This window comes from Fastidiosipila sp. (assembly GCA_012511175.1).
In the GTDB taxonomy this organism is placed as follows: domain Bacteria; phylum Bacillota; class Clostridia; order Saccharofermentanales; family DTU023; genus UBA4923.
In genome coordinates this window covers 1-57,671 of sequence record JAAZGO010000025.1, presented here as the reverse complement: position 1 = coordinate 57,671, position 57,671 = coordinate 1, and the positions used below count along the sequence as shown (strand labels likewise).

The following is a 57,671-nucleotide window of genomic DNA, read 5'->3' as shown; positions in this document are numbered from 1 at the left end:
GTTCCTGAGGTGTACATGCGGAACATATCGACACTGGGCATGGAGTCCACAATTTTCTGTCCCAGCAGGTATTCGTATTCGTGGAAGAGTCCGGTTGAAGGACCGCAAGTCTCGAGGAGCTCGAAGACTTTTTCTCGCACGGCATCCGGATTGCTGCCCAGGACCGTGGGCCCGCCGGATTGGAGAAAGTCAAAATAGGTATTGCCGTCCAGGTCGGTCAGGGTGTGGTCTTTGGCACGGGTGAAGACCAGGGGGAAGGGATAATTGAAGGCCAGGTTGTGCTGAACGCCGCCGGGGATGATCTCCCGGGCTTTGGTAATCTGTGCTTTTGAGGCGGCGCATTTCTTGCCGTAGTAGTCCCGTTCATAATTTTCCAGGGCCTGGTCCGAGATCGAGTAAACGGGCAGCCGGATCAGCTCATCCAGCTTGGCGGTAACAGACCGGGCGTCGGGGTAGCGGTGCAGGGATTTCTTCTTATCCATGGGAAACTTCCTTCCTCCTGGCAATGAAAGTGAGCATTCATTCACTTCCTTAGAATTAGCACACCACTGCGCAGCTGTCAATTAATTTGCTTGTAATCTTTGCCCCTTGCCCTTATGATTAAGCACAAAGTGAGTACTTGTTCTTTAACTTGAAAAAGAGGAAGTGAGGGCTTGATGCAGATCGATTATTCAGTCAGGGGCGACGGCCAGGCCTCGGATCTCTTCATGCGCATCCCGGAGGAAAAACGGCGCCGGATCATCAATGTGGCGGTCAGGGAATTCGCCGGCCATGGTTTTACCGGCGCAAACGTCAATCGGATCGCCAGGGGGGCGGGCATCAGCGTGGGAGCCCTTTATAAGTACTTCCCGTCCAAGGAGAGGCTCTTCATGCACATCGTGGAGGTGGCTGCGGCGGGTCTCGACCGCTATGTGAGGGAGATCATCGAAGCGGACATCCGCCTGTCCTCCAAGCTGGAACGGCTCCTGCGGCTGGCCCAGGACTATTCCAGGCAAGACCCGGATCTGATCCGGCTCTACAATGTTTTTTCCACTGAAAGCGACTGTGGCCGGGCGGAGTTCATCGCGGGCAAATTGGAAAGCATTACGGCCAAAGCCTACAGGGATTTGATCCGGCAAGCCCAGGAGAAAGGCCAGGTCCGGGATGACATTGACCCGGGCATTCTGGCTTTTCTCATCGACAACCAGCTTCTGGTCATGCAGTATTCCTTCGCCTGCGGCTACCACCAGAAGCGGATTTCGCTTTTCGTCGGGGAAAAGAATATTGCGGACAATGAGTACTTGATCCACAGCATGATCAAGGCCCTGGAAACCATGCTGGGGATCAGGCCGGGAGGACAGGAGAATGAAGGAATCTGAACACGTCATCTGCTATGACCTGGGAACCACGGGGATCAAGACCTGTCTTTTCGAGCTGGGGGACAGGATTACCTTGCTGGCAAGCGACTATGCCGCCTATCCTCTCTACGTCCTGGACGGCGGAGGCGCCGAGCAGGATACCGAAGACTGGTGGCAGGCCATGTGCGCCACCACCAAGGAAGTCCTGGCCAGGACGGAGTTTTCGGGCGGCCAGATTCAAGCGGTCTCCTTTTGCTCCCAGATGCAGTGCCTGGTATTGACGGACCGGGAAGGCCGGCCGGTCCGCCGCGCCATGTCCTACATGGACAACCGGGCCAGTGAACTCTTCGGCAAGGGACCCGGCCCTTTCCAGCTGCTGACCTGGCTGCGCCTGACCAAGGCGGCTCCTGTCAGTGCCAAAGACCCGCTCTGGCGCTACAAATGGGTGGAAAAACATGAGCCGGAACACTTCGCCCGGGTTCATGCCTGGCTGGACGCCAAGGACTACCTGGCCCTGCGGTTGACGGGCAGGGTGACCATGACCGAGGGATCTGCCTTTCCCACTTTTTTGTACGATGTCCGGCCGGGCAAACATGGATGGAGCAGAAAGCTCTGCCGCCTGGCGGGCGTCAGGATGGAGCATCTGCCCCCCATCATCGGGGCCAGCGATCCCGTGGGGCCCATGACGGCTGAGGCGGCGAAGGCTTTGGGACTGGCGGAGGGAACCACCGTTTTCAGCGGCGGAGGGGATGCCGAACTCATCGGTGTGGGAGTGGGCGCGGTGGAGCCGGGCGATACCCACCTTTACCTGGGGACCTCGGGCTGGATTTCCACGGTAACAGACAAACAGATTGTGGATATCCGGCGGTCCATGGCCTCTATCGTGGGGGTCCAGCCGGACCGCTACCATTACTTCGCCGAGATGGAGACAGCCGGCAAGAGTCTGGAGTGGGTCAAGGAACACCTGGCTCTGGATGAGATTGACATCTACCTGGAAAAAAAGGAGGTGACCGATTCTCTGGAATCGGTCTACCGCAGCCTTTATGACTATCTTTGTGAAGTCATTGATCAGGTGCCGGCAGGCAGCGGGGGCGTTCTCTTCACCCCCTGGCTGCACGGTAACCGCTGCCCCTTTGAAGATGCCAGTGCCCGGGCACTTTTTTTCAACATTGGCCTGGAAACAGGCAAATCGGAATTGATCCGGTCGGTGGTCGAAGGCATTGCCTTCCACTGCCGATTCATGATGGAGGCCCATGAGCGAAAACTTGCCGTGGCTGACACCATCCGGGTCTGCGGCGGCATTGCCAACGCGCCGGTTATTTGCCAGATGCTGGCTGATATCCTAGGCCATCCCATAGCCGCTTTCCCTGACCCGCAAAACGCGGGAGCTTTGGGGGCGGCAGTCCTGATTGCCGCGGCACGGGGCAGGATCCCCTCGGTCGCAAAGGCCAAGCTCATGCTGGCGGAACCAGTGGTCTACCAGCCGGATCCGGCCAAATGGGAAGCCTATAGGAAAAACTATCTTGTCTTCACCAAACTTTACGCGAAGAACAAGGAGCTCTTTTCCATCCTGAACCGGCCCTGAGGCTATGCTCAAATGGCTTCCAGTTCCCGCCGGATTTCATCTTCCGACGCCTGCATGGCTTCCAGGGTCCGGGCGATCAGCTCGTCCAGGGTCCAGCCCAGGGCGTCGGCCCCTTTCTGGATGGTCTCCCGGTCACAGCCGGCGGCAAAGCCTTTGGACTTGAATTTTTTCTTGACGCTGGAAACCTGCATGTCTGAGACGCTTTTTGAAGGACGGACCAGGGCGGCGGCCCCGATCAGGCCGGAGAGTTCGTCCATGGCGTAAAGGATTTTTTCCATTTCATGCAAAGGTTCCACATCGGAGCAGATGCCATAACCGTGACTGACGATGGACCGTATCATGTCCTCGCCCACGCCGGCCTCCTCAAGGATCCGGGGCGTGTGTTCCAGGTGTTTATCGGGGTATTTTTCAAAGTCGATGTCGTGGAGCAGGCCGGTTATGGCCCAGTATTCCTTCTCCTCCCCGTAGCCCCTCTTTTCCGCAAGCCAGGCCATGACGGCCTCCACGGTCAGGGCATGTTCCAGATGGAAGGTTTCCTTGTTGTATTTTTTCAGCAGTTCCAGGGCTTTTTCGCGGGTGATTTGGCTTGTACGCATGCTTGACTCCTTTTTGGTAGACTCGTTTAAACAGGAGGGTCTTATGGATCAGTATACCTTGACAAGAGAAGAAAGCCTTTTATTGGTCATCGACATCCAGGACCGGCTGGCCCGGGTCATGGAAGACCGGGACCAGGTGGTTAAAAACAGCCTGATCCTGATTCGGGCCGCCATGGAGCTGGGTTTTCCCATCCTCGCCACTGAGCAGTACCCCAAGGGTTTGGGGCGGACCGTTCCGGAGCTTCTGGAATGGCTGGATGAGGACTGGATTTTCTCCAAGAACAGCTTCACTGCCTGTACCGACCAGGTGCGTGAGGTCCTGGCCGCCCAGAGAAAAAGGAAAATTTTAATCATCGGCATGGAAACCCATGTCTGCGTCTTTCAGACGGTCCGGGATCTTTTGAAAGAAAGTTACCAGGTCTTTCTGGTCAGTGACGCCGTGACTTCAAGGAACCGCTTCAACTATTTGAACGGGCTGGATCTGATCCGGTCCATGGGAGCGGTTATCACCAATACGGAAACAGCTGTCTTCGACTTGCTGAAAGTATCGGGAACACCGGAATTCAAAACCCTGTCCCAGCTGATCAAGTGAGGCTTAGATGAGGTAGCGGGTCATCAGGGCGTCAAAGGTTTGGTTGAGCCGGCTGCTCAGGGCGCCGGGTTTACTCAGGTCAGTGCCATGCCACTGGAAGAGTGCGATCAGGTAAACCCCCATCACGCCGTCCAGGATTTCATCGGCATTCTCGCTTTTTTTGAGCAGCTTTTCTTCCTGTGAGGCCAGGATCAGCTTTTTCAAGATGCCGGTCATGTCATCCCAGGAACCGAAGAGGGAGCTTTCCTCATCGGCATGCAGGCAGGCGATCCGGCGTGACAGGACCGGATACTGGAGGCTTGCCTCCACGATCTCCTCAAGAACCCGGCGGAGTTTTTGGAGGCTGTCGCTGCAATCCTCAAGATTGGTCTCCAATAATTCCTCCACCCGGTCGACCACCTCATCGACGATGCCGATCAGGAGGCTTTCCTTGCTGGGGAAATAATTGTAGACAGTGGCCTTGGAAACCTTGGCCCTGCGGGCAATCTCCTCCATCATGGTTTCTTCGTAACCCTGCTGGGAGAAAAGTTTGCGCGATGCCTTGAGAATACGGCGGCGGGATTCAATCTTGTTCAGCTCACGTCTTGAATAAGGCATGCCAGTATTATACACCATCAGGGCGGCAGAAAAGAGAAAAATAATTATACTTGACACTAAATTTAGAGTTGAGTATAGTAAAAGGCACAAATTGAAGACATCGAAAGAAGCCAATTCTCAGCAGATCAATCAAAAGAGGTCAGCCATTCGGAAAGGCGGAAACGTATGAAGGTAATCACCTATGATGTCGGAACAACAGGCCTCAAGACCTGTCTGTTCGAAATTTCCAAGGAAGAGAGTGTACGTTATCTGGCGGGGGAGGTGGGTCATTACGCCCTCAACATCCTGCCAAACGGAGGGGTGGAACAGGATCCCGGGGAATGGTGGTCGGTCATGTGCCATACCACCCGAAAATTGCTGAAAGATACGGGGACACCGGCTGAGGAAATCAAGGGCATTTCCTTCTGCTCCCAGATGCAGACAGTGGTCCTCCTGGACGAGGCAGGCAAGCCTTTGCGGCCCTCCATGAGCTGCATGGATACCCGGGCCAACAAGCAGTTTGAAGAGGGCATGTGCCGGGGGATCAAGGTGGAAGGCCTGAACCTGCTCCGGGTGCTCCGCTATTTGCGGGTCACGGGCGCCGTCTCGGGCAGCGCCAAGGATCCGGGCTGGAAATACCTTTGGGTCAAGGAAAACGAGCCGGAGCTCTTCGCAAAAATTTATAAGTGGGTGGACGCCAAGCAGTATCTGACTTTCCGGGCATCGGGCAACTTGAAATCGACCCGGGACGACGCCAGCCTGACCTTTCTTTACAACGTCAAAAAACGTGAGTGGAGCAAGGGCCTATGCAAAATGCTGGGTGTGGACATGAAGCATCTGCCCGAGCTTTGCGAAGCGACCGACAATCTGGGCGGACTGACGGCGAAATCGGCGCAAGAGCTCGGTTTGACCGAAGGGACGCCCGTGATCGCGGGCGGCGGCGACATCAGCCTCTGCCAGGTGGGCGCCGGCTGTGTTGACGTGGGTGACGTCCACGTTTACTCCGGCACCTCGGGCTGGGTTTGCACCACGGTTGACAGACTTTATCTGGATCTGGAAAACCTGATCGGCAGCATCGTGGGCGCCGACCCGGAAACTTATAACTACGTGGCCGAGAGCGAAACAGCCGGCAAGTGCATGGAGTGGGTCAAAGAACGCCTGAGCCATACTCCCATCGCCGAATACCAGGAAATGTTCGACTACATCAGGAACACGCCGGCAGGCAGTAACGGGGTGGTCTTTTCACCCTGGATGCACGGCAACCGCTGTCCTTTTGAGGATGCCCATGCCCGGGGCGTCCTCTTCAATATCGATGTGGACAACCGCAGCAGCGACCTGATCAAGGCTGTCATCGAGGGCGTCTGCCTTCATATGCGCTGGATGCTGACGGCCACGGAAAAACGTTTCAAAACTTCGCCAGTGGTCCGCTTTACCGGTGGGAGCGCCATGTCTGCAACCGTCTGCCAGATCCTGGCCGACGTCCTGGGCCGGGAAGTGGAGACCGTGGAAAACCCGCGCCATGTCGGTGCCATGGGGGCTGCCGCCCTGATCGCGGTCAGTTTCGGCCTCCTGGAAGACATCAAGCACATCAAGGAGGCCATCAGCGTCAGCGGGCACTATTCTCCCAACCCCGATCACACCGCTGTCTATGACAAGATCTATCCCGTCTTCAAGAACCTTTACAAGGACAACAAAAAATCATTCGCTGCACTGAACGGCTAGGCGAAGCAAGGAGTATCACCATGGAAGATCTCGAAACAAAGGGAGGCGCCTACCAGGTTTACCGGTACCGCTATGTCGTTCTGGCCTCGTATCTTTTGATCACGGCCATGATCCAGCTGCTTTGGGCCACCTTCTTTTCCATCACCACCGAAGCCTGGAAGTATTACGGTTTCAAGGAAGCCGTCGGAGGGGAGAATGCCATCAGTCTTTTGTCCATCATCTTCATGGTGGGCATGATCGCCCTGTCCATTCCCTCCATGGCGGCCTTTGAAAAATGGGGTTTTAAAAAAGCCGTAGGTTTCGGCGCCGCCCTCATGGGCGTCTGCGGCCTGGTCCGGGGCATCCTGGGTGATAACTACACGGTGGTCCTGGCCATGACGGTGGGTTTCGCCATCGCCCAGCCCTTCATTCTCAACGCGCCCGGCCTTGTGGCCGGCAAATGGTTCCCTGAAAATGAGCGGGCCACGGCCAACGGTATCGGCCTCCTGGCCAACTATCTGGGCATGGGGATCGGCCTGCTTCTAACGCCCCTGCTCCTGGAAGGGGGCATGGCCATCCGGACCATCCTGCTCATCTACGGCATTGCCGCCGCGGCCTGCGCCGCCTTTTTCCTGGTTTTTGCCAGGGAAAAACCGCCCACCCCGCCCTGCGCGGAGGAGGAGGCCCTGCGGGCTGACTTCAAGGAGGGCTTCCGGATCGCCTTCAAGCGCAAGAACTTCCTGATTACCGTAGTGGTCTTCTTCTGCATGCTGGGCGTCTTCAATACCTTTTTCACCATGATTGAACCCATCATCTCTTCCATGACCGGCGGCGGAGTCGATTCCACAGGCGCCGGCATCGTCGGTGTCGGCATCCTGGTCGCCGGCATTGTCGGGAGTGTCGTCATCTCGGCTTTTTCCGACAAGGACAAGAGGCACAGACGGCTGCCCTACATGATCGTCTGCAATGTGGCGGGCGTGATCGGTTTCGGCCTCTTCATGCTGCTCAACGGCTTCCCGGGCATGCTGGCCTCCGGCCTGCTCTACGGCTTTTTTACCATTGGCAGCGCCCCGGTAGTCCTGACCTTTGCGGCCGAAGCGGCCTATCCCGCCTCGGAAGGGACCAGCGAGGGCCTGCTCATGTTTGCCGGCAATGTAGGCGGGGTCATCTTTCTCGGGCTGGCCTCGCTCTTTGGAGCCAACCATCTCAGCATCATGATCTTCATGACCGCCATCAGTGCCCTGTGTGTCGGCCTCATGTTCCTGGCCAAAGAAACCAAACTTGAAAAGTAAACCGAAAAGAAGGAGGACTGACAAAAACATGAAAGCACAATACAGTATTTCCAAATGGCCGGATGTCCAGGATATCGCGGCCAGGATGGACCGGCTCATCAATGACAAACTCCATCCCATCAAAGCCGAGGCCATGGCCCGCTACATGGACTATTTTCATAACCAGTGCAAAGGTTCCAAAAAGATTATCTCCGAGGCCAGGCAGTACATCCCCGGCGGTGTCCAGCATAATCTGGCCTTCAACTATCCCTTCCCGCTGGCCATCGACCGGGCGGAAGGCGCCTACCTTTATGACGTGGACGGCAACCGCTATGTGGACTACCTGCAGGCCGGAGGGCCCACTCTCCTGGGCAGCAACTACAAGCCGGTCACCGACAAGGTCATCGAGGTAATCCGGGAGCACGGGGCGGTCACGGGCCTCTTTCATGAATACGAACTCAAACTCTCCCGAATCATCAATGAATGCATGCCCTGGGTCGAGCAGTACAGGTGCTTTGCCAGCGGCACCGAGGCCGATATGGCGGCCATCCGGGTGGCCCGCACTTACACGGACAAGCCCAAAATCATCAAGATGGGCGGGGCCTACCATGGCTGGTCCGACCAGCTGGTCTACTCCCTCCACATCCCCTATACCAAGACTTTTGAAGCCCACGGCATACCCAAGGAGTGCACCGGACACACCACCGAATGCTATCCGGGTGACATCGAATCCCTTCGTCAGGCCCTGGTCGCCAATGAAAAAGAAGGCGGGACAGCTGCCGTCATCCTGGAACCCATCGGCCCCGAAAGCGGCACCCGCATGATGCCCTATGACTATTGCGCCAAGGCCAGGGAGCTTTGCGATGAGTTCGGGACCCTGCTCATCTTTGATGAGGTGGTCTCGGCTTTCCGGGTCGGTCCCGGCGGCGCGGCAGGTTACTTCGGCGTCATTCCCGATTTGACGGTCTTTGGCAAGATCGTCTCCGGCGGCTTCCCCATGGCGGGCGGTGTTGGCGGCAGGGAAGACGTCATGAGCTGCATGGCGGCCGGTGTCAAGGCCGGGAAGAAGCGGGCCTACGTAGGTGGAACCCTGACAGCCAATCCTCTGAGCTGCGCGGCGGGCTATTTTGCCATCAAGGAGATCATTGAGCAGGATGCCGCCAGAAAGGCCGGGGAAAACGGCGACAAGCTCTGCGCCGGCATCCAGGCCCTGATCGACAAGTACGGCCTGCCTTTCGTCACCTGGAACACGGGTTCCATCGTTCACTTTGAGGTGTCGGGGGTCATGTACCTGTCGGTCCAGGATCCTGATATTTTCAAGAAGATTCCTGAACGCCAGCACAGCATCGAGGAGTTCGGAGCAGCCCTGACCGCAAACGGGGTCATTACGCTGGCCGGCAGCCGGATCTACACCAGCATGGCCGACAATGACGAAACCATTGAAGAATCGCTGAAGGCCTTTGATGAAGTCTTCAGCAATATTGAAATCTAAGGGGTGAGCATCATGATAAGAAAACTGGAAATTGAAAACCTGGCGCATGCCTTTCCCGAAGTGGCTTTCAGTGAAGACTATATCATCGGGACCTTCCAGATGCGCGTCAAAACAAGCAATGTGGAGCGGCTGGCCCTGGCTATTGCCTCCGAGCAGACGACCGGCACCTGGATCAAGGTGGGGGCCGACTCGCTCGAAAAGCAAAAACGGTTCGGGGCCAAGGTGGTTGCCATTTACGAGGTGCCCGACGCGGGTGCCGACTATGTGGAGGACCTGCCGCCCCTTTACATCCTTCAGGTGGCCTTTCCCATGGACAACTTCGGCTCCAGCCTGTCCATGATGCTGACCACCATCTTCGGCAACATCTCGGCAGCCGGTATGCTGAAGTGGATTGACGTGGCTTTCCCCAAGCGCTATGTGGACCAGTTTACAGGCCCCAAATTCGGGGTCCAGGGTCTGCGGGATGTCCTGGGAGTGCCGGACAGGCCCCTTTTGAATGCCATGATCAAGCCCAATCTGGGCTGGACGCCCGACGAGGGCGCCGAGATCTTTTACCAGGCGGCTAAAGGCGGTGTAGATATTATCAAGGACGACGAACTTCTGCCAGCGGACGAGGCTTTTTGCCCCCTCAAAGAGCGCGTCACCAAATTCATGGCCATGGAGAAAAAAGTCTTTGAGGAAACAGGTGAGCACACGCTCTACTCGGTCAACATTACCGACCGGGCGGACAAGATCAGGGACAATGCCCTGCGCGCCATCGAGTATGGGGCCAACAGCCTCATGCTCAATGTCTACACCGCCAGCCACGGTGCCCTCCAGATGCTGGCCGAGGATCCGGACATCCAGGTTCCCATTCTGGCCCATGTGGACTTTGTGGGCGCCTACGCCGGTTCCACCTATACCGGTATCTCGGCACCCCTGGTCATCGGCAAGCTGACGCGGCTGGCAGGCGGTGACTTCCAGATCAATGGCCACCCCTGGGGCAAATTCCCCATCCCCTACAAGACCTTCTACCGCAGCTTCAAGTTCTTCACCCAGCCCTGGTGGCACATCAAGCCCATGATGTACGCCTGTTCCGGCGGCACCACCCAGCTGGTGGTAAAAAATATGATTGATGCCCTGGGAACCGACATCATCCTGGCGGCGGGCGGCGGCGTCCACGGCCATCCCGACGGCAGCTGTGCAGGCGCCAAATCCATGCGCCAGGCCATTGACGCGGCGGTTGAGGGGATCAACCTGCTCGAGTACGCCAAGACGCACAAGGAATTGATGCGGATGGCCGAGATGCTTGATCCTGACGTTTTGAAAAATTTTGATCTGATGAAGTAGGCTTTATGTACGAAACCATTCTCTTTCTGGACTTTGACGGGACGATCACCAGTGAGGAAACCCTGGAGGGGTCGATGCGGCTCTGCATCGACCCCCTCCTTTATGAGGAGAAAGAGCGGGAGATGCTGGAAGGCAGGCGCAGTCTGGCTGATACCCTCCACCTGGCCTTCAGCCTGATCCCCTGCAACCGTATGGCGGACATCATGGCCTATGTGCGAAACGTCCCCCTGCGGCCCGGTTTTGACCAACTCCTGGATCTGGCGGAGGAAAAAGGGATTCCGGTGGTGGTCATCTCGGGCGGCCTGAAACCCGTCATCGAGGAAAAACTGTCCCCCTACCGGGACCGGCTGCTTGATGTCCACAGTGTGGAAACCCGCTGCGTTGACGGCAGGATTCGCCTCATCTCACCTTACGAGGATAAGGGCGACCTGATGGAGAAGACCCGGATCATGGCGCAGTACAGCTACAAAGAGGCCATCTGTGCCGGTGACGGCCACACCGATGTCCGCATGGCCCTGGCTTCCGAACAGGTCTTTGCCCGGGACACCCTGGCGGCCATCTTAAAAAAACAAGGCGTGCCTTACGAGCCCTGGGAGGATTTCTTTGACGTGGCCCGCCTGATCAAGAGTTCCAGGTAGGATTCTCTGACAAGCCTGCGGCGGGGAATACCCAGGTCATCAAGCAGGGAAAGCAGGCGGTCACGGACGCCTTCCCTTTCTTTGTCTGAGAGGTGGTCCGGCGCCACATATTCCAGTTCAATGAAAGCCCCCAGGTTCTCCACCTGATCCAGGCAAAGGGTGACGTCTTCGAGGTCCCCGGTACCCCCGTATTCAAGGCGCTTTTTTCTGACAGCCAGGATGACCCGGTAGCCCAGGGCGTTCAGGATCTCATGGAGCGCCTGGGCTTGATCGACCGGGGTCTCGTACTCGGCCCGGGTGTTGGACAGGGCATCCAGCTTGGGCCCCTTGTAGGTCAGGCAGCTTTGTTTTTCGGTACCCCGTATTTCGCGGATCCGGAGGGCTTCATCGGTCTTTTTGAAATCGCGATCGGGGGCATTGTAATAGTGATCTTCTTCCTCCAGGGACTGAAGGTAAATAAAGCGGCCTTTCAGCTTCTCATCCAGGTTTTCGAATGTTTGGTCATCAATTGATGCCTTGAGTTCAATCTCGAGCACGGCAGCCCTCCCACATCCCCTGTTTGATGCACTGATCATACGACCCCGGGGGCAGGGAAGGCAAGCCGTTTCGCTTTTCCCTGATAAAACCCTATAATAAGGCGGTGGTTTACCGCAGCATGGAGGAGGTAAAGGATCTCATGGCTAAATATGAACGCTATCTGACAGGCGATTTCGACAGCCTGCTCAATCACCTGCACCTGGATATCACCCGGGGCAGCGTCTCGGCCAGCTATGAAGACGGCAGTGACCTCTTCATGGGACCGGTCCGGATCGCGGTCCGCGTCTATGAGCGTTACAGCTGGATCGGCGGCAACCGGGTCAGTCTCAATCTCATGGTGGCCGGGGAGGGCAATCAGCTTCGTTTATCGGCGATCACTTCAGGCGGCAGCCAGGCCATTTTCTTCAAAATCAATACCTTTGGCGAGGAAGCTTTCCTCGACAAATGCATCGAATCGGTGGAGCGCTACCTGGCAAAGACCGTCCGGAATTAATGAAGATTCTTTGAAGATCCTCCGGGAATTCAACTCTTTCACAGCCTTTGTTCACAGTTTGTTTCTTGACCTTGCCATGAAAGCACCTGTAAAATACCAGGATAGTCTGATAAAGACACAGGGAGGGAGACCCATGAAGACTGATATCTACAAATACCCTCTGGTAGAGGTTCGGGAGATCACTGATCTTCGCGACATGCTCCGCCAAAGTGAAAAACTTTATGCCGATAAAACGGCTTACTGGACCAAGGATCCCATCGCCGCCCGCCAGGTCATGCCACGCTCGGAAGAGGCGGTCAATCTGAAAATCGATCGCAGAAGGCCCTACCTTCCCATCACCTACCAACAGTTCGCGGACGATGTCCGCGCTCTGGGAACCGGCCTGATGCGGTTGGGGATCAATGAAAAGAGCCGGGTGGCCATCTATGCCGAAACCCGCTACGAGTGGTACGTGACCTATCTGGCGGTTGTCAACGGCCTGGCTGTGGTGGTTCCCCTGGACAAGGAGCAGCCGGCCAATGAAGTGGTCAACCTGGTGACCAGCTCGGGGGCCGATGTCCTTTTGTTCTCCAAGAGCAAAAAGGAGGTTGTCGACAGTGTCCGTGACCGCATGCCGGGCATCGCGCATTACATTGATTTTGACCTGCCGGCTGAAGGGGAGTCCGACCTCTATTTCTGGGATATCCTGCAGGAAGGAGCCAGCGCCCTGACTGAAGGGGACAAGGCCTATGAGGCCCTGCCTTTGGACCCGGAGGCCATGCAGATCCTGCTTTTTACCTCGGGTACGACCTCCAACCCCAAGGCCGTCATGCTGAGCCATAAGAATATCTGCAAGAACCTCATGGGCATGTGTTCCATGGTCTATATCGACGAGAATGACACCTTCCTGTCAGTCCTGCCCATCCACCACACCTATGAATGCACCTGCGGCTATCTCTGCCCGCTTTACCGGGGCTGCTCGGTGGCCGTCTGCGAAGGCCTGCGCTACATTGTGCCCAACATGCAGGAGGCCAAGCCCACCATCGTCCTGGTGGTCCCCCTCATGATGGAGGCCTTCCACCGGGGCGTCATGAAGAAGGTCAAGGGAGACCCCAAACTGGCCAAAAAATTCAATTTCGGATTGAAACTGACCAAGGCCCTCCGCAAAGTGGGCATTGACCTACGCCGCAAGATCTTTGATTCAGTCCACGAAAACTTCGGCGGCCGGATCCGGCTCCTGATCGCGGGCGGCGCGGCCATTGCCCCCGAGCTTCTCTCCGACATGCAGGATCTGGGTTTCGGTTGCATCCAGGGGTATGGGCTGACGGAGTGTGCGCCCATTCTGGCCTTGAACCGTGCGGAATACTTCAATAACCGGTCGGCCGGCCTGCCCCTGCCAGGCGTGGATGTCAAGATCCTTGACCCTGACGAGAACGGCATCGGTGAGATCGCGGGCCGCGGTGACAACGTCATGCTGGGCTACTACAAGAATGAGGAGGCGACCCGGGAGGTCATCGACGAGGAGGGCTTCTTCCACACCGGTGACTATGGCTACCTGGACGAAAACAACTTTGTCATCATCACGGGCCGCAAAGCCAATATCATCGTGACCAAGAACGGCAAGAACATCTTCCCCGAAGAGATTGAGTTTCTCCTGACCCAGCACCCCCTGATCGCGGAAGCTGTGGTGTCGGGCAAGGAGAGGAAAGACGGGGACAGCCTGATCCATGCTGAGATCTTCCCCGACCGGGAAGCCGTCGACGAGGATCCGGAGCTCAAGGGGCTGCCTCTGACCGACGACAGAATCAAGGAAAAGATCAGTCAGGTGGTCAAGGAAGTCAACAGTGGGCTCATCACCTACAAGGCGGTCCGCTCCATTTCCCTGAGGGATACGGAGTTCCCCAAGACAACGGCCAAGAAGATCATTCGCCACTGATGGCGGCCCGCCCTTTCCTGTTATAAAAAAGACCCCCGCCATGGGGGTCTTTTTTAGGCTTCTCCTGAGTTCAGTGACCCGGAATCCCCCGGAGTTCCGTTTTTTCCAGGAAATCGCCCGGCTGAAGGGTTTCCGGCACCATGCCATGTGCAATGAAAGCCAGATCACGGGTAACAATGAAATCCACGCCGGCCTTTCCGGCCAGGGTCAAAGCAAGCGCATCTTCGTAATCCGGCATGGAAAGATCGAGGGCCTTTTGGCAATCCGATCCAAGCAGGTCGATCAGCTTGAAAACCTGCAAGATATTATCCAGCGCCTCCCGGGCGACCGATTCCGAGCGGTGCTTGCGGATCAGGTAATGGATGTCAGTCAGGCTGTTGGCCGTGATGTAGCCGTCGATTTTCTCCTGGGCAACAAGCCGGATAATCTTACAGGCATCCTCCGCCCACGGCTGGCGGTCGGCCAGGGCGTCAAGCAGGATATTGGTGTCCAGAAGCACCTTCACCGGAGGCGCTCCGTCCTTGCCTCATCAAGGTCGATGTCATTTGGCAGCAAGCCAAACAGTGAGGTTACAGCCTCCTCTTTTCCAATCCGGGTTCCGCTTATCTTGGCAATCCGCTTGCCGTGTTTGGTGACATAGATTGTTTCTCTGTCAGCCAGGGCCAAATACCTGCCCGTTTGGTTTTTCAGTTCGGTGATAGTAATCTGCAGCATAAAGATCCTTTCAGAGATTCATATTCGTACGATACTATTGTAGCATAAAGAAATAAAATTTAATTGTATTCGTACGATATTTGACTGGATATCGTGCGAAAATGAGGATTCTTTGCCGGGACAAGAACTGAAAGGTTTTCTGCTCAGTCAGGCCGGTAGGAATCCTTCAGTTTAACCGACCGGTTGAAGACCAGTTTATTTTCCGAAGTGTCATGGCTGTCGTGGATGAAATAGCCCAGGCGCATGAACTGGTAGCCCAGGTATGACCGGTCTTCTTTCAGCCAGGGTTCGACGAAAGCCGTTTCAATCACAGTCAGCGAATCGGGGTTGAGGAGTTCGTGGTAGTCGCGCTCGTCATCGTCGGGTGCCTCGACGGTGAAGAGATGATCGTAAAGCCTGACTTCTGCCTCAATTGCCGTGGCCTCATCCAGCCAATGGATGGTCCCCCTGACCTTCTGGCCATCCGCGGCCGTGCCGCCACGGGTCCCTGGGTCATATTCGGCCAGGACTTCGATGACCCGGCCGCGACTGTCCTTGACACAGCCGGTACAGCGCACCATGTAGGCACCCCTCAGGCGGACCAGGTTGCCGGGGAAGAGCCGGTAGTATTTTTTTGGCGGTACTTCTTCGAAATCACTGCGTTCGATCAGGAGATGACGAGAGAATGTAATGTCATGTGTACCGGCGTTTGGATCTCCTGGCAAATTCTCCAGGGCAAAGGTTTCCTCCTGGTTTTCCGGATAGTTGGTGAGGGTCAGCCGGATTGGGTCAAGCACAGCCATGGCCCGGGGGGCCCGCTTGTTCAGGTCTTCTCTCAGGCAGTGCTCCAAAAAGCGGATGTCGACCATGCTGGGCACTTTGGAGACACCATTGCGTTCATTGAAATCCCTGATGGCACGAGGCGTATAGCCACGGCGTCTCAAACCGCAGAGGGTGGGCAGGCGGGGGTCATCCCAGCCATCGACCAGGCCTTCTTCGATCAGGGCCCTAAGCTTGCGCTTGCTCATGACCGTGTAGTTGATATCCAAGCGGGCAAACTCAATCTGACGGGATTTGACGGGGAGCGAGCAATTATTGATGACCCAGTCATAAAGCGGCCGATGGTCTTCGAATTCAAGAGAACACAGGGAGTGCGTGATATGCTCCAATGAGTCGCTGATGGGGTGGGCGAAATCGTACATGGGGTAAATGCACCACCGATCACCCGTCTGGTGATGGCTGGCGTGCTGGATACGGTAGATGACCGGATCCCGCATATTCATGTTGCCGTCGCTCATGTCAATTTTGGCCCGCAGGGTGTAGCGGCCGTCAGGGAATTCGCCGGCCCGCATCCGCCTGAAAAGATCCAGGCTCTCCTCCAGGGGCCGGTTTCGCCAGGGGCTCTCGGTCCCGGGCGTGGTCAAGGTGCCCCGCGCTTGGCGGACCTCTTCGGGCGTCTGTTCGCAGACGAAGGCGAGGTCCTTCCGGATCAGTTCCTCCGCGTAAAGGTAGATTTCTTCGAAATAGTCGGAGGCGTGGAAAAAGCGGTCACTCCAGTCGTAGCCCAGCCAGTGGATATCGTCCTTGATGGCCTGGACGAAGGTCTCATCCTCCTTGACCGGGTTGGTGTCGTCCATGCGGAGGTTGCAAAGCCCGCCTAAAAGTTCGGCTGTTCCAAAATCGATGATGATGGCCTTGGCATGACCGATGTGCAGGTAGCCGTTGGGTTCGGGCGGAAAGCGGGTGTGGACCCGCAAACCCTCAAGGCGGCCACCCGGGCCGGTGTCCTTGACAATTTCATCAAGAATAAAATGTGAAATCTTGTTGCCCGTGGAAATTTCTTCTTTCGGGGTCACGCCCGTCACCAGACCGGGCAGTCTCTTCACCTCATTTTTCTCCATCTTTTATGCCTCATCCAGAAATTTAAGTACACGATCAAGCCGCTCAAGTGACTCCCGGCGTCCCAGGATCAGTGCCGTTTCGATGGCACCGCCCGGGGTGACCTGCTGGGCCGCCAGACCGGCGCGAAGCGACCCCATCAGCTGACCCTTCTTAATGTCAAGGGCCTGGCCCGTTTTCTCCAGCAGGTCATGAAGGCCCGCTTCAGTCCAGTCGTCCAGCGCTTGCAGCCCGGGGCAGATTGCCCGGAGAATGACGGCTGCCCGGTCAGCGTCCAGTTTAGCACGCTTATTGAAAAAGAGATCCCGGGAAAGGGGCAGCCGCTCAGTCAGAAAGCGAATCATGGACGGGATGTCGGAAAGCTTGGTCACACGCGGCTGCAGGACCTGTGCCAGCTGGTCGAGGGCGTAGGGCCTTCCCTTGAATGCAGGATCAGCCAGTTCCTTGACCTCTTTTTTCCACCGGTCAAAGGGCATGGCCCGGATGTGCTGCTCATTCATCCAATCCAGCTTGTGGTAGGAAAAGACAGCCGGCGCCTTATTGATGCCCCCGATGTGGAAAGCCTGCTCAAGCTCCTTGAGTGAAAAAAGCTCCCGGGTTTCGCCCCCGGGCGACCAGCCCAGAAAAGCAATCATGTTGACGATGGCTTCGGGCAGGTAACCTTCTTTAATCAGGTCATCAAAACCTGTGGAGCCGTGGCGCTTGGAAAGCTTCCTGCCGTCTTCACCCACAATCAGGGGCAGGTGAACGAAGCGGGGGATCTCCCAGCCCAGCGCCTCATAAAGCAGGCAGTATTTGGGTGTGGAGGAAAGATACTCCGAACCGCGGACCACATGGGTGATCTCCATCAGATGGTCATCGATGACATTGGCAAAATTGTAGGTGGGGAAGCCATCCGATTTGAGGAGAATCTGATCCTCAAGCTCCCGGTTGTTGACGGTGATGGTGCCGTAAACCTCGTCAGAGAAAGAAGTTGATCCTTCAAGCGGCATCTTCTGCCGGATGGCATAAGTTTCGCCCGATGCCATCCGCTCCCTGGCAAGTTCCGGATCGATGCCCCTGCAGCGGCGGTCATAGCCGAAGCTTGCGGCCTCTTCTCCCTCATCGGTCTCCGATGAGCCCGCTGAGGCGCAAAAACAGGGGTAGGCATGGCCTTGCAGGACCAGCTCTTGAGCGTATTTCCGGTAGAGGGGGAGCCGTTCGCTTTGCGTGTAGGGTCCATTGGGGCCGCCGATATCAGGGCCCTCGTCATGAGTCAGCCCGCACAATTCAAGGTTCCGGTAAATGACTTCAACAGCTCCCTCAAGGTAGCGGCCGCGGTCTGTGTCCTCGATCCGCAGGATAAAAGCGCCGCCCATGGACCGGGCGATCAGGTATTCATAGAGGGCTGACCGGAGGTTGCCAATATGCATGATGCCGGTGGGGCTTGGCGCGAATCTGGTCTTGACTTTTCTATTTGGCATTTGTATCGGTTCCCGGATGAAAAATCGATTCCTCAAGAATCAATCCTGATGATAACATAGAGGGGCCTGAAAGGACGCGGATTTGCCTGCCGGCAAGGAGTTTTTACGCCCATGTTCGGATATGTCAGGCCGGAAAAGCCGGATCTTTTAATACGTGACTTTACTGCTTACCGGGCCATCTATTGCGGGCTTTGCAAAAGCATTGGCCGCCGCTGCGGTCAGATCCCGCGGACAGCGGTGACCTACGACATGACTTTTCTTTCCCTCATCCTGCTGGCCCTGTCAACGGAAGCGCTTGCAGTCAAACAGGAGTCCTGTGTTTTGAATCCCTTGAAAAAGAAGCCGGTCCTGGCCTCCAGCCCCGTACTGGAATTCGCGGCTGATCTTTCCTGTCTTCTGGCTTTTTACTCGGCCAGGGACGATGCGGCGGATGACCGGCCCGTCCGCGGCAGGCTGAAGGCTCTGCTTTTTCGCCCTTCCGCCCGCAAGGTCATGGCGCGCCACCCTGAATTGAATACCTCGATCAGAGAAGCTCTGGGCAGGCTTAGCCAGCTTGAAAGGGGAGATTCAGTTGAGGAAACAGCCGACTGCTTCGGTTCGATTCTGAAAATGATCTTTCTGAGCGGTTTTTCCCTCCTTAAAAGGGAAGATGAGAGCGGTGTGATGGCACTGCTTTTGGGAGATGCCGGTCAGGCGCTGGGGCGCTGGATCTATCTGATGGACGCGGTGGATGACCTGGAGCGGGACAGGAAAAAGGGCAACCCCAACCACTTTTTGGCGATGACCCGGGACGAGGCGCTTGTGTCAGCCCGAAGCCTGCTGATTGAAGCCGAGGAAACGGTGGATCGCAATCTGGCCCTGCTTTCCTATGAGCAACTGGGGGGACTCGTGTATAATATCGTAACCATAGGACTGCCCGCCACCAGGCAGCGCGTTTTGGCCGGTGAGCGGCTTCCTGCCCTCTGAAAGCAGGGCCTGCGGCGGAGGATTAGATGAACAACAATCCCTATGAAGTTTTGGGCATCCCCCATGGGGCGTCGGAGGAAACAGTCCGTGACGCCTATCGTGAGCTGGTCAGAAAATACCACCCCGATCAGTTCACGGACTCCCGGGCCAAGGAACTGGCCGAGGCCAAGATGCGGGAGATCAATGCGGCCTATGATGCCATCACACTGGGCAATCAACAGCAGACGAGCCATTCAGCCTGGAGCCGCCAACAGGCTCCCAACCAGCCTCCGCCTTATGGTTCCCCTTATAGCAATCCCAACCCGTCGCCCTACTACCGCTCGGGCTGCGGGGGCGATTCCTGCTGCCAGACCCTGACTTGCCTTTGCTGCGCGGACTCTTGCTGCGAATGCATGGGCGGCGATCTTTGCCTTTGCTGTTGAGACCGGATCATGGCGAGGCAGAGGGGCGGCCCTTCCAAACACTCCTATAAGATTGCTGCCGGTGCGCTGCTGACAGCTTTATGCTGGCTCTTGCTCCTGGGGGCGGGGCTTCTGCCGACCGGCAGGCTTTTTGTCCTCATGATCGCCTCCTTTGTCATCGTGGTCGCGGACCGCGAGACGGGAAAGGGCGGCGCCTTTCTGGTCTACCTGCTTGCCTCCTTTCTTGCCCTTTTGGCGCCGGGAATCGTGACCGCCGCCCAATTTGGTCTTTTTTTTGGGGTCCTGCCCCTGCTCATTGTCTGGCTGAGGCGGATGGTTCCCCCTCCCATAGCCAGGCTGATCACGCACCTGGTCATGACCGCCTTGCTTTTCATCCTTATTCTGCTCTTCGGTTCGGAGATATTTGCCCTTCGGTACGCCCCCGCCTCATGGCTGATCACCGCGGGGATTCTGGCGGCGCTTCTTCAGCTTTTCCTCTTCATTTATCAGTACGCGCTGGCTCAATTTGAAATTTTTTATGACCAGCGGATCTCACCTTCGAGACAGCGGAAGTCCTAATCTTCCATGCCGGTTTTTTTCCCCAACAGGATGGAGCGGGCGCTTGCTGCGATCTGTTCCACTCGCTGCAGCCTGAACCAGTAACGGAGCCTGATGGATTCACGGACAAGAACGATCAGGAGGGCCAGGCACAAAATCAAGGTCAGCCCCAGGATGGTATAGGCCAAATTGGGGTTGCCCTGCAAAAGCAGAAGCGCGCGGCTGACCAGGTTGCTGTCGGTCAGGATATCCCGGTCGGAACCCACCCGCACAGGGATCTGCATGCCGTCTTTCAAGGTGAAAATGACCTGGCCCGTCATGGCGCCTTTCCGGATGGGAAGCGGATAGGGGGCATTGCCAAGATAATCAAGCTTCTCCTCAAGATAGTGATCGGTTTTGGGGTGGATGTAATCGACTGAATCCAGATAAACCAGATCGAAGAGTTCGCCATTGGCTGCTTTTTCAGAGGCGCCCGGGTACTTGCCGCCGGCCTGGGTGAGCGAAGACCTGTCGTAAAAGGCATCCAGGGTGGAGTAGAGCTGGAGTGCCGGCTGCATGATGCCTGTCTGGCGCAGGTGGGCGGCCACGGTGGTCACCGGGATGTTGGCTGGTGTGGTCCCCCAGCAGCAAAGGAGCGAATAGCGGTTGGATAAGGACAGGTAGGCCACGCTGATTCTGTTTTCCGAAAGGGTCATCAGGTGACTGGCAGATGAGCGGATGGGAACAATTTGAGCCATGCCGCCGGAAGTGATTTGTACCAGTTCGTCAGTGACGCCGAGAATGGCCTTGGCCCGCGAGTTGCTCAAGAGGGTGGTAACCAGGCGCATGACGTCCCGCAGGCTTGTCCTGGCCGTTTTGACGGTTTGACCTGCCTCAGGCAGGGAGAGGGGCTGCCCGCTGGCTGCCTTCTGCTGCTCCTCCCAGACGTGCGCTGTTTCGGAAATTTCCTCCGGTATTTCCGACTCGCGTTCAGCGCGCGCGACGTCGCAGGCAAAAAATTCCGTCTTGTTCATACCTAAAAGACCGGCTGTGCGCTGCATTTCCTGAAGAAAAACCTCCTGCGAGCCGGAAATCTTTTCGGCCACGGCGATGGCTGCCGCGTCCGAGTTGTTGTAGAGCATGCGCAGGAGCAGATACCGGAGCGGGAGTGAATCACCGGCTCTCATGACGTAGCGGTTATCCCTGCGCTCTTCCCGGTCGTAGCGGGCAGCCAGTCCGCTGACCGGAATCTGTTCATCGGATGATAGCCTTTCCAGCGCCAGGTAAAGGGTCATGAGCCGGGCAACGGCCGGAATCTCAAGAGCCGTCTCGCTGTTTTTTGCATACAATTCTGACGGCTGCAGAGAGCCGATTGAGTAGACGGCAGGGAGTTGCGTTTCGGGATCAAATCCGTCGCTCATCCTTTGGGCTTTGACGGGAAGTGAAGGAAGGCAAAAAGAAAGAAGGAGAAAGAAGGCAGCGGCCAAGAGGAAGCGGTCCGCCGCCCTGGAGGGAAATGTCTTGTGAAATCGTGCTTTCATCACGGTTTTCATGCCTGAATCATACCATAAGGAAGTCGTTCGGACGGCCTCTTGGCCCGACAGCGCTGTGTTATACTTGCGTGAGAAAAGGTGCCTGCCAAGACTTCTCCGGAGGGGTTCGAGGTGGTTCAAAGAGCTGAAATCAATCATCAGAGTGATCACCGGCTTTACGGCCCGGTTTACCGCTTTTGGGCGGTTTTGCTGGCGCTCCTTTGCTGTTTTTCCCTGCTTGCTGCCTGTTCGCGGGAAGCGGATGAAGAGGTCCCCGAAATTGCCGCATACGGAGAGGAGGGTGCACAGTTTGCCCGCAAACTGGCTTCTTCCTGCCCGCACCGGATCCCTTATTCAGACCAGGAAGCCAGGGCGGCCAACCTGATCATGGAAGAATTGACAAAATACGGCTACCAACCGGAAAAACAGACCTTTACAGTGACAGACCAGGAGGGCGGCCGTCAAAGCTCAGCCAATGTCATCGCCCGGTTGAAGGGCAGGGGATTCCAGCTGGCACAAAAGCGTGACGGGTCAGATCCCGGACAGCTGCCGGCGGAAGTAAACGACCGGATCATGGTTATCGGCGCCCACTATGACACTCCCGCCTTCATCCTGCCGGAACAAACGGAGGACGGACAGGAAGAAGAGGTGCTCCTCCCTGACGGGATCCATAACAACGCATCGGGGGTTGCCTCTGTTCTGACGGCGGCACGCATTCTTCGCCAGGAAGCGCCCGGCTACGATCTGGTTTTTGTGTTTTTTGGCGCTGGTACGGATAACTACCGGGGCGCCAGTCATTTCCTGTCTTCACTTTCTTCGGAAGAACGGCGCAGAATCGATGTCATGGTCAATATCGGCCCCGTCTATGCAGGCGACAAAGTCTATGCACATGCAGGCCAGAATTCAGTTAGAAGCGGCGAGTATAAGGACTATGCGAAAAGGCGGAAGCTCTACCAGGTCACGGATATCTTCTTTGAGTTTCAGCTCAACACGCGAAACCGCTATGCCATCTATACCAACCAGGCCTCTTTCTTTGTGGACCTGGATTCAGGGGGCCAGGCGGTCTTTCGCGAATGGACAACCAAGTTGTCGGACCACACGCCTTTTGACCGGGCTGGCATTCCAGTCGTCTTCATGGAATCAGGAGACTACCGGGTCAAAACGACGGATGATGTCTACATCGAAAGCCGCAATCCCTATTTCCAGGACACGGGAGGTGTGATTTCGGGCACCCGTTTTGACCAGACCGGCATCCTGGAGGAATTGTTCCGTCAAATGGATGAACAAACAGTGGGCCAGACCATCCCCGCCATCGATCCGGATGGACTGCCGCCCGGTGAAACGGGTGCAGGGCGCAGCCCCAAGGACAATTCAAAACAGGTCATCGTTCCAAGGCTGGTCCAGCGCATCAATAACACTGCCTTCGTGTTGGTTCAGCTGACGAGAAAAGGGCCGCTCAACTATGACTATAAGGATTAGCCGGACCGGGATGCGACGGTCTGACGGCAGGAAAAGGAGGGGAAAATGAATCCACTTATCTTGGAAACCGTGATCCTGGGCCTCTCAGCTGCCCTCTTTTGGGGTTTGATCATGGCGGCCGCGGCAGTCGCTGAGCTGGCCACCCTGAATCTGGTTTCCATCTGGTTTGTCGCAGCCGCACTGATCGCCATGATTGCCGCCCTGCTGGGTGCATCCCTGACGGTTCAATTCGTCCTCTTCGCGGCCTGCTCCATCGGCGGATTTTTGATCTTTATCCTCCTGATCCGCCCGAAACTCGGCAAGCGCTTGATCACGCCCACCAATGCCGACCGCATCATGAACAAGGAAGGTGTCGTCACCGATGCCATCAACCCGACCAGCGGCGGCGGCCTGATCCGGGTGGAAGGCCAGGTATGGAGTGCACGTACCGAAGATGAAACGTTTATTCCCAAGGGAACACCCGTCAGGGTGATCGGCCTGCGCGGCGTCAAGGCCATCGTCGTGCCGGTCGAGCCCCTGGAATCCGAACAAGAGCCCGAACCTTGATTGAGAGTCAGAAAAGGAGAAAATTATGAAATTGTTCTTGGTGGCAGGCGCCATGGCGCCCTTTAACTGGGGGCTGATTGTGCTGGGCCTCGTCGCCCTGGCCATCCTGGTCCTCTTCATCCGCAATATCCGGGTCGTCCCGCAGGCCACGGCCTTCGTGATCGAACGCCTGGGCACCTACAAGGCGACCTGGCAGACGGGCATCCACGCCAAAATGCCCTTCATCGACCGGATTGAACGCCGGGTTTCGCTGAAGGAGCGCGTGGCAGATTTTCCGCCCCAGGCTGTGATAACAAGAGACAACGTCACCATGCAGATCGACACGGTCGTTTTCTACCAAATTGTCGATCCGGTGCTCTATTGCTACGGGATTGAAAACCCCATCATCGGCATCGAAAATCTGTCGGCTACCACCCTGCGCAACCTGATCGGCGACCTTGAACTGGATGAGACCCTGACGTCGCGCGATGTCATCAATACACGCATGCGGCAGACCCTGGACGAGGCGACCGATCCCTGGGGGATCCGCGTCAACCGGGTTGAGTTGAAAAACATCATCCCGCCGCGCGAGATTCAGACAGCCATGGAACGCCAGATGAAGGCCGAGCGCGAAAAACGCGAGAATATCCTGATTTCCGAGGGTAAGAAAGAAGCCCTGATCCGGGTGGCTGAAGGTGAGAAAGAAGCGGCCATCCTGAGGGCGGAGGCCAAAAAAGAGCAGGCCATCCGTGAATCAGAGGGCAAGGCTGCGGCCATCCTGAAGGTTCAGGAGGCGACTGCCAGAGGGCTCCAGATGATCAAGGATGTGGGCGCCGATGAAGCCCTGATCGCTATCAAGAGCCTGGAAACCATGGCGGCGGTGGCGGATGGGCGGGCCACGAAAATTATCATTCCCTCCAATATGCAGGGTCTGGCCGGCCTGGCCGTATCCTTCAAGGAGCTGCTGTCGGATTCCAACATTGCGCCGGCGGAAGCGGATGACGAAAACCAAGTCTGATCCTTTGTATCCAGGCGGGGTGACCTATGCTGCCAAGCAGCCGGTCACCTCGCTTTACATTCATGTTCCCTTTTGCAAAAGCAAGTGTTTTTACTGTGATTTTTATTCGGTTCCCCAGGCCGGGTCCGGCCTGATTCAAAGCTGGCACCGCAGCCTGATCCGGGAACTGGAGCGGCTGGCTGAAGAAGCTGAAGTTCAGGGCCTTCATCTGGCACCCCTTGAGACTCTCTATTTTGGCGGAGGCACCCCTTCCCTTCTGCCGCCGGACATGCTCATCTCCCTCATTGATCGGACAGAAAAGCTTTTTTCCCTGGCCACCTCCTGCGACATCACGATCGAAGCCAATCCCGAATCCTACAGTACAGCACAAAAGGCCGGAGCTCTGGAAATTCTGGCTGAAGCAGGCGTCAACCGCATCAGTTTCGGGCTGCAGTCATCATCGGACAAGCTGCTGCGCCGTATCGGGCGCCGCCATACGGTCATGGATGTCATCTTTGCCCTTGAAGCGGCAGCCGGGGCAGGAATCAGCCAGCTCGCGGTCGATCTGATGACGGGACTGCCTGGCCAGACCCTGGAAGACATTGATGAAACGTTGGAACTGATTGCCGGGCTGCCGGTCAGCCACGTCTCCTCCTACGCCCTGACCCTCGCCCAGGGAACGCCGCTGGCCGCTCTCTTCGAGGCTTCACCGGGTCTGTTTCCGGATGACGGCCTGGAACGTGAGATGACGCACCGGGTCATCCATAGGCTGAATTCACTGGGTTTTGAGCATTATGAGATCAGCAATTTTGCCAAAGCGGGCGCCCGCTCCCGCCATAACCTGACTTATTGGAAAGCCGACCCTTATATGGCCGCAGGCCCGGCCGCCGCCAGCTACATGGCGGGCATCCGGCGGCAAAACCCCGCTTCACTCGGGGATTGGACAGCCCTGATGGACCATGACGCAGCGGGTCCCTTCAGCCGCTCCACCATCGAAGAAGTAGTGGATGAAAAAGCAGCCCGGATCGAGACTATGATCCTGGGACTCCGTATCCTGGAGGGTGTGACGCGTTCCCGCTTCAGGGAACGGCATGGCCTGGACTACGATCAGGTCTTCGGTGAGCAGCTTCGGCTGCTGGAAGAAGCGGGCCTGCTGGCCCTTGAGAAATCCGCCGTCCGGCTGACTGAAAAAGGCCTGGATTTTGCTGACCGGGTGGCCCGTGAACTGCTCTGAAGGCAATTTTTCCGGAATTCAGAGAATTTTCACCTCTTTGTCACTTTCGCCACATCCCCCTGATTGACAGCCTTACGCTCAGGTGTTAAAGTCATATTAGCACTCGACGCGATCGAGTGCTAATATTTGAAAGGGATGGTGTCATGGACGAGCGCAAGAAGCAGATCCTCAAGGCGATTGTAGATGATTACGTCGAAACGGCCGAGCCGGTCGGTTCCAAGTCGCTCGTCGAACGCCACAATCTCCAGTATTCTTCGGCTACCATCCGCCATGAGATGGCGGAACTTGAAGAAATGGGCTACCTGGAGAAACCCCACACCTCGGCTGGCAGGATGCCGTCGGATAAGGGCTATCGGGCCTACGTTGACAATATGATGTCCCTGCCTGAGGTATCTCCCGCGGAAGCCTTGGGAATCCGCGAATTTCTCCTCAAGAATCTGGATGAGGCCAGAGAGTTGATTGAGCGCGCGGCTGAGTACCTGGCCGGCAAGACCAATTACCTGTCAGTCGCCCTGTCGCCGCAATACTCGGACTCCAGCCTGGAGCAGATCAAGATCATGATGATCGAACCGGGCCGGGCCATTGTTGTTCTGGTCTTATCTGCCGGCGTTGTCCATGACCGCTTGATCCGGATTCCCGCCATGATCGATGAAAAACAGCTTGACAGCATCGGCCGGGCCGTGGAACGTTGCCTGGCCGGCAAGAAGCTGGACGACATCACCCTGGTCACCATTTCATCGGCTGCCGAAGGGACGGGGCTGCCCGAGGCTCTGGTCAACCAGGTGCTCTACGAAGCCTACGTGGCCATCAAGCAGACGGAAAAAATCGAGGTCTTTATGGACGGCAGGCATTACCTTCTGAGGCAGCCGGAATTCCGGGATGTGGACCGGGCCAACCGTTTTTACCGGGCCGTCCACCAGGAACAGATGGTTGCCGGTTACATGATGGAAATGCGGCGGGAGCATGAAGAACGGCGGGCCCAAGGATGTGACTGGGATCTCGATTGCCTGGAGGCGCTTGAGGAAGAGGGGGAGTCGGCCCTTTCGATCCCCAAAACCAAACCTTCCTACATGGTCCGGATCGGCCAGGAGATCGCGCTGGAAGGCATGGAGGATATGTCCTTCATTACGACTACCTACCGGATCGGCCGCCAGATATCAGGACAGATCGGTGTCATCGGGCCGAAACGGATGCAGTACGGAAGGATTATCTCCCAGATCAGCTTCGTCAACAAGGCCCTGATGGAAGCTGCCGGTGAACATTACAGACAGGCGGCCGGTGATGATGAGGCGTCCGGTCGGGAAAAGAAAAGAACAGAGGGACAAGCATGAGCGGATCAAAGGAAAAAGAAAAGAAACAGGAAATGGCTCCGGCCGAACCTGCGGAGGAACTCGAAATCATGGAGGAAGCGGAGGAGGGGGAGGAAAAATCACCGGAGGATGAACTGCGTGAGCTCAACGACCGCTACTTGCGTGTCTGTGCCGACTTCGACAATTTCAGAAGGAGAACACGGCAGGATCGGGCGGCAGGCTATGAGGAAGCCGTCATTGATACCGTCCGCGCGCTGCTTCCGGTTGTCGACAGCGTGGACGCGGCCATCAAGGCGGCGCAAGCCTGCGCGACAGATGAGGCACGGGAATTTGCCCAGGGGGTCGTCCTGATTGCCCTCCAGCTGGAAGAAGCCTTCCAGAAGCTGGGCGTGACGGAAATCGATGGCAAGGGATCGGACTTCGATCCCAGCATCCATCAGGTGGTCATCCACGGCGAGGATGAGGAACTTCCCGAGAATTACGTCGTCGAAGTCTACCAGAAGGGTTACCGCAAGGGGGATCGTGTCATCCGGCACAGCATGGTCCGGGTGGTCAATTAGAAGCTCTGCGGTCAACGAAAAATTACTTGATGTCCCGGCTTACCGCGCCGGCACGGGACAGTCAGGAGGAGGGCGCGGAAACAGTTTGATGAAAAGAGGGAAAGAAGATGAGCAAGATTATAGGAATTGACTTGGGAACGACCAACTCTGTCGTATCGGTCATGGAAGGCGGTGAGCCGGTTGTCATCGTCAACGCGGAAGGCAGCCGGACCACACCTTCGGTGGTCGCTTTCACCAATACAGGAGAGCGCCTGGTCGGGCAGATTGCCAAAAACCAGGCACAAAAAAATCCGGATCGCACGGTCATGTCCATCAAACGCGAGATGGGAACCGATCATAAGAATACAATCGATGGCAAGTCCTACACACCGCCGGAGATCTCCGCCATGATCCTTCAGAAACTGAAGCATGACGCGGAAGCCTACCTGGGTGAGACAGTCACCCATGCGGTTGTGACGGTTCCGGCCTATTTCTCGGATTCACAGCGCCAGGCGACCAAGGATGCCGGGAAAATCGCGGGCCTTACCGTGGACCGGATCATCAATGAGCCGACTGCGGCCTCGCTGGCCTATGGACTCGACAAGGAACACGATCAGAAGATTGTCATCTTTGACTTGGGCGGCGGCACCTTTGACGTCTCCATCCTGGAGATCGGCGATGGTGTCTTTGAAGTTAAATCGACTTCCGGCAACACCCGCCTGGGCGGCGATGACTTTGACAACAAGATTGTTGACTGGATGATTGACACCATGAAAAAGGAGCAGGGCGTCGATCTTTCCTCCGACCGGCTGGCCATGCAAAGGTTGCGTGAAGCGGCAGAAAAAGCAAAGATTGAGCTGTCAAATGTACTGACTGCCTCCATCAACCTGCCCTTCATCACAGCTGATCAGGAAGGGCCCAAACATCTGGATCTTTCCCTGTCACGGGCCAAGTTTGATGATATGACCAAAGACCTGATCGAAAAGACCAAGGGCCCCTTGAATGCGGCCATGTCGGATGCCGGCCTGAAGCCGGAAGATATCGACAAGATTCTGCTAGTCGGCGGTTCGACCCGGATCCCGGCCGTTCAGGATATGGTCCGCAGCTACTTTGGCAAGGATCCTTTCAAGGGCATCAATCCGGACGAATGTGTTGCCATGGGGGCGGCCATCCAGGCCGGCATCCTGGCGGGCGACATCGACGACATGGTTCTGATCGATGTGACACCGCTTTCACTGGGCATCGAAACCCTTGGCGGCGTCATGACACGCATGATCGACCGCAATACCCGGATTCCCACCAGCAAGAAGCGGATCTTCTCGACTGCCGCCGATGGCCAGACACAGGTGGAAGTCCATGTACTCCAAGGTGAGCGCGAGATGGCGGCTGGCAACAAGTCGCTCGGGCGTTTTATCCTTGACGGGATCGCCCCCGCGCCGCGCGGTATTCCTCAGATCGAGGTCAGTTTCGACATCGATGCCAATGGTATCGTCAACGTTTCGGCCATCGACAAGGGAACCAACCGCACCCAGCACATCACCATCACAGCCTCGTCCAACCTGTCAGATGCCGACATTGATCAGGCCATCAAGGATGCGGAGCGCTTTGCGGAGGAAGACCGCAGGAAAAAGGATGAGGTTGACACCAAGAACCGGGCCGAGACCACCATCTACGAAACGGAAAAGCTGCTCAAGGAATCCGGCGACAAGTTCGAGGAGGCTGATAAAACGGCCATCGAGGAACATTTGTCCAAACTGCGTGACAGCCACGGCAAGGGGGACCTTGATGCCATGAAACAAGACATGGAATCGCTTAGCCAGGCGGTCTACAAGGCCTCAGAGGCCATGTACCAGAAGACTCAGCAGCAGGCCCAGCCTGAGCAGGAAGCCCCTCCTCAGCAGCAGGAGCCGGGCACTTACGAAGCCGATTTCAAGGATGTCGGCGGTGACGAGAATTAACTGAAGCGGGCATGACCCTGGAGCCGCGGGAGCGGGCGTCAAAAGGCGCCCGCTCCCCTGGCATCTGACATCCGGCTTGCCCGACAAAGTGGTAACATGGTAAACGGCCGGTTTCGGCCATGGAGGATCAAGTGGCGGCTAAACGCGATTATTACGAAGTACTGGGTGTCCCGCGGGACGCGGATGACAGTACCATTAAAAAGGCCTTTTGGAAGCTGGCGAAGAAATATCACCCGGATGTCAATCCGGATGACAAGGATGCGGAAGCCAAATTCAAGGAAGCCAATGAGGCCTATGAGGTCCTGTCAGATCCTGACAAACGTTCCAATTACGACCAGCTGGGATTCGCGGGCGTCGATGAAAACTTCGCCGCCGGTCATCAGGCCGCTTACGATATCAATCTGGATGATCTGTTTTCGACCCTTTTCGGCAGTTTCGGAGGGTTCGGGGGTTTTGGCGGTTTCGGCCAGCAGACCCGGACAGCCCGCCGGACCGGGCCGACACGCGGTGCCAATCTTCGTTACCGGATGAATCTTGATTTCATGGAAGCCGCCTTCGGGACTGAGCGCGAAATTTCAATCCGGAAAGCCGAACGCTGCCCCAAATGCAAGGGCAAGGGAACAGCTGACGGGTCGGAACCGGCTGTCTGCCCCGTCTGTGACGGATCGGGCCAGGAATACACCCAGCAGCAGACGCTTTTTGGCCAGGTCATGACGACGCGGACCTGTTCACGTTGCGGCGGTACCGGCCAGATTATCGAAAAACCCTGCAGCCAATGCCATGGCGAAGGGATCATCATGCGGGAGAAAAAACTCCTGGTCAGTGTGCCCGCCGGCATCGATGACGGAGAGATGCTGACTTTGCGGGGTGAGGGGGAACCGGGGCTTCGGGGAGGACCTTACGGAGACCTCTACGTCCAGGTCTTCATCCGACCGCACCCCATCTTCACCCGGGAAGGCAACCGGACCTTCAGCGAACTGCCCATTACCTACGCACAGGCGGCGCTCGGTTCAGAGATTGAGGTCCCGACCATAGACGGCCCGGCCGCTTTCAAGTTGCGCGAGGGCACGCAGTCTGGCGATGTCTACACGCTCCGCGGCAAGGGCATTCCCTATATCAATCGTCCGGGTTCCCGCGGAGACCACCAGGTCCGCGTCCTCATTGAAGTGCCCCGCAACCTTTCAGATGGGCAAAAAGACATGCTCCAGAAGTTTGAAGACAGCCTGACGGAACAAAATTACGAGCGCCGGAAATCTTTCTTCGACAAGGTGAAAGGCGTTTTTGGTTCAGCCCGGGCACGTTAAGCGGATGGAAGATCTGATCGTCATCGACCTTGAATGGAACACGGCCTCGCGAAAGCCAAAAGTTGACCCTGAGCTGGCTTCAAGGATGCCCTTTGAGATCATCGAGATCGGAGCGGTCAAGCTGGACGATCAGCTGCGGGTAAGAGGCAGCTTCCACCGCCGTGTCGTACCGGTTCTCTACAAGCAGATCCAGTACCACATCGCCCAGGTCACCCGGCGGACCCAGCAAAGCCTGAACCATGGCAAAACCTTTGAACAGGCGGCCCGCCAACTCTTTGAGTTTGCAGGCGATCAGGCCGTCTTCGCCTCCTGGGGAACTTCGGACCCGGAGGTTCTGATCTCCAATCTGGATTTTCACTCAGTCAAGGAGCTGCCCCCCTTTAAGGCGCTTAACATCCAGGCTGTTTTCTCCAGGCTGGCTGAAGGGACGACCCGGGGCAACCAGCGTTCCATCGAATATGCGCTCGATTTCCTGAGGCTGGACAAGGATCTTCCCTTTCATGAGGCCCTCTCGGATGCTGTCTATGCGGCCCGTATCCTGGAGGAAACGGTCAAACCTGAATTAAAAGGCAAACCTGGCCTGAAAGCTGTCTCCCTGCTCAAGCCTTTCATTTACGACCCCTTCCTGGTCAGCCAGTGGGAGGAGCGCGTGGAACTCGGTAAAAGAGACGACCCGCGCCGTTATCTTGAGAGCCGTTCCTTTGTCTGCCCGGCCTGCGGCCGGCCAGTCACAGGCGACTGGATCGAGATCAAGGCCGGAAGGCACTGGTTTGCGGCCGGCTCCTGCCCTGAACACGGCGACATTGAGTTGACTGCCAGAAGAGACAGAAGGGCGCGTATTTCTGCCATGACCATCCGGGCCAGGCTCCCCCAAGGGCCCCTTGTCATCCCGAAACCGGCAAAAGAAGACCCTCTTGTCTGGGTTGATCCCCAAGCCTGATTCCTTTCAGACTTCCGCTCACAAGTAACCCTGCCCCCTTTTTGTCGTCATAGCTTATGAGAGCAGCTTCGAAAGGAGACAGACTCATGAGCACGAAAAGATTGATCCTGTTCCTGATGGCCTCGGCCATCCTCTTGACCATTTCCCTGGGATGTGAAAAAGCGGGTCCCAACCTGGAGCCAACGGCAGCGCCACCGGCAAGTAAGACGGAAAAACCTGGAGGCCTGGTCCACGCGGAAACCTTGGCGGCACCGGGGAAAATCAGTGAAGACGTCGACTACATGGATGTATCCGAAGCCTTCCGGCAGACGCTTTGGTCTTTCGCGGGCAAAACGTCGTCTGCCGCGCTTACGGGGCCGGCCGCATCGAATTCACTTTATTCGCCGGTCAGCCTCTATTATGGCCTGGCCATGCTGGAAGCGGGAGCTGCCGGCCAAACAAAAGCAGAGCTGCGTGCCTTCATGGCGGTTCATGGGGATCAGGCGATCGGGCCGGAGCTGGGTAAACTCTATGCTTTGATGTCCATTGACCGGGAAGATTCCATCGAGCAGATCGCCAATGCCCTTTGGGCCAGGAAGGATCTGGTCGGCGGCTCTGGCGGCGGCGTCAAGCAGGCCTGGCTGGATCAGCTGTCCCATGATTTTTATGCCTCGGCCTTTGCCGTCGATTTTACCAATCCTGAAACAGCCAAAGAGATGAGCCGCTGGGTGGAGCAGGAGACCCGGGGCAAGATCAAACCGCAGATCGATGTCAGCGATCCCGGCCTGCTCATGGTTTTAATGAACACCCTTTATTTCAAGGCAGGTTGGATCGAAAACTTCCGTGAGGATGAAGTGGTCAAGGGCGACTTTTTCGGACATGAAGGCACCTTGACGGACATTTCCTATCTTCGCAGGGACTTCATTTCACTGCCGGCTCTAAAGACTGATCAATTCACGGCGGCAGCCCTGCCGCTGACCAACGGCAGGCTTGACCTGATCCTGCCCGCGGAAGGAATGAGTCCTGAGGACCTCTTGGGGGATCCAGCCTTTTTGGCCGGCCTCCGGAGCGCAGCCTGGCGGGATTACGGTGTCGACTTGAAACTGCCGAAATTTGAGTATAAGACAAAGACAGATATCTTGAAGGCCATGGAATCACTGGGTCTGCCAGCCATTGTCAAGGGCGGACCGGATTTTTCCGCCATGATCGACCGGGGGGCTGAAGTCAGCACCATCAGCCAGGAGGCCTTCATCGCCCTGGATGAGAAGGGGGTTGAAGCGGCCGCCTACACAGAAATCGGGATCGTAGAGTCCATGCCCCTGGCCCCGGACGAACACATGGACCTGCATCTTGACCGCTCCTTCCTCTTCGTCATTTCGGATCAGGCGGGCGCGCCGCTCTTTGTCGGGATCGTAAGAAATCCCGCCCAATCTTAAGGAGGAAAACACCATGAAGAAAGCTCTGGCAATACTGATGGGTTTGCTGATACTGGCCACGTCCCTGGTGGGCTGCGGGGTGACAGAGCCGGAGGATAGCGCAAAGTCTGCGCCTTCAACGGATGCAAGCTTGCCTGAAAATGAAAATGAAGTTTACGCGGACACCCTGGTTGTACCGGGGGCCGTCAGGAAGGATGTTTTTTATTCCGACATCTCTGAAGCATTCAGGCAATCGCTGTGGACTTTCGCCGCCAAGACATCGGGCGCGGCTCTGGAGGCCGAATCCTATGTCAATTCACTCTATTCGCCGCTCAGTCTTTATTACGCCCTGGCCATGCTGGAGGCGGGGGCGGCCGGCGCGACCAAGGCCGATCTTCGCGGCTTGATGGCAGCGGGAGAAGCTGATATCGGTGAAGAGTTGAGCAAGCTCTATGCTCTCATGGCCGGGGCGCGGGAGGGCTCGATCGAGCAGGTAGCCAACGCCCTCTGGATTAAAAGGGAACTTTTGGCCAACAGGGAAGAGGGTCTCAAGGATGGCTGGCTGGACCAGATGGCCAACCATTTCTACGCCTCCGCTTTTGCCGTCGATTTCACGGACCCCGAAACATCCGAAAAAATGAGCCGCTGGGTGGAAGACCAAACCAAGGGCAAGATCAAGCCACAGATCGACGTCAGTGATCCGCTCCTTTTACTGGTCCTGATGAATACCCTCTATTTCAAGGCCGAGTGGGCGGACCGTTTTGATCCCGGCTTGGTGAATGGGCCTTTCTATGGCGACCGGACCATGAACCTGGAAGCTTCCTATCTGAGCCGGCTGTTTAAACAGCATCCGGCAGTTCGGACGGACCGCTTTGTATCCACTCAGGTGCCGCTCAAGAATGGCTTTATCGAATTCATCCTACCGGCCAAAGGGCTGACGCCGGAGGACCTGCTGGAGGATCCGGCTTTTCTAACCGATCTGCGGGAGGAGGAGCCCGGCTTCTATGACATCGATTTCAAATTGCCCCAATTCACTTACAACAACAAGATCGACATCCTGGAAAAAATGGCCAGCTTGGGCCTGACTGCCACCGTGACCGACAACCCCGATTTTTCAGCCATGTATGACGGGGAGATCCGGGTCAGCGGCATCAGCCAGGAGGCCTTCATCTCCCTGGATGAGAAGGGCATTGAGGCGGCTGCCTATACGGAAGTATTCATGGCGGACTCAGGGGCGCCCCAGGAGACCGAGCTCATTGAGATCCACCTCAATCGCCCCTTCATCTATGTCATCTCTGACCAGGCCGGCGCGCCGCTTTTTGTCGGCATCATCCGCAATCCGGGCGTAACCGTCGTCGAGTCCTGACGTCAGAAGAGGTGGAGACCTGATTCAAGGAGTGTGAGAATCATGAAAAAGAAAATTGCTTTGCTGATGAGCCTGCTCTTGCTGGCGATACCGCTATTCGGCTGCCAGGCAAGCGGACCTGCCGTCAATCCTGTTAGTGCTGATACCCTGGTCACACCGGGCAAGATCAAGGAGGGCGTCGATTATTACGATGTGTCCGATGCCTTTCGCCAGGCACTTTGGGCCTTTGCCGATAAGACATCGGGATCCGTCCTCTATGGGAAGGCAGATCAAAACTCACTTTACTCGCCCATGAGCCTCTACTATGCCCTGGCCATGCTGGAAGCCGGGGCGGCCGGCAAGACCAAAGCAGACCTTCGCGCCTTCCTTGACGCGCCGGAGGCCATGGATATCGGGGAGGAATTGCGCAATCTTTACGCCCTGATGACGGTTGACGGCAAGGGGGCGGCCGAACAGATCGCCAATGCCTTCTGGGCCAGGCAAGACCTGGTGGGAGAAAAAGGGGCTGGTGTCAAAGAGGCCTGGCTGGACCAGATGGCGGACAACTTCTACGCCTCAGCCTTTGCCGTCGATTTTGCCGACCCAAAAACAGCTGACCGGATGAGCCGCTGGGTGGAGGAGCAGACCCGGGGCAAGATCAAGCCCAAGATTGACTTAAGCGACCCCTATCTGCTTCTGGTCCTCATGAATACGGTTTACTTCAAGGCAGACTGGGTGGAGCCCTTTTCCGAAGATGCCATCGAGGACGACGTCTTTTACGGCTTGGACCGGACCTTTGAAGCCGTTCCCTACCTTCGGGGGCGTTTTGATTCTTATCCGGTTCTCAAGACCGACCGTTTCACCGCAGGCCAGCTGCCGCTTATGAATGGCCAGATGCGCTTCATTTTGCCGGCGGAGGGGCTGACACCGGAGGACTTGATCCAGGACCCCGGCTTTTTGACTGATCTCAGGGAAACAGGCTGGGGAAGAGCCGAGCTAATCATCCAGCTTCCCAAGTTCAGTTACCGGACCAGGATGGACATCCTGAAAGACATGGAGGGGCTGGGCCTGACCCGGATGGTCCAAGAAGCTCCCGATTTTTCCGCCATGCTGGATCGGGAGGCTGAAGTCAGTGCCATCTCCCAGGAGACCTACATCGCCCTGGATGAGAAGGGCGTGGAGGCGGCCGGCTATACCGAGATCATGATGAAGGAAACTTCCATGCCCTTCCCGGAGGAGATCGAGACCCTGATCCTGATCCTGGACCGCCCCTTCCTCTACCTGATCACGGATGAGGCGGGAACTCCCCTCTTTGTCGGGATCGTCCGCAACCCTTTGGGGGAATAGGGCTTTGGGAGGCTGCCGCATGTTACAATTTCTGCCAGGGGGGAACCGGCCTCTCACTACTTCCAAGGCAGGAATCACAGCATCGTGGCAGCGGATGGGGACAAAACAGACAGCGCCCTACTGGATTTATATTTCGAACGGTCGGAGGAGGCCATCGAGGCCACCATGGCCAAATACGGGGGGCTGCTTCGGACCTTGTCCTGGAACATCCTGGGCAACCCGGAGGATGTCGAGGAATGTCTCAATGACACCTACCTGGCGGCCTGGAACGCCATCCCGCCGGAAAGACCGCACTATTTCAAAGCCTACCTTTGCAAGGTGGCCAGAAATTTTTCGCTCGACAAGGTCAGGGCCAAAACCAGGGAGAAAAGGGGCGGGGGTCAGATACCGCTCCTCCTGGACGAATTGGAGGAGATCCTTGCCTCGGGCAGCGATGTGGCCCGGACAGCGGAGGTCAGGGAACTGGGCAGGATGATCAGCGGCTACCTGGAAAAACAGCCGGACCGGCGCAGGATCATCTTCTTGAAACGCTATTACTTTGCCTCATCGATCAAGGAGATTGCCCATGAGCAAAGGACGACGGAAGGAGCCGTCAAGGTGCTCTTGCACCGGATGAGGCAGGAACTGAAGATGGAACTGATTGAACGGGGATACAGTGATTAAGAACAGAGAAAAACAAGGCCTTCTTCTCCTGGACGCCATGTCGGAAATCAACGGCGGCCTGCTCCGTGATGTGGAACCGGCCCGGCCGGTCATGGTCGTGCGCCCTGCCAGGGTACGGACATGGCAGCGCTGGGCTTCGGTCGCTGCAGTCTTTCTCGTGCTCGTGGTCACCGGCCTGATCATCCGGCAGGTTCTTTGGAGCGGTACAGGTCAAATGGACAAAGCGCACGTTCCAGGGGAGGGATCCTTCCCCATCGACATGGCCCCCGAAGCATTGCCTGAAAGTACAAGAGGGGAAAAGGAAGCCGCTTCCGGAACTGAAGATTTGCAGGTTTCCCAGGTTTCCGATGGTCTTCCTGATCTGGCTGACCGGACGGCTGCCATCATCCTTTCGGGCCGGGGCGACCAGGTCTATTCACCCCTCGGGCTCTATCAAACCCTGATCTATTCCCGCATGCCGGATGACGGAGGTGAGGCGGCGGCTGACTGGCTGTCACCGGTTCACCCGGAGAGGCAATATTTTTCGCTTTCCAACTGTCTCCTGGTGCCGGAATCCGATCTTGCGGCTGAGGAATCTTCCTTGTTCCCCATCCAAGTCCTGGCAACGAGCCATTTTTCTGAAGACTGCCTGGAGCGGATTTTATCAGGGGCAATCTTGTGGGATAGCGGCTGCCCTGATCAAGGTCAAGACAGGGCTGTTTTGGAGGGCCGGATATTCTTGCAGCGCTTCGAAGCCAATTTGCGACTTCCGGTCGTCGAGGATGCCGCTGAAACCGTGGACGGCATCCGCCATGAGCTGATTTCGCAGGCAACTGTTTATTACAGGGAGCATGACCGGACGGTCATGGCGGAGGTTCCGGTTGAGAGCGGAAGGTTCCAGCTGATTCTCCCTGACCCCTCCAAAACGGTTGATGAGCTCCTTGAGCAAAATGGGCTCTCTTCCTGGTTTTCCGGCTTTTCGGGCAAAGGCGGAGAGGCTGCCCTCCGCCTGCCGGTTTTTGGTGTCACCCGGGATCATGACTGGCTGGGCCGGGACCGGCTGGAGGACTTTGAGAAGGAGGTGGAAAATCGCAGCCTGTCCATCATCCGGCAGCGCGCTGAGTTTCAGTGGATTCCTGTTCCGGCTGAAGGGGCAGCTTCACCGTCAGAGATCGTCGACTTTGACCGCCCCTTCCTTTTCGTCTTGTCAGACAGTGAGGGTCATCTCTTGGCGGCGGGCGTCATTCGCTCTTTATTCGACTAATTTTCATCTTGGTCTTTCGTTTTGTTACGAGTGGCACCTTGTTTGTTGCACGCCTTATATGGGCATAAACTGATAACAGAATATGACCTTGCAAGGAGGATTTGTTATGGCCAATGTCGTTTTCAAAGCAGTCGCGGAAGCCGGGGAAGGACTCGCGACCAAAGTTGTTTCCAGGGATTTCGAGATCACCCTCGATGAACCGGCTGAGCTGGGCGGTACCGATACGGGCATGAATCCCGTCGAGGCTCTCCTGGCTTCTCTTGCTGCCTGCAAGAGCATTGTGGTCCGGGCTTTTGTCAGGAAATACCGGATCAAACTCAAGTCAATCAGGGTCGAAGTTGAAGGCGATTTGGATCCTGATGGTTTTCTCGGGAAAAACCCGGAGGCGAAAATCGGCTTCTCGGAGATCCGCTCACATTTTTTTATTGAAGCCGACAATACGGATGAAGAAATTGAGCGCTACATCGACTTTGTCGAGCGCAACTGCCCTGTCCAGGACACCCTGACCAAGGCGGCCAGGATCTCACATACGATCAATTGATGGGGTTCTGCCCATTGACAAGAGGGGTGGAAGCCCCTACCATAAGTTTGTAAGACAAGATGTCCTGGTCAAGGGAAACAGGTGTGAATCCTGTGCGGTACCGCCGCTGTCAATGAGGGTTTCTCCCATGGCGCAAGCCGGCCACTGAGCAATCGGGAAGGCGGGAAGAAACAGGGGACAACCCCGGCTCATGAGCCAGAAGACCTGCCGGGCATCGACGTAACGGAACAACGGTTTATTGTGCGTTACGGGCAAGGCGCAAAGCCGACGGTAAAAACGGACCGCGGAGCTGCAAGGCAGTTTCGCGGTTTTCTTATGCCGGCCCGAAAGCCCGGCCTGTTCCACCTTCAAAGAAGAAAGGGATCAAGCATGAAAAAACAGGCAAGCATGAGACTGGCCGCCATGATTCTGGTCATGGCAGCGGCCCTCTCCCTCTTGAGAGCGGGGAGGCTGTCAGCCCAGGAAGCTGCACCGCTTCCGACCCAGGACTACTGGTACGCCTTCCGCGGAGATGAGGACCATAACGCGGTCAAGGAAATCGACCATGTCAAAGGACCGGCTACGGTCAAATACTGGGGCCGGATGGATGGCAAGCTGAGTGAGTGGGGAACCAACAGCAAGTCGGGCATCCTGGTCATCGGGGAGTTCCTTTATTTTGCCTCGGATGACCAGCTCTACCGTTTGAGCAAAGAGGGCGAACTGACGGGCCAGCTGGAACTGAAGGGACCGGTCGGCTACGCGGCCAGGCCGGCCTTCACCGGAGGCATCATCATCCTTCCTCTGGACGGCGGGGCGTTGGAAGCCGTCGATCCCCATGCCATGGAATCCGTCTGGTACCAGCAAGGCCCCGGTGACTGGGAGAAGGGAGCGGAACTCCTGCCGCTTCAGAACACCAGTTCGCTCACCATCTACAACGGGATCTGTTATTCCCTGACCCTGGCCCTGGATGAGAATTGGATGGCGGTGGGCGGGTACGTCCATGCCGTGGATATCCGCTCGGGTGAAACCATCTGGCTTCATGAGGACCAGCCGGAGGAGGGCGGTTCTGCCGGCTTTCACATGACCGGATCGGTCATCCTGGACCACTGGCTTGTGACGGGAAGCGAAAAAGGAGATCTGATGGTTTTTGACGCCCAAAAAGGTCAGCTTGTGAGCACACTCAATCTTGGCTCCAAGATTAACTCGGATTTGGTCCGCCGGGATTACCGCCTCTATTTCACCACCTACGACGGCCGCCTGATCGCCTGTGAATTTGATCCCCATGCCCAGGAACTGGAGAAACGGTCAGACACGGCCTTCGCCCTCAAGTCCATCTCAACTCCCGCCATTTATGGGGGCAGGCTCTATGTGGGCGGGCTGGCCGAATATGGCGACTGGGAGACGGCAACACCTGACAGGGGCGTGCTGGCCGTGATTGACATGAAGACCATGGAAGTGGCCGAGCAACATGAAGTCGACGGCGAGGTGGGCGCCTCACCCCTGGTCATCGCGGGCAGGAAGGGGACCCCTTACGTCTATTTCACCGCCAACCAGTCACCGGGCAGCCTCTATGTCCTGGTGGAAGGTCAGGTCGAAGAAGCTTACCAACCTTCTGAGGAGGAGGGGAACTACACCCTTTTCAGCCCGGTGGCGGATCAGAACGGAACGGTCTATTACGCGCTGGATTCGGGCTATGTGTTTGCCATCGCGGAGATGCTTCCGCCCCCCTCTGCTTCTGATCCCGGCATCCCTGCCTGGTATTTCGTTGCCGGGGCTGGGGGGCTTGTTTTAGTGGCCTTCCTGCTTTTTCTTGTCATCAAGGCCAGGAAAGGCAAAATGAGTGTCTGACATAAAAAGGCTTCGGGCAGGGAACGGTCTGAGAAAGAAAAGGCGGCTCTGCCCTGCCTTGCTTCTCCTCCTGGCGGTCCTCCTCTTTGTCGCGTCCTGTTCGGGCACGGCCCCTCCCGGTGAGCCGGAAGTGACCGAAACGGAGGCCGGTGACCCCATCCGGGTCGAAGTATCGGTCGACTGCTCCCTTGTTCTGGAAAAGGAAAAAACCAAGCAGAATGCCAAAGACGTGGTCGACCTGCTGATTGCCCGTGGACGGTGTGATCGGGAAGGGGTCTTCTTCCGAGGCGATTTGGTCCTTTACGCGGGAGCCTCTGCTTTCGATGCCCTGCAGGCCACAGGCCTCAAAGTGAATTACCTGGACAGTTCCTTCGGCCCTTTTGTGCAAGCCATTGAGGGATTGGGCCAGGGAGACGGTGGGGGAACCAGCGGCTGGGTTTACCTGGTGAATGGCCAGGCACCCGCCGTCAGCAGCGGTCTTTATCAACTGGCGGATGGCGATCAGGTCCGATGGCGTTACTCGGTAGAAGAGGCTGATACCATGGGGGACTCGCCATGAAGCTGAAGGATCGCCATCCCGCCGTCATCCTCTTTTTCTTTGCGGCTGTCCTGGTGCTGACCCTGTCGACCCATCATCCGGCGATTGCCCTCATGTCCCTGCTGTCGGCTTTTTTGCTCCGGGTCCGTCTGGCGGGAATCCGCAAGGCGGCAAGGTCGCTTCCCTATTTGGTTCCCATGACTTTGCTGATGATTCTGTTCAACTCCCTCTTCAACGACCGGGGCCTGACGGTACTCTTTTCCATCCGCCGCCTTTCGGTAACCCTGGAGAGTGTCCTCTATGGCTTGGTATCGGGCTTGATGCTGTCGGCGGTCATGCTCTGGTTCCAAAGCTATAACAACATGATGGACAGCGGACGCTTTCTGGCCCTCATGGGGAGAAGGCTGCCCGTCATCAGCATGATGATCTCCATGATTTTTCGCTTGATCCCTGAATCCGTGGCTCACGGACATGAAATTGAAATGAGCCGCAGGGCGCTCCTGGGAGAACCCAAAGGGCGCTTTCGCCTTGCCGGTGCCATCCGGATGACGACGGTCCTCATGGCCTGGAGCATGGAGAACGCCATCGAAACCGCCGATGCCATGCGGGCCAAGGCTTTTGACGCGGGGAGAAGGCGGGCTTACGGCCGGATTCGGCGGAGCGCCCGGGACATTCCGCCGATGGCGGCCATGGCTCTTTTCCTTGCCTTGGCAGCTGCAGGCGCGCTGGCAGGCGGCAGCGCCTTTCTCTACTATCCCTTTCTGGCCGTCCCGACCCGGGCCCGGGCCGGCTGGGCCATGGCCGGCTGGCTGACCGGCAGCGCTGCCCTCTTCGCGGTTCCCTTTCTGGCGGATGCCCTTTCGGTCTTGTCGGACCGGATCCGGGAGGCCAGGCGGCAGCGGGCTGACACCGACCCCTTTGTAACGGCCATGGTGCCCCGGATCAAGTCAGGAGGCCCACAATGAAAGATCAGCAGGTCAGCCCCATCATCCGCGCTGATGGTTTCTGCTTCACTTACCCGGGCGAGAAGAATGAGGCACTCAAGGAGCTGTCTTTTGAAGTGCCGGCCGGGGCCTTTCTCCTGGTCGCCGGGCCGGGCGGAAGCGGAAAAACTACTCTGCTCCGGGCCTTGAAAGAAGAATTGAAGCCTGCCGGTATCTATCAGGGAAGTGTGGAGGTGGACGGGGAGACGGGTTTCGTCATGCAGGACCCTTCCAACCAGATCGTCATGGACCGGGTCTGGCATGAGCTGGCTTTTGGCCTTGAAAACCTGGGCCTGGCCCCCGCCGCCATTGAGCGGCGAATCGCTGAGACAGCGCATTTTTTCGGCATCGAACACTGGATTGACCGGCCCGTGAATGAATTGTCCGGCGGAGAGATGCAAATCCTTAATCTGGCCTCGACCCTGATCATGAACCCTGACATCCTGATTCTTGACGAACCGACAGCCAGGCTGGATCCGGTCTCCGTTGCCCATTTCCTTGACCTGCTGGATCGTATTCATCGAGAGACGGGGAGGACCCTGGTCATGTCGGAGCACCGGATGACGGATGTCCTGTCCATGGTCGACCGGGTCCTTTTCCTGGACGGCGGCCGAATCGCCTTTAACGGAAAACCAGGCAGCTTTGCCGGCTATCTCCTTGACCGCGATCTTCCCTTCAGGGCAGCTCTTCCCGCCGCAACCAAGGCGGTCAGGAGGCTGGAGGAAGAAACCGGCCAGTCAGCTGCCGGCCCTCCTTCGCTTGATGTGCCTGCAGCCAGGCGGAGGCTGCGCCAGCTTGCGCCCCTGACCAACCCGCCAGAGGCGGTGCCGGAGGCAAGACAGTCCAGGGAAGTGATCCTGGAGGCCAAAGAATTGTTTTTCCGTTACCAGGCCGGCCTGCCCGAGGTGCTGAAGGGAGCTTCCCTGGTCATTGAGGAAGCGTCCATCCACGCTGTCATCGGTGGGAACGGCAGCGGAAAAAGCACCCTGCTTCACTTGCTGAGCGGCCTGCTGGATCCTGTCAGCGGGAAGGTCAAAAAAAGATCAGGGATCCGGACCGGACTTCTGACCCAGCATACCCAGGCACTTTTCTCCGCCGATGCCCTTTTCGAAGAACTGATGGAACTGTCCGAACTGGGCGGTTATGGCAGGGAAGAAGTCCTCGGAATCATGGAGCGATTCGGTCTGGAGGGCTTGGCGGACCGCCATCCCTACGATCTAAGCGGTGGCGAGATCCAGAAAGCTGCCCTGGCCAAGCTCCTGCTCTTGTCGCCCGACCTTCTGCTCCTGGATGAACCGGTCAAGGGCATGGACAGCGCCAGCAAGGAGCAATTCAGCGACTGCCTGCGCACGCTGGCCTCCGAGGGAAAGACGGTGGTCCTGGTCACCCACGACCTCAATTTCAGCGCTGAAACAGCGGACACCTGCTCACTCCTTTTTGATGGCCGCATTGTGGCAACCGAAGCGGCCAGGCCCTTCTTCAGGGGCAATACCTTTTACACAACCGATTACGCACGCGTTACGGAAGGGATCATTCCGGACATCATCACCGCGGCAGATCTCCAAAAGATCCGAAAGGCCGGCCATGAGGACTGAAGGCAGGAGAAGCTCCCGTCTGCTGGAATGGATGGTAATCCTGGCGGTACCGGCCCTTCTCGTGCTTTGCGCTTGGCTCGAAATCACCCAGGCGGCGGTCTTGACTTTCTTTGCGGCCATCCTTGCCATCATTCCCTTCTTTTTCCGTTTCGAAGGGGCAGACCCCAAGCCGCGTGACATCATGCCTCCCGTCGTCATGGCGGCCCTGGCCACAGCCGGCCAGCTGGTATTCGCCCCCGTCGCCAGTTTCAAGCCCGTCGGAGCGGTCATCATTGTGACCGCCATCGCCTTTGGCCGGCAGACAGGCTTTGTAACTGGCGCCCTGACCGCTTTGAGCTCGAATATGTTCTTCGGGCAGGGGCCCTGGACGCCCTGGCAAATGTTCGCCTGGGGCCTGATCGGCTATTTGGCGGGAACCTTCAGCGAGCGCGGCTGGTTCCGGCACCGGTTTTTTGTTTATCTTTATGGTTTTCTCTCAGGCTTGATTTTCGGCCTGATTATGGATTCCTGGCATATCATCGGCTTTATCCAGCCCCTGACCTGGAAAAACGCCCTGGCTGCCTACGGCGCCGGCCTGCCTATGAATCTGACCCTGTCCGTGGCCACCCTTCTTTTTCTCCTGCCCATCCTGGAGCCCTGGAGCCGCAAGCTGACACGCATCAAACGCAAGTTCGATTTATCAGACGGCCAACAGAGCAGGTGAAGGAGCGGCTGCTGTCGCCTGTGTACCGAACCGGGCAGAAAATTTTCGTGATGAGTGGTAGTATTTAACAGGTTTGACAATTATTTATCTGCCTTGAGGAGGACGTTTTCATGAAAAAAACACCATTATACGATCGCCATGTCGCCCTCGGAGCCCGCATGGTCGACTACGCCGGCTGGAATATGCCGGTTCAGTACGCGGGAGTCAAGGAGGAAATCGCAGCGGTGAGGGAGGAAACCGGCATATTTGACGTCTCGCATATGGGCGAGATCCGGGTCTCGGGCCGGGGCGCGGGCGGCTTTCTCGACTGGCTGCTGACCCGGCGTGTGACAGGGAAAAAACCCGACCGGATTACCTATGCCATTATGAGCGCCGCCGATGGCGGAACTGTGGACGACCTGCTCGTCTACACCATGGGGGAGGAAGACTATCTTCTGGTGGTGAATGCCGCCAATAAGGACAAGGATCTGATCCATATCAGGGGAAGCCTCGATGCCTATAAGATGGCTTATCCGGACCGCCCGTCGGGGATTGCCATCATCGATGAGTCCGATCTTTATGGACAGCTTGCCGTTCAGGGGCCGGGCAGCCTGGATCTCATGCTGGAGCTTGCGGGACAGCTGGGCCTGAGTCCGGAGGAAAAGGAAGAACTGCGTGACCTGAAACGTTTCCGTGCCCTCTTCGTAAAAATGGAGGGGGAAGACCTGGATATGATCATTTCCCGTACCGGCTATACGGGTGAAAACGGCTATGAACTCTATCTCCCGGCCTCAAAGACCGGTCATTACTGGGATCTCTTCATTGAAACCGGCGTGACTCCCTGCGGACTGGGTGCCCGTGATACGCTGCGTCTGGAAGCGGGCATGCCGCTTTATGGCCATGAAATGTCGGCTGATATCAATGCTCTGGAAGGGGGCATGAGTTTCTTCGTTGATCTGGATCACGATTTCCAGGGCAGGGTCATGAAAGACAAGGTGAAGCGCCGTCAGCTGGCACTGGTCAGCGACACCAAGGCCATCCCCCGTGAAGGTTATGAAGTCTATGTAGAGGGCAGCAAGGTTGGCGTCATTACCTCGGGAACCTTCTCCCCGACCCTGGATAAGGGCATCGCCTTTGCCCTGGTTGACCTGGACACGCCGGAAGTTGAAAAAGTCGAGGTGCTGGTCCGCAAGAATTTGCAGCCCTTTACGGTGGTCGAGCCGCCCTTCGTCGGCTGAAAAAGAAATAACCCGCACCCGGTGCGGGAAATCATAACGAGGCGGGAAACCGCGGCAATAAAACATTGACAGGAAGGACATGGAAGAAAATGGAAGGTCTGAAATTCTCAAAAACACATGAATGGGTCAAAGTGGAAGGAAATCTCGCAGTTGTCGGACTCAGCGATTTCGCGCAAAAAGAGCTGGGTGACATTGTCTATGCGGAGCCGGGGATTGAAGGCACCGCGGTGGAGATTGGGGACATTATCGGGACGGTCGAATCGGTCAAGACAGCCTCGGATCTTTACGCCCCTGTAAGCGGCGAAATTGTTGACGCCAACCGGGACATCGAAGATGAGCCCGAGATCATCAACCAGGCGCCCTGGGATACCTGGTTCGTAAAAATTGAGATGGCGGATCCGGCGGAACTTGATGTCCTGATGGACCAGGCCGCCTATGATGCTTTCTGTGAGGAGGAAGGGGCATGACCGGATACCTCCCCATGGACCGTGAAGAACGCCGCGAGATGCTGGCGTCGGTGGGAGTTGATCTGGATCAGTTATTCGCCATGATTCCGGACTGTGACTGTGTCCGGGTCGCTGCCTATGAGGCCCTGCAAAATGTGGGCATGAGCGAGCAGGAAGTGGCTGAAGAGGTCAAGGCGCTGGCGGCCAAAAACTCGAGTAGCCAAAGCCATGACAGCTACCTGGGGGCCGGATATTATGATCATTATCAACCGGCCGCCGTTCAGCATCTGATCAGCCGTTCCGAGTTCCTGACTTCCTACACCCCCTACCAGGCGGAAATATCCCAGGGAACCCTGCAGGCCATTTTTGAATGGCAGAGCTACATCACACGCCTGACTGGCCTTCCGGTCGCCAACGCCTCGCTTTATGACGCGGCTTCAGGGGCTGCGGAGGCTGCCCTGCTGGCCTGCCGGGACAAGCGGCTTTATAAGGTCTTTGTCTCCGAGGGAGTCCACCCGGACACCCTGGAAACCATCCGGACCTACTGTCATGCGGCCGGCATTGAAGTGGTGACCGGCCCGCTTGACGAGAATGGCCGGACAAGTGAATTTCCGCAAGACAAGAAGGAATACGCCGGCTTTCTGGTCCAAAGCCCCAACTTCTACGGTGTGGTCGAGGATCTGGACCTGCTGGCTGAAAAAGCACATGAAGCCGGAGCCCTGGCCGTGGTCTCGCAGGATCCGGTCAGCCTGGCCATCCTGAAACGGCCCGGCGACAGCGGGGTTGACATCGCTGTCGGCGAAGCCCAGTCACTTGGCCTCCCCACTTCTTACGGAGGCCCGGGGGCCGGCTACATGGCGGTCACCGACCGCCTGATGCGCAAGATGCCGGGCAGGATCTGCGGGGCCACCGTTGACCGCCATGGGCGGACCAGCTATGTTCTCACACTCCAAGCCAGGGAACAACACATCCGCAGGGAGCGGGCCACTTCCAATATTTGCACCAGCCAGGCCCTGATGGCGACTGCCGCCACCATCTGGCTGGCCCTCCAGGGAGGGTCGGGCCTGCTTGACGTGGCGGAACAATCCGCCGCCAAGGCCATTTACCTGGAGCGGAAATTGACGCAAGGCGGCTGTTTCAAACGTGTGTTTAGCGCCCCCTATTTCCGTGAATTCCTCCTTGAGGTCAAAGAAGGCATCGATCTGGATCAGGTAAATGCCGATCTGCTGGAGGAAGGCATCATCGGAGGCCTGGTTCTGCCGGGTAACCGCCTGCTGATCGCGGTGACGGAAAAGAAGACGAAAGCGCAGCTCGACCGCTTCGCAAAGACCCTTCTCCGCCTTTGTGCCGAACAGGAAGGAGGACGCCATGCCTAAGTGCAAACACACCCCTCTGATTTTTGAGTTGGCCTCCCAAAGCAAGGCCGGGAGCTACATTCGACCGCTTGATGTGGAAAAACCTGACTTTGCGGAATGGTTTGGCAAGGATTACCGGTCAGAAAAACCGGCCATCCCTGATGTCGATGAAATTACGGTGGTCCGTCATTACTCGAATCTGTCCAACAAAAACTACCACGTTGAGATGGGGCCCTATCCGCTGGGTTCCTGCACCATGAAGTACAATCCCAAGATCAATGAAGATCTGGCGGCCCTTCCCGGTTTTGCGGCCACCCACCCGCTTCAGCCCGATGAGACGGTCCAGGGCAACCTGGAGTTGCTCTACCGGCTAGAACAGCAACTCAACGACATCACCGGCATGGATGCCTATACCTTCCAGCCGGCAGCGGGCGCCCACGGGGAGCTGGCCGGCCTGCTCCTGATCAAGGCCTACCACGAAGACCGGGGCGACACCAAACGCCAGGTCATGATCATCCCCGATGCTGCACACGGAACCAACCCCGCTACGGCGGCCATGGTCGGCTACACGGTCCGGATGGTCAAATCCAATTCCGAGGGCATGGTCGATCTCAAGGAACTCGAAAAGGCTCTGGGTGATGATGTGGCCGGCCTCATGCTGACCAATCCCAATACCCTGGGCATTTACGAACGGAACATCGAAAAGATTACGCGCATGGTACATGATGCAGGCGGACTCTGCTATTACGACGGTGCCAACATCAATGCCATCTTCATGCATGCCCGTCCCGGTGATATGGGTTTTGACTGTGTTCACCTGAATGTCCACAAGAGCTTCTCGACACCTCACGGCGGTGGCGGGCCGGGCGCGGGCCCTGTCGGCTGCAAGGCACACTTGGAGCCCTACCTGCCCAGGCCGGTAGTCAGAAAGGACGGGAAGGGCTATGCGCTTGATTATGACAGGCCCAAGTCCTACGGCAAGATCCGCTCTTTTACCGGTTCTTTCGGCGTCCTGGTCAAAACCTACGCCTACATCCTGAGGAACGGAGCTGAGGGGCTGCATCAGGTGGCTGAAGGGGCTGTCGCCAACGCGACCTACATCCGCGAACGCCTGAAGCTGGCTTACAGAATTCCCTACGATACCCCGACCATGCATGAATTTGTCATGTCGGACGAATGGCAGCAGAAACAATCGGGTATTTCCACCCTGGATCTGGCCAAGCGTCTGATCGACTACGGCTTCCATCCGCCCACCATTTATTTCCCGCTGATTGTTGACGGAGCCATGATGGTGGAGCCAACGGAAACAGAGACCTGGCGCGACTTGGATCAGCTGGCCGACGCCTTCTTGAAGATTGCTGAGGAAGCCGGAGAGGATCCTGAGCTTCTCAAAAATGCGCCCCACGACACGCCGATTTCAAGGCCTGACGAGACGCGGGCAGCGCGTGAACCTGTCCTGGCCGGCTGAAGGCTGTGCCATCAAAGTGAATTCGGGGGCCGGGCTTTTGTCCCGGCCCTTGTTGAGAAGGGCCAGCCCTGGAAAATAAAGACCGCTTCTTCCTTGTGCAATCGGCCAGTGATGCCGTCATTGGCCATGTGTTAAAATAACTTCTGATATCGGTGTCCGTGTGCTTTGAAGCGCTGCTTGCTGCCAACCGGACCCGAGCTGATCAGATAACAAGCGGACGCAGTGTTCGCTTCAGCAAGAAAGGAATTTTTTATGGCCATTAAAGTCGCAATTAACGGATTCGGCCGCATTGGACGCCTGGTCTTCAGAGGCTTGGTAGAGCGCGGTCTGCTTGACAGTGAAGTCGACCTGGTTGCTATCGTTGCAAGAAACACCAAGGCTGACTACTTTGTCTATCAGCTGACCTACGATTCTTCGCAGCACCGCTGGGAACACGACCTGAAGACGGAGAAATCCGATCCTTCACTGGAAGAAAACGATGTCATCGTCATCGATGGCAAGCACCGGGTCCAGAGTGTCCTGGCAGGCCTGGAACCCAAGGATCTTGACTGGAAATCGCTTGGCGTTGACTACGTCATCGATTCGTCCGGCAAGTTCAATGATTACGACAAAGCCATGGGCCACATTGAAGTGGGCGCTAAAAAGGTAATCCTGACCGCCCCCGGCAAGGGCCCCGTCAAGACCATTGTCATGGGAGTCAATGAGGGCAATTATGTACCTGGAGAAGATGTCGTTGTTTCCAACGCCTCCTGCACAACCAACTGCCTGGCGCCCATTGTCCATGTGCTGCTCAAGGAAGGCCTGGAAATTGAAAAAGGCCTGATGACGACCATTCACGCCTACACCGCCTCGCAAAAAGTGGTCGACGGCACCTCGCTCAAGAACTGGCGCCTGGGCCGCACAGCCGCTGAAAACATCATCCCCACCACCACGGGCGCGGCCAAAGCCGTCGGCATCGTTTTGCCGGAAGTGGCGGGCAAGATGACGGGCATGGCCTTCCGCGTCCCCATCGCGACCGGTTCGGTGATCGACCTGACGGTCCTGCTCAAGCAGGATACCTCCATCGAAGCGATCGATGCCATGATGAAAAAGGCATCGGAGACCTACCTGAAAGGTTACTTGAAGTACACCAAGGATCCCATCGTCTCGACAGATGTCATCCATGACGCCTACTCATCCATCTATGATTCAGGAGCGACCCTCCAGAACAACCTTAAGGGCGAGAAGCGCTTTTTCAAGCTGGTTGCCTGGTACGACAATGAGTGGGGCTATTCCGAACGCACCATCGACCTCCTGCTCCATGTGGCCAGGGAGGATCAAAAAGCCGGCCTGTAAGAAATCACGGCAAAAAGATCATTATTCAAAGGGGCGCCCCGGGGCGCCCCTTTTGACTTGTTTCATTGCCCTGACCGGTCGTCTCACCCGCTTGATACAAAATTCGATTTATGATATTCTGGTATCGTATCCCAGATAAACTGGGATCTTATCCATATATATCATAATTATTTTCTGAAAGGGGGGGATCATGTATCTCAACAGGCAGCTTGAGTCGAGTGTCATCAAAGCAAATAAAGGTTTCCCGGTTCTTCTTGTGACTGGACCGCGTCAGGTGGGCAAAAGCACCATGCTGAAATATTTAAAATCAGAGGACCGTACCTATATCACCCTGGATGATCCCCGCATCAAGCAGGCTGCGCTTGCGTCTCCTGCTGACTTTTTCAGGCTTTATCCGCCGCCCCTGCTGATCGACGAGATCCAATACGCTCCAAGCTTGTTTCCCTACATCAAGATGGTCGTTGACGAGCGCGACGAGCCGGGTCTTTTCTGGCTGACGGGATCACAATTGTTCCAGTTGATGGAAAATGTACGTGAATCACTTGCGGGCCGCGTTGCAGTTATGAATCTCTTTCCCTTGTCTTATGGGGAGTTGGTCAAGGATCACTCACCTCCTTACCCTCAAGATGAGGAATTATTGATAGAGCGCTGGAAAATCCGGAAAGAGATCAGCTTTCAGACAATTGCAGAAAGAATATTCGAGGGCGGCATGCCGAGACTTGTTTTGCATCGGGACATTGAGTTGCAACAGTTTTTTTCCTCCTACCTTCAAACTTACCTGCAAAAAGATGTAAGGGATGTCACACATATTCTTGATATGAGCATCTTTTTGCGTTTTGTTCAGCTGTTAGCGACCCGGACCGCACAGGAGCTTAATCTTACAAGTATTTCGGCGGCGGTCGGGATTGATGGGACAACCGCCCGAAGGTGGCTTGAGATACTCCTGCTAACCGGCATAGTCTACAAGCTTCCCGCATGGTCGGGCAACCTGGGAAAAAGGCTTATTAAAAGGCCTAAGCTCTATTTTGCCGACACAGGCATCTGTTCTTATCTCTGCGGCTTTGAAACAGCGGGGGAAGCCTTCAACGGTCCGTTGGGCGGTGCCTTGTTTGAAACTTATGTGGTCAATGAAATCATGAAAAGCTGGGTTCACTCCGGACGCTGTGCCCCCTTCTATTACGTGCGCGATAGCAACAAGAATGAAATCGATTTGATCATTGAGCGAAACCAGAAACTTCACCCATTCGAAATTAAAAAGAGCAGTCAACCCGCGCATCCCTTTAAAAATTGGTCCATGCTGGGCAGGAAAAAGGAATCCATTGCCTATTCAGGTATCATCTGTACTTGTGATCAACTTCTTCCCGCGGGCCATCAGCGCTGGCTGATTCCCTGGCAGATGATCTAGCCTCTCCTGCCCGCTAGCGACTGAACATGGCCATGATGGCCAGGATGGTCCCCATAATGCCTTCCCCGCCCAGGAGGCCGGCAGCGCCCATCTGGATGGCCTGCTGGCTGTCCTTTTTCAGGTGTGACCGGGACAGGTACTCCAGGATGCCTCCCAAAAAGATGGGCAGGGCAAGTCCATAATCCGTCAGCATCATACCGATGCCGATGATCATGGCCGGGATCTCGAAGAAGACGGTCAGGGCACAGCCTGCCAGGGCCGCCACCAAAAAGATGATGGGATTTCCCAAGCCCTGGACCATGGCATTGACGCTGTGTGCCTGGGCGGCGGGAAGACCTGCCTGGACACCTACTCCGCCGGCGGAGTAGATGATGGCCAGCAGGGCGACCGAGGCTGTCAGGGCCCCGAAGAAGCCGCCGATCAGTTCAATGAAGAACTGGGCGGCCGGGTTGGTTTTCAGGATGTGCCCCGACTTGTAGTCATTCATCATGTCGCCGGCGTAACCGCAGGCGACCGCCACGATGGCCGCGATAAAGAAGGCGTGCTCAGCGTCCACCTTGACCAGGGCCCGGATGGCCAGGAGAACAATAATCCCGAAGATCTCCATGGGGTTGATGCCCGTCTGACCCGTGATCACAGAGGACATAAGGGCGGCAAAGAAGACACCGGCCATGAGGAGCAGGGCGGGAATGACCCTCATGCCGGTCAGGATGGTGATGACAAAAGCGGCAGCGGTCAGGATAAGGGAAAAGAGGCCGATCCCCCGGGGTCTCGATAAACGGACAGTCCGTTCCGTCCTGGTCCGGAAAGATCCTTTTCTCTTCCGGTAGGAGCCAAAGATGAAATTCAGTAAAGTACCGGCTCCCGAGCCAACCATGAGGGCGATAGCGACCGTGAAATTCCACTCATTGATTTTTTCCACGGCGCCGGGGATCATGCGAAGCAGGGTCGTTTCCGTAATGACAAAACGCACTGCTGTTGTGATGCCCGCGCCCAACAGCCAGTAAAGAGTTGAGGAAAAACCGATCATGCCTCCGATCCCGACCGCCATGGGCGACATGGAAAAGGTCAGGGGGATGGCAAGGATGGAAAAAGAAAGCATGGCGGGGAAAAGGACGAAGCGGTCACGCATCAGGGTAAAAGCTGCCGCGGCTGCCAGCGCGATCACCAGGACCAGGGCCTGTGAACCGCCGGCTTTGCCGGCAGACAGGGTGGAGGCGGCCGCCTTGCCGATGGGGTAGGGGAGCTCTTGCTGTTCGATGTTGCGCTTGCGAAGAAGCCAGCAGAGGGCGGTGCCCAGGAGGACCCCCGCCAGGGCGATTAAAAGGACCACGGGGAAGTGCTCCTTGATAAAGGCCTGGGCAGTCAGCTGTTTGTCGCCGACCTTCCAGATCCCCGAAATAAAAAGCCCGGGCAAGGTAAAGACAAGGCCGCCGGCCACCATGGCGCCGGCTGACATGCCTGTGGCCGCGACATTGATCTCGTTGATGTCGCTTTTGCCGAAAAGACGCATGACGGCAAAGGACAGGACAGCGACAAAAATGGTCGGCCAGGGAAGCGCGCTGGCGTGAAGTGCCACATAGGTTGAGGAGGCCGTAATCAATATGGAGCCGGGGATAGCGAGAAGGATGGCCCTCCAGGTAAAGTGCGGAATTTTCTTCTTCATGAATGGTACCTCCCTGCTGGTTTTCGTACCATGTACCAGCTCCTAGTTTAGATCAATCCTGTATAATAAACAAAACGTGTTATTTCGTGGCTTTATGGCCTGGAATAACGAAAGGAGCTCCATTATGAAGGTTGAAATCCTCGGTATCGACATGCGTATCAACCCGATCCTAAGAGCGGCCATTGAACAGAAAATGTCCAAATTTGAGCGCTTTTTTGATGACAGTGCCAGAGGCGAGGTCAAGCTCCAGCCGGAGGGCGCTTTTGTGCGCGCAGAGGTCACCTTTAAGATTCAAGCCCTTTATTTCCGTGCAGAATCGGTTGCATCCGATGCCATGACGGCCGTTGAACAGGCCATCGACAACCTGGAAGGACAGATTCGGAAAAACAAGACGCGCATGAAGAAGCGCATGAAGGATTTCTCATCCATGGAAGCCTACTTCGATAATGAAGAGGCCTTGGGGGAAGGGATGAACGATGAGGATGAGTTCCGCATCATCCGCAGAAAAAGCTTCACCATGTCTGAAATGACACCCGATGAAGCTGTTTTGCAGATGGAACTGCTGGGCCACTCTTTTCTCCTTTTCCTGTCAGCGGAAACAAACCGCGTTTGTGCCGTCTATAAACGGGTTGACGGCGATTACGGACTGCTGGAACCGGAGTATTAATTTGCTGGAAGAAAAGACCGGGACAAGTCAAAGACTGTTAAAACAACTCAACCCCGAACAGGAGCGGGCCGTCCTCACGACGGAGGGCCCGCTTTTAATCCTGGCTGGAGCGGGATCGGGCAAGACGCGCGTGGTAACCCGCCGGGTGGCCTGGCTGATCAAGGAGAGGGGCGTTCACCCCGGCAGGATCCTGGCCATTACCTTTACCAACAAGGCAGCCAACGAAATGAAGGACCGTGTTGTTTCGCTGATCGGTCCTGAGAGCCGGGGCAGCTGGATCGGGACCTTTCACGCCATGATGCTGAGAATCCTGCGCCGCCATGCCGGCCTGATCGGCTACCGGCCGGGCTTTGCCATCTTTGATACCTACGACCAGAAACGTGTCATGGCCGAAGTCCTCAAGGCTATGGGCATCAGCGAGCGGATGCTGTCGCCCGCCGATGCCCTGAAACGGATCAGCCATTTCAAAAATAATGACATGACTCCCGACCAGGTTGACGCCGCCGTGTCCTACGGTGTTTTCGGCAGGCAGTGGTCGGAAATATTTCTGGCCTACCAGAAGTCACTCTTCGACAAGAATGCCATGGATTTTGACGACATCCTGACGGAGACCCTGCAGCTCTTCCGCGAGCATCCGGCTGTCCTGGACCACTACCGGGAGCGTTTCCAATACATTCTGGTCGACGAATACCAGGACACCAACATGGTTCAGTACGAGCTGGTCCGCCTCCTCTCGTCCGGCCATCACAACCTTTGTGTCGTGGGCGATGACGACCAATCCATTTATTCTTTCCGGGGCGCCACCATCCGCAACATTCTGGATTTTGAAAAGGACTTTCCCGAATGCACGGTGGTCCGGCTGGAGCAAAATTACCGGTCGACCAAAAAAATTCTGGAAGCAGCCAATCATGTGATCGAGGGGAACCGGGGGAGAAAGTCCAAGACCCTGTGGACGGCTCTGGAGGAGGGAGATCCCATCCAGCTCTACCGCGCTGCTGATCATATGGAGGAAGCACGGTACGTGGCCCGGGGGATTCAGCGGCGTTTTCAGGCGGCCGGGGAGGGAGAAAAACCCAATATCGCGGTCCTTTACCGGCTGAACGCCCTGTCGCGGAACCTGGAATTTGCGATCCGCGAGCTGGGGCTGGAATACCGGGTCTACGGCGGCACCCGCTTTTATGACCGGGCTGAAATCAAGGATGTCACGGCTTATCTGGCCCTGATCCAGTCGACCGAAGATGATCTGGCCTTCCGAAGGGTGGTCAACCAGCCGCGGCGTGGAATCGGCGACCTGACCCTGGAAAGACTGTCAGAGCTGGCTTCAAGGAAGGGGATCCCGCTCTTTGAGGCGGCACGGATCGCAGGAAGCGAGCCCGGCCTGGAGCGGGCCGGAGGCAGGCTCCTGATCTTTGTCAAACTGATCGACCAGCTGCGGGAGGAATTAAAAAAGGGAGAACTGACTTTCGCGGAGTACATCAGGAAGGTGGAAGAGGATACCGGACTGATCGCCTACTATGAGGAGTTAAAAGCCAGGGGGGATTTTGAGGCGGAGTCCCGATTGGAGAACCTGATTGAACTGATATCGGACGCCATCGATTTTGAGGCCAGGCTGCAGGTCGAGGCCATCGACGAGCTTTGGGAGTTCCTGCCGGAAGACATTGCCGACCATCTGACGGACCGGTCAACAGCTGGACTCCTCCGCCTCTTTTTGGAACGGGCAGCCCTCTACAGTGACCAGGACAAGGAGACGGATGAACCGGCGGTCTCGCTGATGACCGTCCACAATGCCAAAGGCCTGGAGTTTGACACTGTTTTCATTGTGGGGGCCGAAGAGGATATTTTCCCCTCCATCCGGGCCCAGGAGGAAGAAGAAGGAGTGGAGGAGGAGAGGCGGCTGGCCTACGTGGCCATCACCCGGGCGAAAAAGGAATTGATTATTACTGCGGCTGTTTCCCGCCTCCTTTTTGGCCACACCCAGTACAATCCCATCTCCCGTTTTGTCGAAGCCATCCCTGCCGAGCTTTTGGAGAAGACCGGCTACTTCGGCTACGCCTCCTTCGGAGCCTACCGTAATGAATCAGCCGATTCAGAAAAGCGGAGGAGGGACGAACAAACACCTCCCTGGGCCATGTTTGGCCGAAAGAAGATTGATGAAACGGGAGAGGAGCCGGCCTACAAGGCGGTCACCCGGCTCAGCTCCCGGTCAGCTGAAGCAAAAGCCAAGGCTTCGCTGGATCCGGATTCGCTGAAGATTGGCGACACCGTCCGCCATGTGTCCTTTGGCCCCGGAACCATCCAGGGCATCACAAGGACCGGGGACGATGCCATCCTTACCATTGCTTTCAGCGATAAGATCAGACGTTTTATGGCGAGCCAGTCGGCACTTTCACGTGACGGATAGCACGTTGCCACCATCAAGACAGAAAAGGAGGTGGAATGGATGTGTCCAGATAAGGAATACCCGGTATCCATGACTGCCCGCGAAAGCAAGGAACGACAGGAAACGGATTGGCTGTCCCCCTTTGCCATGCGGGCCAGGGAAAGTCGCGGCCGCAACAGGGAAGAGCCTGCCTGTGAAGTCCGGACGGTTTATGAACGCGATATGGGCCGCATTCTCTATTCACTTCCCTTCCGAAGACTTCGTCATAAAACCCAGGTCTTTTTCGATCCGCAAAATGACCATGTCTGCACCCGGATGGAGCACGTCCTCTACGTCAGTTACCTGGCGGAGACCATCGGCCGGGCACTGCGACTCAATACCGATCTGATCCGGGCCATTGCCCTGGGTCATGACCTGGGACACGCCCCCTTCGGGCATGCCGGGGAGGCGACCCTGGACCGCCTGCTGCGGGCAAACGGGCAGGGCCTGACTTTCAGCCATGAGCGGCACGGGCTGCGGGTTGTGGATATCCTGACCGAGCACAGGGACCGGTTCGGCCTCAATCTGACTTTCGAGGTCAGGGACGGCATCGCTTCACATTGCGGCGAGCGTTACGATGAATATGTCCTGGTTCCGCTTCGGAATAAAGAGGAAGCCGACCTGATCCCCGGTTCGCTGCGTCACGATCCCCCGGCCACCCTGGAAGGGTGTGTGGTCCGGATCACGGACCGGATTGCCTATGTGGGCCGCGACATTGAGGACGCGACGAGAAGCGGCCTGTTTTTCTTCGATGAACTCCCCCCCGGCCTTATGTCAATACTGGGGGCCAACAACAGCCAGATGGTGGACCGGCTGGTCAAGGATGTGATCGAGAACAGCCTGGGCCAGGATGCCATTATCATGAGCGAGCGGACGGGCAAGTCCCTCAAGGAGCTGATCGATATCAACTACGAGAAGATTTATACCGCTCCCCGGGTCATCCGCTACGAGACCCAGGTGGGCAACACGCTGGAGGGTCTCTTCGACTATTATCTGAACTTGGCATCGAAGGGAACGTCTGATGGCAGTCCTCCCGCACTGGCTTTTGAAGACTTCAGGAGCAGGCACCCCGAACCGGGGGCCCGGCCGGCCAGGGTGGTGGCCGACTACATCGCCGGCATGACTGATCCTTTTGCCAGCCGCATGTTCAAGATGATCTATGGGGTGTGAGTCCATGAATACCAACTTCTTTGCCATGATCCACCGCATGCGCTACATTAACCGCTGGGGCCTGATGCGCAATACGGAACAGGAGAACCTCCAAGAGCACTCCCACGATGTCGCCGTGATCGCCCACCTGCTGGCCCTGGTCCGCCAGGAGTATTATCCTGAAAACAGGCTCTGCCCTGACCCTGATTTTGTCGCGGCCCTGGCCCTTTTCCACGATCTTCCCGAAATCATCACGGGTGATATGCCCAAGCCCGTCAAATACCATAATGTCCGCATGGAGGCATCTTACAGGGAGATTGAGCGTGATGCCAGCCGGACGCTCCTGGCCATGCTGCCAAAAGATCTGGCCTGTCACTACGAAAAACTTCTTTTGCCGGATGAAAAAGAACCCCTGGTCCGCGAAGCCATCTACCTTGTCAAGGCGGCTGACTGCTTTTCCGCCTACATCAAATGCATGGATGAGCAAAAGGCGGGCAATCGGGAATTCGACCGGGCCAAGCTGGAG

General features: G+C 56.8%; 53 protein-coding genes and 1 riboswitch (1 of these 54 running past the window's edge). Of the genes, 43 read left to right on the top strand and 10 right to left on the bottom strand.

Translation table 11 applies throughout. The features are described from left to right. A protein-coding gene (locus tag GX839_05310; protein NLB04878.1) for an aminotransferase class III-fold pyridoxal phosphate-dependent enzyme crosses the window boundary here: on the bottom strand, positions 1–482 show its start. 1,021 nt of this gene lie to the left of the window's left edge; 482 of the gene's 1,503 nt are visible here — the first part of the coding sequence; it begins with the start codon at positions 480–482; its stop codon lies beyond the left edge, outside the window. A gap of 171 nt (positions 483–653) precedes the next feature. On the opposite strand from GX839_05310, the gene GX839_05305 reads away from it, so the two are divergent. Both GX839_05305 and GX839_05300 read left to right on the top strand, forming a co-directional pair. Beyond that, positions 654–1,358: a TetR/AcrR family transcriptional regulator gene (locus GX839_05305; GenBank protein NLB04877.1), complete on the top strand. Its 705-nt coding sequence runs from the start codon at positions 654–656 to the stop codon at positions 1,356–1,358. After that, complete coding sequence (locus GX839_05300; GenBank protein ID NLB04876.1) at positions 1,345–2,922, top strand: carbohydrate kinase; 1,578 nt, start codon at positions 1,345–1,347, stop codon at positions 2,920–2,922. The genes GX839_05305 and GX839_05300 overlap by 14 nt, the downstream gene beginning before the upstream one ends. Positions 2,923–2,930: 8 nt before the next feature. On the opposite strand, the gene GX839_05295 is transcribed toward GX839_05300, so the two are convergent. Beyond that, a complete protein-coding gene (locus GX839_05295) occupies positions 2,931–3,518 on the bottom strand; it encodes an HD domain-containing protein (GenBank protein ID NLB04875.1) in 588 nt (195 codons plus the stop codon). A 43-nt stretch (positions 3,519–3,561) separates the two neighbouring features. On the opposite strand from GX839_05295, the gene GX839_05290 reads away from it, so the two are divergent. Then, positions 3,562–4,110, top strand: a complete 549-nt coding sequence (locus GX839_05290) for an isochorismatase family protein (protein ID NLB04874.1) — start codon at positions 3,562–3,564, stop codon at positions 4,108–4,110. Positions 4,111–4,113: 3 nt separating this feature from the next. On the opposite strand, the gene GX839_05285 is transcribed toward GX839_05290, so the two are convergent. Continuing rightward, positions 4,114–4,707, bottom strand: a complete 594-nt coding sequence (locus tag GX839_05285) for a TetR/AcrR family transcriptional regulator (protein NLB04873.1) — start codon at positions 4,705–4,707, stop codon at positions 4,114–4,116. A gap of 165 nt (positions 4,708–4,872) precedes the next feature. Between GX839_05285 and GX839_05280 the strand changes: the two genes are divergently transcribed. From GX839_05280 to GX839_05260, 5 genes are read left to right on the top strand one after another with little or no spacing between them, the layout of a single operon-like run. After that, positions 4,873–6,408, top strand: coding sequence for a carbohydrate kinase (locus GX839_05280; GenBank protein ID NLB04872.1), 1,536 nt, complete (start codon positions 4,873–4,875; stop codon positions 6,406–6,408). 20 nt (positions 6,409–6,428) lie between these two features. Further along, on the top strand, positions 6,429–7,679 hold the full coding sequence (locus tag GX839_05275; protein NLB04871.1) for a major facilitator superfamily domain-containing protein 7: 1,251 nt from the start codon (positions 6,429–6,431) through the stop codon (positions 7,677–7,679). Between the two features lie 28 nt (positions 7,680–7,707). Continuing rightward, complete coding sequence (locus tag GX839_05270; GenBank protein ID NLB04870.1) at positions 7,708–9,150, top strand: aminotransferase class III-fold pyridoxal phosphate-dependent enzyme; 1,443 nt, start codon at positions 7,708–7,710, stop codon at positions 9,148–9,150. A 12-nt stretch (positions 9,151–9,162) separates the two neighbouring features. Further along, a complete protein-coding gene (locus tag GX839_05265; GenBank protein NLB04869.1) occupies positions 9,163–10,479 on the top strand; it encodes a ribulose 1,5-bisphosphate carboxylase in 1,317 nt (438 codons plus the stop codon). Positions 10,480–10,484: 5 nt separating this feature from the next. Beyond that, positions 10,485–11,117 carry an HAD-IB family phosphatase gene (locus GX839_05260; GenBank protein ID NLB04868.1) on the top strand — a complete coding sequence of 211 codons (633 nt, stop codon included), beginning with the start codon at positions 10,485–10,487 and terminating at the stop codon, positions 11,115–11,117. On the opposite strand, the gene cyaB is transcribed toward GX839_05260, so the two are convergent. Beyond that, entirely contained in the window at positions 11,060–11,653 is a 594-nt protein-coding gene (gene cyaB / locus GX839_05255) for a class IV adenylate cyclase (protein ID NLB04867.1), read from the bottom strand. The genes GX839_05260 and cyaB overlap by 58 nt on opposite strands. A 140-nt stretch (positions 11,654–11,793) precedes the next feature. Between cyaB and GX839_05250 the strand changes: the two genes are divergently transcribed. Next, positions 11,794–12,147 (top strand): hypothetical protein, encoded by a 354-nt coding sequence (locus GX839_05250; GenBank protein NLB04866.1) that lies wholly within the window; start codon positions 11,794–11,796, stop codon positions 12,145–12,147. Between the two features lie 145 nt (positions 12,148–12,292). Further along, entirely contained in the window at positions 12,293–14,062 is a 1,770-nt protein-coding gene (locus GX839_05245; GenBank protein ID NLB04865.1) for an AMP-binding protein, read from the top strand. 70 nt (positions 14,063–14,132) lie between these two features. Here GX839_05245 and GX839_05240 read toward each other — a convergent pair whose 3' ends face one another. From GX839_05240 to GX839_05225, 4 genes are all read right to left on the bottom strand, one after another. Next, a complete protein-coding gene (locus GX839_05240) occupies positions 14,133–14,567 on the bottom strand; it encodes a PIN domain-containing protein (protein NLB04864.1) in 435 nt (144 codons plus the stop codon). Further along, the gene (locus GX839_05235; GenBank protein ID NLB04863.1) at positions 14,564–14,773 is read right to left on the bottom strand and encodes a type II toxin-antitoxin system Phd/YefM family antitoxin; all 210 of its coding nucleotides are present in this window, start codon (positions 14,771–14,773) and stop codon (positions 14,564–14,566) included. Before GX839_05235 ends, GX839_05240 begins: the two co-directional genes overlap by 4 nt. A gap of 146 nt (positions 14,774–14,919) precedes the next feature. After that, positions 14,920–16,656, bottom strand: a complete 1,737-nt coding sequence (locus tag GX839_05230; GenBank protein NLB04862.1) for a glutamine--tRNA ligase/YqeY domain fusion protein — start codon at positions 16,654–16,656, stop codon at positions 14,920–14,922. 3 nt (positions 16,657–16,659) lie between these two features. Then, a complete protein-coding gene (locus GX839_05225; GenBank protein ID NLB04861.1) occupies positions 16,660–18,117 on the bottom strand; it encodes a glutamate--tRNA ligase in 1,458 nt (485 codons plus the stop codon). A gap of 111 nt (positions 18,118–18,228) precedes the next feature. Here GX839_05225 and GX839_05220 point away from each other — a divergent pair, with 111 nt between their 5' ends. From GX839_05220 to GX839_05210, 3 genes are read left to right on the top strand one after another with little or no spacing between them, the layout of a single operon-like run. Next, positions 18,229–19,083 carry a hypothetical protein gene (locus tag GX839_05220; GenBank protein NLB04860.1) on the top strand — a complete coding sequence of 285 codons (855 nt, stop codon included), beginning with the start codon at positions 18,229–18,231 and terminating at the stop codon, positions 19,081–19,083. Positions 19,084–19,109: 26 nt separating this feature from the next. After that, positions 19,110–19,505: a J domain-containing protein gene (locus tag GX839_05215; protein ID NLB04859.1), complete on the top strand. Its 396-nt coding sequence runs from the start codon at positions 19,110–19,112 to the stop codon at positions 19,503–19,505. 9 nt (positions 19,506–19,514) lie between these two features. Then, on the top strand, positions 19,515–20,063 hold the full coding sequence (locus tag GX839_05210; protein NLB04858.1) for a hypothetical protein: 549 nt from the start codon (positions 19,515–19,517) through the stop codon (positions 20,061–20,063). Here GX839_05210 and GX839_05205 read toward each other — a convergent pair. Continuing rightward, entirely contained in the window at positions 20,060–21,562 is a 1,503-nt protein-coding gene (locus GX839_05205) for a hypothetical protein (GenBank protein NLB04857.1), read from the bottom strand. The genes GX839_05210 and GX839_05205 overlap by 4 nt on opposite strands. A gap of 123 nt (positions 21,563–21,685) precedes the next feature. Between GX839_05205 and GX839_05200 the strand changes: the two genes are divergently transcribed. From GX839_05200 to GX839_05075, 26 genes are all read left to right on the top strand, one after another. Further along, positions 21,686–23,032 (top strand): M28 family peptidase, encoded by a 1,347-nt coding sequence (locus GX839_05200; GenBank protein ID NLB04856.1) that lies wholly within the window; start codon positions 21,686–21,688, stop codon positions 23,030–23,032. Between the two features lie 45 nt (positions 23,033–23,077). Beyond that, the gene (locus tag GX839_05195; protein NLB04855.1) at positions 23,078–23,578 is read left to right on the top strand and encodes an NfeD family protein; all 501 of its coding nucleotides are present in this window, start codon (positions 23,078–23,080) and stop codon (positions 23,576–23,578) included. Between the two features lie 52 nt (positions 23,579–23,630). After that, positions 23,631–24,575, top strand: a complete 945-nt coding sequence (locus GX839_05190) for an SPFH/Band 7/PHB domain protein (protein ID NLB04854.1) — start codon at positions 23,631–23,633, stop codon at positions 24,573–24,575. Next, positions 24,556–25,788 carry a radical SAM family heme chaperone HemW gene (gene hemW, locus GX839_05185; GenBank protein ID NLB04853.1) on the top strand — a complete coding sequence of 411 codons (1,233 nt, stop codon included), beginning with the start codon at positions 24,556–24,558 and terminating at the stop codon, positions 25,786–25,788. Before GX839_05190 ends, hemW begins: the two co-directional genes overlap by 20 nt. A 143-nt stretch (positions 25,789–25,931) precedes the next feature. Then, positions 25,932–27,119, top strand: a complete 1,188-nt coding sequence (gene hrcA / locus GX839_05180) for a heat-inducible transcription repressor HrcA (GenBank protein NLB04852.1) — start codon at positions 25,932–25,934, stop codon at positions 27,117–27,119. Continuing rightward, positions 27,116–27,658 carry a nucleotide exchange factor GrpE gene (locus GX839_05175; protein NLB04851.1) on the top strand — a complete coding sequence of 181 codons (543 nt, stop codon included), beginning with the start codon at positions 27,116–27,118 and terminating at the stop codon, positions 27,656–27,658. The genes hrcA and GX839_05175 overlap by 4 nt, the downstream gene beginning before the upstream one ends. Positions 27,659–27,765: 107 nt before the next feature. Beyond that, entirely contained in the window at positions 27,766–29,595 is a 1,830-nt protein-coding gene (gene dnaK, locus GX839_05170) for a molecular chaperone DnaK (protein NLB04850.1), read from the top strand. Positions 29,596–29,726: 131 nt separating this feature from the next. Beyond that, positions 29,727–30,899 carry a molecular chaperone DnaJ gene (gene dnaJ, locus GX839_05165; GenBank protein NLB04849.1) on the top strand — a complete coding sequence of 391 codons (1,173 nt, stop codon included), beginning with the start codon at positions 29,727–29,729 and terminating at the stop codon, positions 30,897–30,899. Between the two features lie 4 nt (positions 30,900–30,903). After that, a complete protein-coding gene (locus GX839_05160; protein ID NLB04848.1) occupies positions 30,904–31,839 on the top strand; it encodes an exonuclease domain-containing protein in 936 nt (311 codons plus the stop codon). A gap of 86 nt (positions 31,840–31,925) precedes the next feature. Continuing rightward, positions 31,926–33,254, top strand: a complete 1,329-nt coding sequence (locus GX839_05155; protein NLB04847.1) for a serpin family protein — start codon at positions 31,926–31,928, stop codon at positions 33,252–33,254. A gap of 13 nt (positions 33,255–33,267) precedes the next feature. Continuing rightward, positions 33,268–34,599, top strand: coding sequence for a serpin family protein (locus GX839_05150; protein ID NLB04846.1), 1,332 nt, complete (start codon positions 33,268–33,270; stop codon positions 34,597–34,599). Between the two features lie 42 nt (positions 34,600–34,641). Beyond that, the gene (locus tag GX839_05145; protein ID NLB04845.1) at positions 34,642–35,925 is read left to right on the top strand and encodes a serpin family protein; all 1,284 of its coding nucleotides are present in this window, start codon (positions 34,642–34,644) and stop codon (positions 35,923–35,925) included. A gap of 84 nt (positions 35,926–36,009) precedes the next feature. Beyond that, positions 36,010–36,588 carry an RNA polymerase sigma factor gene (locus GX839_05140; GenBank protein ID NLB04844.1) on the top strand — a complete coding sequence of 193 codons (579 nt, stop codon included), beginning with the start codon at positions 36,010–36,012 and terminating at the stop codon, positions 36,586–36,588. Then, the gene (locus GX839_05135) at positions 36,581–37,831 is read left to right on the top strand and encodes a hypothetical protein (GenBank protein ID NLB04843.1); all 1,251 of its coding nucleotides are present in this window, start codon (positions 36,581–36,583) and stop codon (positions 37,829–37,831) included. The genes GX839_05140 and GX839_05135 overlap by 8 nt, the downstream gene beginning before the upstream one ends. A 106-nt stretch (positions 37,832–37,937) precedes the next feature. After that, positions 37,938–38,372 (top strand): OsmC family protein, encoded by a 435-nt coding sequence (locus GX839_05130; protein NLB04842.1) that lies wholly within the window; start codon positions 37,938–37,940, stop codon positions 38,370–38,372. A gap of 48 nt (positions 38,373–38,420) precedes the next feature. Then, positions 38,421–38,599: riboswitch (cobalamin riboswitch) on the top strand. A gap of 142 nt (positions 38,600–38,741) precedes the next feature. Continuing rightward, entirely contained in the window at positions 38,742–40,199 is a 1,458-nt protein-coding gene (locus GX839_05125) for a PQQ-binding-like beta-propeller repeat protein (GenBank protein ID NLB04841.1), read from the top strand. Next, the gene (locus GX839_05120; GenBank protein NLB04840.1) at positions 40,192–40,758 is read left to right on the top strand and encodes a DUF4430 domain-containing protein; all 567 of its coding nucleotides are present in this window, start codon (positions 40,192–40,194) and stop codon (positions 40,756–40,758) included. Before GX839_05125 ends, GX839_05120 begins: the two co-directional genes overlap by 8 nt. Next, on the top strand, positions 40,755–41,702 hold the full coding sequence (locus GX839_05115) for a hypothetical protein (GenBank protein ID NLB04839.1): 948 nt from the start codon (positions 40,755–40,757) through the stop codon (positions 41,700–41,702). Before GX839_05120 ends, GX839_05115 begins: the two co-directional genes overlap by 4 nt. Further along, positions 41,699–43,315 carry an ATP-binding cassette domain-containing protein gene (locus GX839_05110; protein NLB04838.1) on the top strand — a complete coding sequence of 539 codons (1,617 nt, stop codon included), beginning with the start codon at positions 41,699–41,701 and terminating at the stop codon, positions 43,313–43,315. Before GX839_05115 ends, GX839_05110 begins: the two co-directional genes overlap by 4 nt. Further along, complete coding sequence (locus GX839_05105; GenBank protein ID NLB04837.1) at positions 43,305–44,018, top strand: ECF transporter S component; 714 nt, start codon at positions 43,305–43,307, stop codon at positions 44,016–44,018. Before GX839_05110 ends, GX839_05105 begins: the two co-directional genes overlap by 11 nt. A gap of 110 nt (positions 44,019–44,128) precedes the next feature. After that, positions 44,129–45,235 carry a glycine cleavage system aminomethyltransferase GcvT gene (gene gcvT, locus GX839_05100; protein ID NLB04836.1) on the top strand — a complete coding sequence of 369 codons (1,107 nt, stop codon included), beginning with the start codon at positions 44,129–44,131 and terminating at the stop codon, positions 45,233–45,235. Between the two features lie 89 nt (positions 45,236–45,324). Then, positions 45,325–45,702: a glycine cleavage system protein GcvH gene (gene gcvH / locus GX839_05095; GenBank protein ID NLB04835.1), complete on the top strand. Its 378-nt coding sequence runs from the start codon at positions 45,325–45,327 to the stop codon at positions 45,700–45,702. After that, positions 45,699–47,057, top strand: coding sequence for an aminomethyl-transferring glycine dehydrogenase subunit GcvPA (locus GX839_05090; GenBank protein NLB04834.1), 1,359 nt, complete (start codon positions 45,699–45,701; stop codon positions 47,055–47,057). Before gcvH ends, GX839_05090 begins: the two co-directional genes overlap by 4 nt. Beyond that, entirely contained in the window at positions 47,050–48,504 is a 1,455-nt protein-coding gene (locus GX839_05085) for an aminomethyl-transferring glycine dehydrogenase subunit GcvPB (GenBank protein ID NLB04833.1), read from the top strand. Before GX839_05090 ends, GX839_05085 begins: the two co-directional genes overlap by 8 nt. A gap of 252 nt (positions 48,505–48,756) precedes the next feature. Continuing rightward, a complete protein-coding gene (gene gap / locus GX839_05080; GenBank protein ID NLB04832.1) occupies positions 48,757–49,839 on the top strand; it encodes a type I glyceraldehyde-3-phosphate dehydrogenase in 1,083 nt (360 codons plus the stop codon). Positions 49,840–50,029: 190 nt separating this feature from the next. Then, a complete protein-coding gene (locus GX839_05075) occupies positions 50,030–51,244 on the top strand; it encodes an ATP-binding protein (protein ID NLB04831.1) in 1,215 nt (404 codons plus the stop codon). 13 nt (positions 51,245–51,257) lie between these two features. Here the strand turns inward: GX839_05075 and GX839_05070 are convergent, their stop codons facing one another. Next, positions 51,258–52,910 carry a peptide transporter gene (locus GX839_05070; protein NLB04830.1) on the bottom strand — a complete coding sequence of 551 codons (1,653 nt, stop codon included), beginning with the start codon at positions 52,908–52,910 and terminating at the stop codon, positions 51,258–51,260. A gap of 124 nt (positions 52,911–53,034) precedes the next feature. Between GX839_05070 and raiA the strand changes: the two genes are divergently transcribed. The 4 genes from raiA to yfbR form a co-directional block, all read left to right on the top strand. Then, a complete protein-coding gene (raiA, locus tag GX839_05065) occupies positions 53,035–53,577 on the top strand; it encodes a ribosome-associated translation inhibitor RaiA (GenBank protein ID NLB04829.1) in 543 nt (180 codons plus the stop codon). Between the two features lies 1 nt (position 53,578). After that, positions 53,579–55,978: a UvrD-helicase domain-containing protein gene (locus GX839_05060; GenBank protein ID NLB04828.1), complete on the top strand. Its 2,400-nt coding sequence runs from the start codon at positions 53,579–53,581 to the stop codon at positions 55,976–55,978. Between the two features lie 69 nt (positions 55,979–56,047). Next, positions 56,048–57,166 carry an HD domain-containing protein gene (locus GX839_05055; GenBank protein NLB04827.1) on the top strand — a complete coding sequence of 373 codons (1,119 nt, stop codon included), beginning with the start codon at positions 56,048–56,050 and terminating at the stop codon, positions 57,164–57,166. 4 nt (positions 57,167–57,170) lie between these two features. After that, the coding region (gene yfbR / locus GX839_05050) for a 5'-deoxynucleotidase (protein ID NLB04826.1) at positions 57,171–57,671 on the top strand (501 nt) is incomplete at its 3' end.

Coding starts and splice junctions, on each gene's coding strand:
- GX839_05300 (NLB04876.1), top strand. CDS start 1,345: ATGAAGGAATCTGAACACGTCATCTGCTATGACCTGGGAACCACGGGG.
- GX839_05295 (NLB04875.1), bottom strand. CDS start 3,518: ATGCGTACAAGCCAAATCACCCGCGAAAAAGCCCTGGAACTGCTGAAA.
- GX839_05290 (NLB04874.1), top strand. CDS start 3,562: ATGGATCAGTATACCTTGACAAGAGAAGAAAGCCTTTTATTGGTCATC.
- GX839_05285 (NLB04873.1), bottom strand. CDS start 4,707: ATGCCTTATTCAAGACGTGAGCTGAACAAGATTGAATCCCGCCGCCGT.
- GX839_05280 (NLB04872.1), top strand. CDS start 4,873: ATGAAGGTAATCACCTATGATGTCGGAACAACAGGCCTCAAGACCTGT.
- GX839_05275 (NLB04871.1), top strand. CDS start 6,429: ATGGAAGATCTCGAAACAAAGGGAGGCGCCTACCAGGTTTACCGGTAC.
- GX839_05270 (NLB04870.1), top strand. CDS start 7,708: ATGAAAGCACAATACAGTATTTCCAAATGGCCGGATGTCCAGGATATC.
- GX839_05265 (NLB04869.1), top strand. CDS start 9,163: ATGATAAGAAAACTGGAAATTGAAAACCTGGCGCATGCCTTTCCCGAA.
- GX839_05260 (NLB04868.1), top strand. CDS start 10,485: ATGTACGAAACCATTCTCTTTCTGGACTTTGACGGGACGATCACCAGT.
- GX839_05250 (NLB04866.1), top strand. CDS start 11,794: ATGGCTAAATATGAACGCTATCTGACAGGCGATTTCGACAGCCTGCTC.
- GX839_05230 (NLB04862.1), bottom strand. CDS start 16,656: ATGGAGAAAAATGAGGTGAAGAGACTGCCCGGTCTGGTGACGGGCGTG.
- GX839_05225 (NLB04861.1), bottom strand. CDS start 18,117: ATGCCAAATAGAAAAGTCAAGACCAGATTCGCGCCAAGCCCCACCGGC.
- GX839_05220 (NLB04860.1), top strand. CDS start 18,229: ATGTTCGGATATGTCAGGCCGGAAAAGCCGGATCTTTTAATACGTGAC.
- GX839_05215 (NLB04859.1), top strand. CDS start 19,110: ATGAACAACAATCCCTATGAAGTTTTGGGCATCCCCCATGGGGCGTCG.
- GX839_05210 (NLB04858.1), top strand. CDS start 19,515: ATGGCGAGGCAGAGGGGCGGCCCTTCCAAACACTCCTATAAGATTGCT.
- GX839_05205 (NLB04857.1), bottom strand. CDS start 21,562: ATGAAAGCACGATTTCACAAGACATTTCCCTCCAGGGCGGCGGACCGC.
- GX839_05195 (NLB04855.1), top strand. CDS start 23,078: ATGAATCCACTTATCTTGGAAACCGTGATCCTGGGCCTCTCAGCTGCC.
- GX839_05190 (NLB04854.1), top strand. CDS start 23,631: ATGGCGCCCTTTAACTGGGGGCTGATTGTGCTGGGCCTCGTCGCCCTG.
- hemW (NLB04853.1), top strand. CDS start 24,556: ATGACGAAAACCAAGTCTGATCCTTTGTATCCAGGCGGGGTGACCTAT.
- hrcA (NLB04852.1), top strand. CDS start 25,932: ATGGACGAGCGCAAGAAGCAGATCCTCAAGGCGATTGTAGATGATTAC.
- GX839_05175 (NLB04851.1), top strand. CDS start 27,116: ATGAGCGGATCAAAGGAAAAAGAAAAGAAACAGGAAATGGCTCCGGCC.
- dnaK (NLB04850.1), top strand. CDS start 27,766: ATGAGCAAGATTATAGGAATTGACTTGGGAACGACCAACTCTGTCGTA.
- GX839_05160 (NLB04848.1), top strand. CDS start 30,904: ATGGAAGATCTGATCGTCATCGACCTTGAATGGAACACGGCCTCGCGA.
- GX839_05155 (NLB04847.1), top strand. CDS start 31,926: ATGAGCACGAAAAGATTGATCCTGTTCCTGATGGCCTCGGCCATCCTC.
- GX839_05150 (NLB04846.1), top strand. CDS start 33,268: ATGAAGAAAGCTCTGGCAATACTGATGGGTTTGCTGATACTGGCCACG.
- GX839_05145 (NLB04845.1), top strand. CDS start 34,642: ATGAAAAAGAAAATTGCTTTGCTGATGAGCCTGCTCTTGCTGGCGATA.
- GX839_05130 (NLB04842.1), top strand. CDS start 37,938: ATGGCCAATGTCGTTTTCAAAGCAGTCGCGGAAGCCGGGGAAGGACTC.
- GX839_05125 (NLB04841.1), top strand. CDS start 38,742: ATGAAAAAACAGGCAAGCATGAGACTGGCCGCCATGATTCTGGTCATG.
- GX839_05115 (NLB04839.1), top strand. CDS start 40,755: ATGAAGCTGAAGGATCGCCATCCCGCCGTCATCCTCTTTTTCTTTGCG.
- GX839_05110 (NLB04838.1), top strand. CDS start 41,699: ATGAAAGATCAGCAGGTCAGCCCCATCATCCGCGCTGATGGTTTCTGC.
- GX839_05105 (NLB04837.1), top strand. CDS start 43,305: ATGAGGACTGAAGGCAGGAGAAGCTCCCGTCTGCTGGAATGGATGGTA.
- gcvT (NLB04836.1), top strand. CDS start 44,129: ATGAAAAAAACACCATTATACGATCGCCATGTCGCCCTCGGAGCCCGC.
- gcvH (NLB04835.1), top strand. CDS start 45,325: ATGGAAGGTCTGAAATTCTCAAAAACACATGAATGGGTCAAAGTGGAA.
- GX839_05090 (NLB04834.1), top strand. CDS start 45,699: ATGACCGGATACCTCCCCATGGACCGTGAAGAACGCCGCGAGATGCTG.
- GX839_05085 (NLB04833.1), top strand. CDS start 47,050: ATGCCTAAGTGCAAACACACCCCTCTGATTTTTGAGTTGGCCTCCCAA.
- gap (NLB04832.1), top strand. CDS start 48,757: ATGGCCATTAAAGTCGCAATTAACGGATTCGGCCGCATTGGACGCCTG.
- GX839_05075 (NLB04831.1), top strand. CDS start 50,030: ATGTATCTCAACAGGCAGCTTGAGTCGAGTGTCATCAAAGCAAATAAA.
- GX839_05070 (NLB04830.1), bottom strand. CDS start 52,910: ATGAAGAAGAAAATTCCGCACTTTACCTGGAGGGCCATCCTTCTCGCT.
- raiA (NLB04829.1), top strand. CDS start 53,035: ATGAAGGTTGAAATCCTCGGTATCGACATGCGTATCAACCCGATCCTA.
- GX839_05055 (NLB04827.1), top strand. CDS start 56,048: ATGACTGCCCGCGAAAGCAAGGAACGACAGGAAACGGATTGGCTGTCC.